The organism is Enterococcus sp. C57, assembly GCF_040887305.1.
Taxonomy (GTDB): domain Bacteria; phylum Bacillota; class Bacilli; order Lactobacillales; family Enterococcaceae; genus Enterococcus_B; species Enterococcus_B hirae.
Genome location: NZ_JBFOFP010000001.1, coordinates 288,358 through 346,028 on the forward strand (window position 1 = coordinate 288,358; position 57,671 = coordinate 346,028).

54 protein-coding genes and 1 tRNA gene (2 of these 55 only partly in view) are annotated in these 57,671 nt (G+C 36.3%); 48 read left to right on the forward strand and 7 right to left on the reverse strand.

What is annotated here, in order from left to right:
* The 6 genes from AB5M32_RS01305 to AB5M32_RS01330 all read left to right on the forward strand — a co-directional run.
* A protein-coding gene (locus AB5M32_RS01305; RefSeq protein ID WP_010719762.1) for a PTS lactose/cellobiose transporter subunit IIA crosses the window boundary here: on the forward strand, positions 1–90 show its 3' end. 231 nt of this gene lie to the left of the window's left edge; the window shows 90 of its 321 coding nt (coding positions 232–321); its start codon lies beyond the left edge, outside the window; the stop codon is at positions 88–90.
* Between the two features lie 124 nt (positions 91–214).
* The gene (locus AB5M32_RS01310; protein WP_178286550.1) at positions 215–1,672 is read left to right on the forward strand and encodes a PTS sugar transporter subunit IIC; all 1,458 of its coding nucleotides are present in this window, start codon (positions 215–217) and stop codon (positions 1,670–1,672) included.
* Between the two features lie 63 nt (positions 1,673–1,735).
* Positions 1,736–1,957, forward strand: coding sequence for a hypothetical protein (locus AB5M32_RS01315; RefSeq protein WP_010719760.1), 222 nt, complete (start codon positions 1,736–1,738; stop codon positions 1,955–1,957).
* A gap of 27 nt (positions 1,958–1,984) precedes the next feature.
* Positions 1,985–2,167, forward strand: coding sequence for a DUF3188 domain-containing protein (locus tag AB5M32_RS01320; RefSeq protein ID WP_010719759.1), 183 nt, complete (start codon positions 1,985–1,987; stop codon positions 2,165–2,167).
* Entirely contained in the window at positions 2,167–2,580 is a 414-nt protein-coding gene (locus AB5M32_RS01325) for a DUF3284 domain-containing protein (RefSeq protein WP_178286548.1), read from the forward strand. The genes AB5M32_RS01320 and AB5M32_RS01325 overlap by 1 nt, the downstream gene beginning before the upstream one ends.
* A gap of 145 nt (positions 2,581–2,725) precedes the next feature.
* Positions 2,726–3,907: an enhanced intracellular survival protein Eis gene (locus AB5M32_RS01330; protein WP_178286546.1), complete on the forward strand. Its 1,182-nt coding sequence runs from the start codon at positions 2,726–2,728 to the stop codon at positions 3,905–3,907.
* Positions 3,908–4,065: 158 nt separating this feature from the next.
* On the opposite strand, the gene AB5M32_RS01335 is transcribed toward AB5M32_RS01330, so the two are convergent.
* Positions 4,066–4,230, reverse strand: a complete 165-nt coding sequence (locus AB5M32_RS01335) for a hypothetical protein (RefSeq protein ID WP_010738186.1) — start codon at positions 4,228–4,230, stop codon at positions 4,066–4,068.
* A 152-nt stretch (positions 4,231–4,382) separates the two neighbouring features.
* Between AB5M32_RS01335 and AB5M32_RS01340 the strand changes: the two genes are divergently transcribed.
* Positions 4,383–4,456 (forward strand) — tRNA-Arg (locus AB5M32_RS01340).
* 61 nt (positions 4,457–4,517) lie between these two features.
* Here AB5M32_RS01340 and AB5M32_RS01345 read toward each other — a convergent pair.
* Together AB5M32_RS01345 and AB5M32_RS01350 are read right to left on the reverse strand one after the other, a co-directional pair.
* Positions 4,518–4,913 (reverse strand): hypothetical protein, encoded by a 396-nt coding sequence (locus AB5M32_RS01345; RefSeq protein WP_081128588.1) that lies wholly within the window; start codon positions 4,911–4,913, stop codon positions 4,518–4,520.
* Between the two features lie 317 nt (positions 4,914–5,230).
* Positions 5,231–6,463: an aminopeptidase gene (locus AB5M32_RS01350; RefSeq protein ID WP_178286544.1), complete on the reverse strand. Its 1,233-nt coding sequence runs from the start codon at positions 6,461–6,463 to the stop codon at positions 5,231–5,233.
* Positions 6,464–6,721: 258 nt separating this feature from the next.
* On the opposite strand from AB5M32_RS01350, the gene AB5M32_RS01355 reads away from it, so the two are divergent.
* Entirely contained in the window at positions 6,722–7,291 is a 570-nt protein-coding gene (locus AB5M32_RS01355; RefSeq protein ID WP_178286542.1) for a TetR/AcrR family transcriptional regulator, read from the forward strand.
* Positions 7,292–7,480: 189 nt separating this feature from the next.
* Here the strand turns inward: AB5M32_RS01355 and AB5M32_RS01360 are convergent, their stop codons facing one another.
* Positions 7,481–7,921, reverse strand: a complete 441-nt coding sequence (locus tag AB5M32_RS01360; RefSeq protein ID WP_010719752.1) for a flavodoxin — start codon at positions 7,919–7,921, stop codon at positions 7,481–7,483.
* Between the two features lie 158 nt (positions 7,922–8,079).
* On the opposite strand from AB5M32_RS01360, the gene map reads away from it, so the two are divergent.
* The 28 genes from map to AB5M32_RS01500 all read left to right on the forward strand — a co-directional run bounded on the left by map (position 8,080) and on the right by AB5M32_RS01500 (position 42,201).
* Positions 8,080–8,844 (forward strand): type I methionyl aminopeptidase, encoded by a 765-nt coding sequence (gene map, locus AB5M32_RS01365; protein WP_010719751.1) that lies wholly within the window; start codon positions 8,080–8,082, stop codon positions 8,842–8,844.
* A 26-nt stretch (positions 8,845–8,870) separates the two neighbouring features.
* Positions 8,871–9,794 (forward strand): YihY/virulence factor BrkB family protein, encoded by a 924-nt coding sequence (locus AB5M32_RS01370; RefSeq protein WP_010719750.1) that lies wholly within the window; start codon positions 8,871–8,873, stop codon positions 9,792–9,794.
* A 68-nt stretch (positions 9,795–9,862) separates the two neighbouring features.
* Positions 9,863–10,993 (forward strand): glycosyltransferase family 4 protein, encoded by a 1,131-nt coding sequence (locus AB5M32_RS01375; protein ID WP_010719749.1) that lies wholly within the window; start codon positions 9,863–9,865, stop codon positions 10,991–10,993.
* A complete protein-coding gene (locus tag AB5M32_RS01380) occupies positions 10,993–11,793 on the forward strand; it encodes a glycosyltransferase (RefSeq protein WP_010719748.1) in 801 nt (266 codons plus the stop codon). The genes AB5M32_RS01375 and AB5M32_RS01380 overlap by 1 nt, the downstream gene beginning before the upstream one ends.
* On the forward strand, positions 11,790–12,614 hold the full coding sequence (locus tag AB5M32_RS01385) for a glycosyltransferase (protein ID WP_034698849.1): 825 nt from the start codon (positions 11,790–11,792) through the stop codon (positions 12,612–12,614). Before AB5M32_RS01380 ends, AB5M32_RS01385 begins: the two co-directional genes overlap by 4 nt.
* A 13-nt stretch (positions 12,615–12,627) precedes the next feature.
* Positions 12,628–13,344 (forward strand): glycosyltransferase family 2 protein, encoded by a 717-nt coding sequence (locus tag AB5M32_RS01390; protein ID WP_178286540.1) that lies wholly within the window; start codon positions 12,628–12,630, stop codon positions 13,342–13,344.
* An 88-nt stretch (positions 13,345–13,432) separates the two neighbouring features.
* Positions 13,433–14,299, forward strand: coding sequence for a glucose-1-phosphate thymidylyltransferase RfbA (gene rfbA, locus AB5M32_RS01395; RefSeq protein ID WP_010719745.1), 867 nt, complete (start codon positions 13,433–13,435; stop codon positions 14,297–14,299).
* Positions 14,300–14,313: 14 nt separating this feature from the next.
* Positions 14,314–14,886 (forward strand): dTDP-4-dehydrorhamnose 3,5-epimerase, encoded by a 573-nt coding sequence (gene rfbC, locus AB5M32_RS01400; protein ID WP_010719744.1) that lies wholly within the window; start codon positions 14,314–14,316, stop codon positions 14,884–14,886.
* Between the two features lie 21 nt (positions 14,887–14,907).
* Complete coding sequence (gene rfbB / locus AB5M32_RS01405; RefSeq protein WP_010719743.1) at positions 14,908–15,936, forward strand: dTDP-glucose 4,6-dehydratase; 1,029 nt, start codon at positions 14,908–14,910, stop codon at positions 15,934–15,936.
* A gap of 181 nt (positions 15,937–16,117) precedes the next feature.
* Positions 16,118–16,966, forward strand: a complete 849-nt coding sequence (gene rfbD / locus AB5M32_RS01410; RefSeq protein WP_014834184.1) for a dTDP-4-dehydrorhamnose reductase — start codon at positions 16,118–16,120, stop codon at positions 16,964–16,966.
* Between the two features lie 50 nt (positions 16,967–17,016).
* Positions 17,017–19,068, forward strand: coding sequence for a YfhO family protein (locus tag AB5M32_RS01415; protein WP_161651859.1), 2,052 nt, complete (start codon positions 17,017–17,019; stop codon positions 19,066–19,068).
* A gap of 222 nt (positions 19,069–19,290) precedes the next feature.
* Positions 19,291–20,544, forward strand: a complete 1,254-nt coding sequence (locus AB5M32_RS01420) for an EpaQ family protein (RefSeq protein WP_063626785.1) — start codon at positions 19,291–19,293, stop codon at positions 20,542–20,544.
* A 213-nt stretch (positions 20,545–20,757) separates the two neighbouring features.
* The gene (locus tag AB5M32_RS01425) at positions 20,758–21,564 is read left to right on the forward strand and encodes an ABC transporter permease (protein WP_010719739.1); all 807 of its coding nucleotides are present in this window, start codon (positions 20,758–20,760) and stop codon (positions 21,562–21,564) included.
* An 11-nt stretch (positions 21,565–21,575) separates the two neighbouring features.
* A complete protein-coding gene (locus AB5M32_RS01430; protein ID WP_010719738.1) occupies positions 21,576–22,796 on the forward strand; it encodes an ABC transporter ATP-binding protein in 1,221 nt (406 codons plus the stop codon).
* The gene (locus tag AB5M32_RS01435; protein ID WP_010738176.1) at positions 22,786–24,372 is read left to right on the forward strand and encodes a bifunctional 2-polyprenyl-6-hydroxyphenol methylase/3-demethylubiquinol 3-O-methyltransferase UbiG; all 1,587 of its coding nucleotides are present in this window, start codon (positions 22,786–22,788) and stop codon (positions 24,370–24,372) included. Before AB5M32_RS01430 ends, AB5M32_RS01435 begins: the two co-directional genes overlap by 11 nt.
* 37 nt (positions 24,373–24,409) lie before the next feature.
* Positions 24,410–26,548 carry a glycosyltransferase family 2 protein gene (locus AB5M32_RS01440; protein WP_034698862.1) on the forward strand — a complete coding sequence of 713 codons (2,139 nt, stop codon included), beginning with the start codon at positions 24,410–24,412 and terminating at the stop codon, positions 26,546–26,548.
* Between the two features lie 206 nt (positions 26,549–26,754).
* Positions 26,755–28,146, forward strand: a complete 1,392-nt coding sequence (locus AB5M32_RS01445) for a sugar transferase (protein ID WP_010738174.1) — start codon at positions 26,755–26,757, stop codon at positions 28,144–28,146.
* Positions 28,147–28,163: 17 nt separating this feature from the next.
* Positions 28,164–29,204 (forward strand): glycosyltransferase family 2 protein, encoded by a 1,041-nt coding sequence (locus tag AB5M32_RS01450; RefSeq protein ID WP_368024247.1) that lies wholly within the window; start codon positions 28,164–28,166, stop codon positions 29,202–29,204.
* 252 nt (positions 29,205–29,456) lie between these two features.
* Positions 29,457–30,302 carry a phosphorylcholine transferase LicD gene (locus AB5M32_RS01455; RefSeq protein WP_010719733.1) on the forward strand — a complete coding sequence of 282 codons (846 nt, stop codon included), beginning with the start codon at positions 29,457–29,459 and terminating at the stop codon, positions 30,300–30,302.
* 12 nt (positions 30,303–30,314) lie between these two features.
* Positions 30,315–33,032, forward strand: coding sequence for a DUF5776 domain-containing protein (locus AB5M32_RS01460; RefSeq protein WP_368024248.1), 2,718 nt, complete (start codon positions 30,315–30,317; stop codon positions 33,030–33,032).
* 234 nt (positions 33,033–33,266) lie between these two features.
* Entirely contained in the window at positions 33,267–33,968 is a 702-nt protein-coding gene (locus AB5M32_RS01465; protein WP_010719731.1) for a 2-C-methyl-D-erythritol 4-phosphate cytidylyltransferase, read from the forward strand.
* A 9-nt stretch (positions 33,969–33,977) separates the two neighbouring features.
* The gene (locus AB5M32_RS01470; protein ID WP_010719730.1) at positions 33,978–35,039 is read left to right on the forward strand and encodes an NAD-dependent epimerase/dehydratase family protein; all 1,062 of its coding nucleotides are present in this window, start codon (positions 33,978–33,980) and stop codon (positions 35,037–35,039) included.
* On the forward strand, positions 35,032–36,006 hold the full coding sequence (locus AB5M32_RS01475; protein WP_010719729.1) for a glycosyltransferase family 2 protein: 975 nt from the start codon (positions 35,032–35,034) through the stop codon (positions 36,004–36,006). Before AB5M32_RS01470 ends, AB5M32_RS01475 begins: the two co-directional genes overlap by 8 nt.
* Positions 36,007–36,046: 40 nt before the next feature.
* The gene (locus tag AB5M32_RS01480) at positions 36,047–37,483 is read left to right on the forward strand and encodes an O-antigen ligase family protein (RefSeq protein ID WP_368024249.1); all 1,437 of its coding nucleotides are present in this window, start codon (positions 36,047–36,049) and stop codon (positions 37,481–37,483) included.
* Between the two features lie 138 nt (positions 37,484–37,621).
* Positions 37,622–38,446 carry a phosphorylcholine transferase LicD gene (locus AB5M32_RS01485; RefSeq protein ID WP_207495072.1) on the forward strand — a complete coding sequence of 275 codons (825 nt, stop codon included), beginning with the start codon at positions 37,622–37,624 and terminating at the stop codon, positions 38,444–38,446.
* Between the two features lie 80 nt (positions 38,447–38,526).
* On the forward strand, positions 38,527–39,498 hold the full coding sequence (locus AB5M32_RS01490) for a glycosyltransferase (protein ID WP_010719726.1): 972 nt from the start codon (positions 38,527–38,529) through the stop codon (positions 39,496–39,498).
* Positions 39,499–39,507: 9 nt separating this feature from the next.
* Positions 39,508–40,932 carry a lipopolysaccharide biosynthesis protein gene (locus AB5M32_RS01495; protein WP_010738167.1) on the forward strand — a complete coding sequence of 475 codons (1,425 nt, stop codon included), beginning with the start codon at positions 39,508–39,510 and terminating at the stop codon, positions 40,930–40,932.
* Between the two features lie 324 nt (positions 40,933–41,256).
* Positions 41,257–42,201 (forward strand): NAD-dependent epimerase/dehydratase family protein, encoded by a 945-nt coding sequence (locus AB5M32_RS01500; RefSeq protein WP_010719724.1) that lies wholly within the window; start codon positions 41,257–41,259, stop codon positions 42,199–42,201.
* Between the two features lie 219 nt (positions 42,202–42,420).
* On the opposite strand, the gene AB5M32_RS01505 is transcribed toward AB5M32_RS01500, so the two are convergent.
* Positions 42,421–43,593, reverse strand: coding sequence for a serine hydrolase (locus tag AB5M32_RS01505; protein WP_228196955.1), 1,173 nt, complete (start codon positions 43,591–43,593; stop codon positions 42,421–42,423).
* 193 nt (positions 43,594–43,786) lie between these two features.
* On the opposite strand from AB5M32_RS01505, the gene mltG reads away from it, so the two are divergent.
* The 8 genes from mltG to AB5M32_RS01545 all read left to right on the forward strand — a co-directional run bounded on the left by mltG (position 43,787) and on the right by AB5M32_RS01545 (position 50,385).
* Positions 43,787–44,965, forward strand: coding sequence for an endolytic transglycosylase MltG (gene mltG / locus AB5M32_RS01510; RefSeq protein ID WP_010738164.1), 1,179 nt, complete (start codon positions 43,787–43,789; stop codon positions 44,963–44,965).
* Positions 44,966–45,107: 142 nt separating this feature from the next.
* On the forward strand, positions 45,108–45,587 hold the full coding sequence (gene greA / locus AB5M32_RS01515) for a transcription elongation factor GreA (protein WP_010719721.1): 480 nt from the start codon (positions 45,108–45,110) through the stop codon (positions 45,585–45,587).
* A 230-nt stretch (positions 45,588–45,817) separates the two neighbouring features.
* Complete coding sequence (gene liaF, locus AB5M32_RS01520; RefSeq protein WP_010719720.1) at positions 45,818–46,549, forward strand: cell wall-active antibiotics response protein LiaF; 732 nt, start codon at positions 45,818–45,820, stop codon at positions 46,547–46,549.
* Complete coding sequence (gene liaS, locus AB5M32_RS01525; RefSeq protein WP_010719719.1) at positions 46,546–47,613, forward strand: two-component system sensor histidine kinase LiaS; 1,068 nt, start codon at positions 46,546–46,548, stop codon at positions 47,611–47,613. Before liaF ends, liaS begins: the two co-directional genes overlap by 4 nt.
* Positions 47,614–47,619: 6 nt before the next feature.
* Positions 47,620–48,252 (forward strand): response regulator transcription factor, encoded by a 633-nt coding sequence (locus AB5M32_RS01530; RefSeq protein WP_010719718.1) that lies wholly within the window; start codon positions 47,620–47,622, stop codon positions 48,250–48,252.
* A gap of 85 nt (positions 48,253–48,337) precedes the next feature.
* Positions 48,338–49,003, forward strand: coding sequence for a TrkA family potassium uptake protein (locus AB5M32_RS01535; RefSeq protein ID WP_010719717.1), 666 nt, complete (start codon positions 48,338–48,340; stop codon positions 49,001–49,003).
* A 12-nt stretch (positions 49,004–49,015) separates the two neighbouring features.
* Positions 49,016–49,309 carry a HesB/YadR/YfhF family protein gene (locus tag AB5M32_RS01540; RefSeq protein WP_010719716.1) on the forward strand — a complete coding sequence of 98 codons (294 nt, stop codon included), beginning with the start codon at positions 49,016–49,018 and terminating at the stop codon, positions 49,307–49,309.
* Between the two features lie 128 nt (positions 49,310–49,437).
* Positions 49,438–50,385 (forward strand): phosphoglycerate dehydrogenase, encoded by a 948-nt coding sequence (locus tag AB5M32_RS01545; protein WP_053766087.1) that lies wholly within the window; start codon positions 49,438–49,440, stop codon positions 50,383–50,385.
* A gap of 100 nt (positions 50,386–50,485) precedes the next feature.
* Here the strand turns inward: AB5M32_RS01545 and AB5M32_RS01550 are convergent, their stop codons facing one another.
* A complete protein-coding gene (locus AB5M32_RS01550) occupies positions 50,486–51,283 on the reverse strand; it encodes a DUF1189 domain-containing protein (RefSeq protein ID WP_025480226.1) in 798 nt (265 codons plus the stop codon).
* A gap of 240 nt (positions 51,284–51,523) precedes the next feature.
* Here AB5M32_RS01550 and AB5M32_RS01555 point away from each other — a divergent pair, with 240 nt between their 5' ends.
* The 3 genes from AB5M32_RS01555 (at position 51,524) to AB5M32_RS01565 (ending at position 53,018) form a co-directional block, all read left to right on the forward strand.
* Complete coding sequence (locus tag AB5M32_RS01555) at positions 51,524–51,988, forward strand: GtrA family protein (protein ID WP_010719713.1); 465 nt, start codon at positions 51,524–51,526, stop codon at positions 51,986–51,988.
* Between the two features lie 97 nt (positions 51,989–52,085).
* Positions 52,086–52,694, forward strand: a complete 609-nt coding sequence (locus AB5M32_RS01560) for a superoxide dismutase (protein ID WP_034867853.1) — start codon at positions 52,086–52,088, stop codon at positions 52,692–52,694.
* A 123-nt stretch (positions 52,695–52,817) separates the two neighbouring features.
* On the forward strand, positions 52,818–53,018 hold the full coding sequence (locus tag AB5M32_RS01565; protein ID WP_010719711.1) for a cold-shock protein: 201 nt from the start codon (positions 52,818–52,820) through the stop codon (positions 53,016–53,018).
* Between the two features lie 98 nt (positions 53,019–53,116).
* On the opposite strand, the gene AB5M32_RS01570 is transcribed toward AB5M32_RS01565, so the two are convergent.
* Positions 53,117–54,565: a helix-turn-helix domain-containing protein gene (locus tag AB5M32_RS01570; protein WP_368024250.1), complete on the reverse strand. Its 1,449-nt coding sequence runs from the start codon at positions 54,563–54,565 to the stop codon at positions 53,117–53,119.
* Between the two features lie 510 nt (positions 54,566–55,075).
* Between AB5M32_RS01570 and AB5M32_RS01575 the strand changes: the two genes are divergently transcribed.
* A protein-coding gene (locus AB5M32_RS01575) for an adhesive domain-containing protein (protein ID WP_368024251.1) crosses the window boundary here: on the forward strand, positions 55,076–57,671 show its 5' portion. 473 nt of this gene lie beyond the right edge of the window; only the first 2,596 of its 3,069 coding nucleotides appear in the window; its start codon is at positions 55,076–55,078; its stop codon lies off the right edge, out of view.

A 57,671-nucleotide genomic window follows, 5' to 3' on the forward strand; every position in this document is an offset into this window, starting at 1 on the left:
CACAGTCAAGACCATTTAATGACGTCGATTGCTTTTACTGATTTAGCAGAAGAACTTATTGAACTTTACCGAAGAATCAATGTCGAATAAAGACAGATGAACGAAAATAGAACCTTCTTTTTTGAACGGAAGAAGAAAAAATTTTGAACGGATTTTTTTAATTTGGTATGAGGAAGCAATTCTTTATATAAACAACTTATAGGAGGATATAAAAATGAACGGATTAACAAATTGGATGGAGAAATACATCCTTCCGGTTGCCGCAAAAATTGGTGCGCAGAAACATTTAGTTGCTTTGCGTGACGCTTTTATCGGTACTTTACCTGCAACAATGGCGGGATCAGTCGCTGTAATGATCAATGCAATTATTCGAGATTTACCACAGCAATTTAATAGTACGTATGCAGACAGTTTAGCAGCGGACAAAGGAATTTTTGCAGTATTAAATGTTATTATTGGAATTAATGGATTTGTATGGAATGGAACTTTAGCAATTGCCGGCTTGATTTTTGCCTTTTCTTGGGGATACAATCTTGCGAGAGCTTATGGGGTCAATGACCTAGCCGGAGGGATCGTTGGTCTGGCGACTTTGATCCAAGGAATTTCTTTTGGACCTTCATTGTCAGCCGCTTTGAACGTCAATGTTCCTCAAAATATCGTTGATGCCATCAATGGAACGGAATTAGGGGCAACGATCGCGGATGGAAATTTATCCGTTGGTCTTTGGGGTTGGCTAAAACTTGATCATTTAAATGGAAACTCTTATTTCACAGTCATGATCATGGGTGCTATTTCTGTCATTATTTTCTGTAAATTAATGTTAGCCAACATTACGATCAAAATGCCAGATTCTGTACCACCAGCAGTATCGAAGGCTTTTGCCGCAATTCTGCCAGCAACGATCGCTTTATATGTCATTGCTATTATTAATTATATCGTTGGCCGTATCGCTGACGGACAATTGATCATTGATTTAGTTCAAAAATATATCGCTGAACCTTTCTTGGGATTATCTCAAGGGATCGGTGCTGTATTGATCGTTACGGTCTTTGTTCAGATCTTCTGGTTCTTTGGTATTCATGGACCAAACGTATTAGCTCCAGTTTTAGAAGGAATTTGGGGTCAAGCACAATTGATCAATATCGATATTTTCCAAAAAGGTTACAATGGAAAAACAGGAACACCTGCAGTCTTAGATGCAATTGAAGATGGTAAGGCTTATATGTGGGTTCGTGGATCCTTTGATGCCTTCGCTTGGTTCGGGGGTTCTGGTGGTACGATCGTTCTATTGATTGCTATTTTACTCCTTTCTAAACGTGCCGATTATTTGACAGTTGCTAAATTGTCGATCGGACCTGGTATTTTCAATATCAATGAACCAGTTATGTTTGGTTTACCGATTGTATTGAACGCTATCATGTTCATCCCATTCTTATTAGCACCTGTTGTTGCAACAGCTATAGGTTGGGGAGCAACTTACTTTGGTTTGGTCGCCCCAGTATCGCAGTCAGTCGTGTGGGTTGTTCCACCATTCTTACTCTCGTTCCTAGCTACCGGAGCAGACTGGCGTGCGCCAATCGTGACATTAGTATGTATGGTTGTTACTTTCTTGATCTGGGCACCGTTCGTTATCTCAGCGAATAAGATGGATCCAGCAGCAGGCGAACAATAAAAATCAATGAGCAGAAGCATTTTTTGCTTCTGCTCTCTAAACAATAATCTAGGGGGAACTAAAATGATTTCAATCGCAAGTGCCATGCAACAAGATGCTATCAAAGAGTTATTAGAAGGTTACAATGAAGATGGCTTTTCATATACATTTAAAGAAAAACAAGGGATCAAATTGTTTTTTGAGACGAGCGCACAAGATAAAGAAGCAGCAGCACAAAAAGCAAAAGCATTAATCAAAGCACAACCATGGGGCACTGTTTTATATTTTCAAGCAACAGCAGTTTAACTGGTTGTAAGATAGGAAGGGTTCAAAATGATGAAAAACGGCTTATTTTTATGTAGTATTGGTTCACTGATCGTATTGTATTGTTTAAATCCTAGTTCGCAAAACTATGATTTGTATAGTATGGCTACAGGACTATTTCTGGCAGGTTTAGGTATACATTTCTTTTTAAAAGGGAAAAAAAGAGAAGAAGCAAAGGGGAAAAATAGCTAATGGAAATCGTTAAAACTTTAAATATTCCAGCATCCTTTTTCTATGATAAAGTGATGGACTCTGTCCTTTTTGATGTACGTAAAGCGACTGGAAAATCGGTTACTCGTAAACAACTTAAAAACCTTGAATACGTCAAACAATTCTCACAAAATAGCCGCGCTCGCATCAAGATCGAGGAAGTTATTGAAAATCAATCGTATAAATTTCGAACATCTACCACAAAAAATGATTATGTCGTCCATTATCAAATCAAAGCGTTAGATGATAAAACCTGCGAAGTACGTTATACGGAACAAATGCAATCATATGGGATGCTACAAAAATTGAATGATATGATTTTAGGAACGATGTTGTTGTATTTTAAAAAACGTCGCTTCAAAAAAATGTTAGTAATGATCGAAGAAACTTACTAGTAAAAAACTAATTGTGGCAAGAAGCAGTTGATTCAGCTAAATAGTGATTTATTGAAATAACATTTTTATTTTGATAAAGTGACTATGGTTGGATCACTGAACTTGACACAATTTTTTATTGTTTTTGATGGAAGGGGTAACAAAAATGGCAAATGAAGTAAAAGAACTTGGTGTTGCTTATCAAGAAGCGATGTTTGAACTAGCAACCTATGCATTTAATGCGCAGGATACACCTGCAAGACGTGAACGATTCAAACTGATCGTTGAAAATTCATGGAATTATGGTTTTTTTGACGAGGAAGAGCAACTCACTAGCCAAGTAATGGCGACGCCTTTTTCTGTTGAATTTTATGGACAACAGTATTTAATGGCAGGAATCGGTTATGTAGCATCTTATCCTGAAGCTAGGGGACAAGGCGGGATCAATCAAATCATGGAAAAAATCTTAAAAGATTGCCGTGAAAGAAAAGTAAGTCTTTCTTATCTTGCTCCATTTTCTTACCCATTTTATCGTCGCTACGGTTATGAGCAATTGTTTGATAAAATCAATTATCAATTGGATAGTCGAGATGTACCGAACGTGAAAAAGACGGCTGGCAAAATGAAACGGGTGACTTTTGAACAAGCAAAAGAAGTCATAGAAATGATTTATAAACAAATGCCAGTGAATCAGCGTGGTGGATTAAGTAGAGAAGACTGGTGGTATACTTATAAGTTTAAGCAAAAGACAGAAAATCATTATGCGCTGTATTACGATGAATCTGGTCAAGCAGCGGGATATGTGGTTTACCAGTTAACTGCACCAACATTTGTAGTAGTGGAATGGGGCTATTTGAATCATGAAGCCTTTCAAGGATTAGTGAGGTTTGTTAGTTCCCATAGTGGGGCGTTTGCTTCTTTTGACTATGCTTGTGGTTATTCAGGTAGTGATCAAAATTATTTGCTTAAAAATCCGTTTGCCCAAATGACGATCACGCCATATATGATGGGCAGAATTGTTGATCTTGAGTTGTTTTTGAAAGACTATCCTTTCAAAAAACAAGCGCTCACTTTTGCTTTAGAGGTAACAGAAGATCCTTACGCACAGTGGAATGAAGGGATCTTTGAGATCACTGTATTAAATGCAGAGGTGAAAATTGAAAAAGTAACAGAAACAAAATTACCAACCATCAGTGGAACCATTCAACGCATGACTCAATTATTAATGGGGTATCGTCAGATGGAAGAACTTGTTTTTTACAATCACATCCAATTGTCAACTGAAGCTCTATTAGAAATGGCGCCATGCTTTCCAAGTCAGCAACCTATTCTAAATGATTATTTTTAAAATGAACGTAAAATGTTTGTTGCTCAACGCATATAACGCCCTCCAAGGTTTTCGACGAATTCTTGGAGGGCGTTATCGTATAAAAAGTTATTTTGAAATTTTTTCGATATCATTCTGAAAATCAGATTGCTTTTTTGCCACTGATTTATCTCATTTCTCTACAGCAAATCTTCTTTTTTAGTAAACTTGAATTTGCGACTTTCTTTTTTCTGAGGTTTTTCATCTTCATGCTGTTTTATGGCTTCTTTTGACAGTTGTTCTCGTTCTTTTTTAGAAGCATCAAAGCGTTCAGCGTATATTTCTTCTTTTGGTTTGTCATTCATAAATAAAACCTCCCTCATCACTTGTTGGATAATTCTATTTTATCACTCGTCAAAAGCTAGTGGAAACGTTTTGCTTAGGAAGAAAAATGATTTTTCTAAGAGAAGCTTGCATGTGCTCCTTAAACAAGCTAAAATAATACTATTGAGAACTTGTTCCTGTAGCTCAGTAGGATAGAGCAATCGCCTCCTAAGCGATAGGTCGCTGGTTCAATTCCAGTCAGGAACGTTAAAAACCTGTAACCGTTGTGGTTCAGGTTTTTTTGTTTGTGTAGTATCGAAATAGATTTCTACGCTACATTCGATTTTTCTGGTGAATGAAAGACAGCTTTTCTAAATTTTTTTGATAAAGGAAAAGTAAACATGCAAATAAGCAATAATAATTGGCTCAAAGTGATGATAGTTAAGCAAACTGTTTGGTATTTGACCAGTAAATAAAAATGGATGCCTAATTCGATAATATTAATCAAGATAAGGTACAAGTAGTATTGTTTCTTTATTTTACATTGATAAATACAGTAGAAACTGAATCGATAATCTAAACAAACCAAAAATAGCAAAATGAATTTGTGAATAGTCGTGAGCATATCATGTTGGTTAGCTAAACGATGAAAAAATAATAATACAGTCGGCAGAGGGATATAAAGCGTTAATAGTAAGACAAAAAAATAAACAATAAATGGCATACTATCTCTCCATCATTTTTTCTAATTTTTAATAATAAATGTTGTTTTTGTCAATCTTATCAAAAAATAGAAAATGTATTAATAGAATTTCGTGATAAATAGTATAAATAATTTTTATAAAAAACTTGAACAACAGCATCAAAAAATCGCTTATTCGACCATCTTTCAGTGAGTAGCAGGGAAAAGTGTTGTCTGTAATAGAAATAATCATCACAAAAAAGAGAAGAAGTCTGTAGTACCCCAAAAAGTTAGACCAAAAATCTAACTTTTGGAGGTCGTTTAAGATTTCTCCTCTTTTTTTATATCGTTTTATCAGACTAAGCCCAGTCACCATTTCTAAATACTGGAACAGTAGATCCGTCTTCACGGATACCGTCAATATTCATTTGGTCAGAACCAACCATAAAATCAACATGGGTTTGGCTGCGGTTAAGACCAGCTTGCGCAAGTTCTTCATCGGTCATTTCAGTACCACCTTCGACACTAAAGGCATACGCAGATCCTAGAGCTAAGTGATTCGACGCGTTTTCGTCAAATAGAGTATTGTAAAAGATAATACCCGATTGAGAAATTGGCGAAGGATCGGGAACGAGTGCTACTTCTCCTAATGAGCGTGCGCCTTCATCAGTGTTGAGCAAGGTTTCCAATACTTCTTGACCTTGTTCAGCAGAAAAATCAATGACTTTTCCAGCTTCAAAAGTAAACTTCATCCCTGAGATGATCGTACCTGCATAGCTCAATGGTTTTGTACTAGAGATATAACCATCGATCCGTCGGTAATCAGGTGCAGTAAACACTTCTTCAGTAGGCATATTTGCCATGAATTTTTCTCCACGGGAGTTGTAACTTCCTGCGCCTTCCCAAAGATGATTTTTTGGTAGACCAATGACGATATCTGTGCCAGGGGCAGTATAGTGCAGGGCAGTAAACTGTTCTTGATTTAATTCATCGGCTTTTTTTGCTAATTTTTCATCATGTTCTTTCCAAGCATGTACAGGATCTTCTTCGTAAATACGAGTTGTTTTAAAAATTTGATCCCATAACGCATCCAGTTGTTCTTCTTCTGGTAAATCTGGGAAAACTTTAGCTGCCCATTGTTTACCAGCCGCAGCGACTACAGTCCAGCTTACTTTATTTGCTTGGGTCGCTTTTCTTAGATTCATCATTGCTTTGCCAGCGGCAGTTTGATACGTAGCGATTCGTTTTCCATCTACGCCACCAAAAGCATCTGGATCGGCAGATACAACACTGATTCGGCTAGCACCTTTAGCGATCCAATCATCAGTCTGATCAATTTTATATTGTGGAACAGTTTCAAGACGGTCTTGTGCAGCGTAAGAAAGAAATTCTTTTTGGATCACGTCGTCCGTCCATTGTACGATCACTTCAGCTGCACCTAAACGATAGGCTTCTTTGGTGATCAAGCGAGCTAATGGGGCTTGATCGACGTTGATTTGTAAAACAACTGTATGGTCTTTTTCGACGTTTACGCCGGTTTCAACAATTAATCGTGCATATTTTTCGAGGTTCTCATTAAAATTTTCTAACATAATCCATTTCCTCCTAATGTTTCATCCAATAGCTATTTGTATGATAACATTTAATTCTTTTAGAGACAATCTGCCAGAATCGTAAAATAAAAAAATGGATGTTCTTCTAAATGATGTCTTGAATTTATAAAATTGATTGTTTTTAAAGTAATTTTTTAAAAATAAAAAAACAAGTTGTGCATAACAAAATAATCATGTTACAATTAAATTAATCAATGGTGGAAGCGTTATAAATAATTTCAAGGAGATTAAAAAATTATGGCAAGAAAAAAGACGATCACAAAAGATCAGATTTTGGCAGCCGCTTTTGAAGTGGCTACCACAGAAGGATTTTCAAAATTTACGGCAAGGAATATTGCAAATAAAATGAATTGTTCGACTCAACCGATTTATCTTGAGTTCAAAAACATGGATGATCTGAAGCAAGCCTTATTTGCTCAGATTTACGAGTACTTGAAGCATGAAGTGTTCCCAGTTGTACATACAGGAAATACCATTATCGATTTAGCTGTAAACTATATTGATTTTGCCAATCGAGAGAAAAAATTATACAGTTCTCTGTACTTAGAAGAATATGGTGGGGGAAGGGAGATGCAAAACTTCTCTTATAATTATTTTGTCGAGAGGGTCAAGAAAGATCCAGAGTATGCTGATCTATCTGCGGAACAAATTGAGTCTTTGCATAACACAATTTGGATCATCGCTACAGGATTAGCGGCACTGATGTCTTCAAGTATCATTCATCCGACCAAGGAACAAATTGAAAAAATGATCCAAGATAGCATCAATGCGACGCTAAATACGAAAGAAACGATCCAAGTGAATTAAACAAACTACTTGTAGTATTTCTCGAAAGTCTTTCTCAAACATACACATTGATTTTTTGAAATTAAAAAAGCTTCTAAAAACATGATAAAAAGAACGTGTGATGCTAACTCTCTCCAGCATCACACGTTCTTTTTATCAAATAATTGAAGTTTTGCCAAAAGTTCTCAGCTGTGAGCTGACTGCTTTGGCCTATAATTTTGAAACAAGCGCCTTAGCAAATGCTTCGAGTTTTTCGATGTCTTCTTCTTCAGCGTTTAAATCAACTTTAACATTTTCTGTTCCTTTGACTGCTCCTGTTTTCGCAAAGGCAGCATCGAAGTCATCTACGGACTTACAAAATTCATCATAAAAAGTGTCTCCAGAACCACAAACGCCATAGATTTTTCCAGACAAGTCAAGTTCTTGTAAATCTTCATATAAGTCTACGATCTCATCTGGTAAGTCACCATCATCGTATGTATAAGTTGCGACGACACAAATATCTGCATCCTCAAATTCATCTGCATCCACTTGAGTACACTCATTGATTTCAACATCAATATCTAAATTTTCAAAAGCTTCTGCTACGATATCAGCAATTTCTTCTGTATTGCCAGTCATACTTGCGTAAACGATTTTTGCTAAAGCCATGGGTTGCCTCCTACTTATTGATATATGATCCTCTAACATTTACAGATTATACCAAAACCTTTACTAAAAGAAAACAAGTCATGTGAAGAGAATCTGATTTGGCGAACGACCGGACACTATGGTAAAATGAGGAAGATTTGTAAAAAGGAGACGAAAATATGATTACATTGAAATCAGCACGAGAAATTGAAACAATGGCTGAGTCTGGCGCGTTGTTAGCGGATGTACATAAAAATCTGCGAGATTTTATCAAACCAGGCGTGACGAGTTGGGATATTGAAGTTTTTGTTCGTAACTATATTGAAAGCCATGGTGGGATTGCGGCTCAAATTGGATTTGAAGGCTATGAGTATGCGACTTGTATTAGCATCAATGACGAAATTTGTCATGGATTTCCACGTAAAAAACCGCTGAAAAATGGCGATTTAGTGAAAGTGGATATGTGTATCGATTTAAAAGGCGGCATTTCTGATTCTTGTTGGGCTTATGTAGTGGGAGAGTCAACGCCGGAAATTGACCGCTTGATGGAAGTGACAAAAAAAGCTTTGTATCTAGGAATCGAACAAGCGCAAGTTGGGAACCGAATTGGCGACATTGGTCATGCTATCCAAACTTATGTTGAAAGTGAAAACTTAGCGGTTGTCCGTGACTTTATTGGTCATGGTGTGGGTCCAACGATCCATGAAGAACCTGCTGTCCCTCATTATGGTGAAGCAGGAAAAGGTCTACGGTTAAAAGAAGGGATGGTTATTACCATTGAGCCAATGGTTAATACTGGAACTTGGAAAATGAAAATGGATCCAAATGGCTGGACTGCTTATACAAGAGATGGTGGCTTGTCTTGCCAATATGAACATACACTGGCAATTACGAAAGATGGACCAAGAATCTTAACTTCTCAAGGTGAAGAAGGTACGTATTGAGAAGCTAGATCAATAAGGAGAATTTGATGAAATTATTAGGGAAAATAAAGCAAAACGAAAATTTAATGCGTTTTATTGCAACAACAAAAAAACGGATCACTGATTCAGAAATGGGTACCACGTCAGTTGTTGTGGCGTATTATTTATTATTGTCTTTATTTCCCCTAATTATTGCGTTTGGTAATATTTTGCCATTTCTAAAAATCGATCAAGAGACAGTATTGACTTATGTGCGGCAAATCATCCCTGAGACGGTCTATCAGTTTATCGGTCCTGCAATTCGAAATTTGTTAACGCAAAGTTCCGGTGGCTTGTTGTCGTTATCTGCTTTAGCTGCTTTGTGGTCTGCCAGTCAAAGTATCAACGCTTTACAAATTGCCATGAATAAGGCTTATGGTGTAGAAAATAGAAAGAATTTTTTGATCGTCCGTTTCTTTTCATTAGTAGTGATTTTGCTTTTCATGATTGCGATTAGTGGAGTAACGATTTTTTTAGGACTGGGTCAAATGATACTTGAAGCGCTCCAACCGATTTTTAATTTTTCTGGCAATGTGATCATCCAGTTCCAAACTTTGAAATGGCCGATTACCTTAGTTGTCTTATTTATCATTATGTTTTTGATTTATGTGATAGTACCGAATGCGCAATTAAAACTAAAAGCAGTGATTCCGGGAACGATTTTTGCTACTGTCGGCTGGATGTTGCTATCTCAGGTGTTTGGAATCTACGCAAAATACTTTGCAACAAGAGTCAGTGGGTACCAAATCATCGGGAGTTTCATCGTCTTGATGCTATGGCTCAATTTTGCTGCTACAATCATTATATTTGGCGGAATCATCAATGCTGTTGTGCAAGAATACATAACAGGTAACGAAATCAAGAAAAGACGAGTTTCTACAAATAAATGGTGGATTCGTTTCAAAAATAAATTTTCTCATAAAAAAAAATAGAACTGCGAGTTTTTATTGCTTGAGTGTTTTATAATAATTCTAGACTCTTAATTAAAGTAGGTGCCAATATGCTTGTTTCATTTAGTATGGTTGTCAAATTTTTTTTAACAATCTTGTTATCTTTAGTACTAACGCCCATATTTAAAATTATTTCTGTCCAAACCGGAATGGTGGATAAACCGAATGCGCGACGTATTAATGAAATACCTATGCCTTCAGCTGGGGGACTACCCATTTTTATTTCATTTGTCGTATCCACCTTATTGTTTTTTCGTGACATCATTCCCAAATTTTATATCATTCCTATTTTACTAGCTTCCTTAGTGATCATTCTAACGGGGGTACTGGATGATAAATACGAGTTGACGCCTAAACAAAAGTCCGTCGGGATCTTATTAGCAGCGTTGATCGTCTATTTTGTGGCAGATATTCACATTGATTCAGTAACATTGCCCTTTTTTGGTTATATCGAATTGGGTTGGCTGAGTTTTCCTGTGACCATTTTTTGGATTTTCGGTATCACTAATGCAATTAATTTGATTGATGGATTAGACGGCTTGGCAACCGGAATCTCGTTGATCGGGTTGATTACAATTGGTATTATCGGATATTTTTTCCTACATGCTTCTACAGTATACATACCAATCGTCATATTCTGTTTAGTGGCAAGCATTATTGGCTTTTTTCCTTATAATTTTTATCCTGCCAAAATTTACTTAGGAGACACTGGGGCATTGTTCTTAGGATTTATGATGGCTGTTCTTTCTCTACAAGGTCTGAAGAATGTAACATTTGTTTCTTCTATCTCATTATTGATTGTGATGGGCGTTCCAGTAACAGATACATTTTTTGCGATTATTCGCAGAAAAGCGAACCGTGTCTCTTTTTCTACAGCAGATAAAAAACACCTACATCATCGATTATTGAGTCTAGGTTTTACGCATAAAGGAGCAGTTTTGACCATTTATGCTATGGCATTGATGTTTTCATTCACTGCCATGATCATGAACTATACTGGGCGTCTCGGTTCGATTGTTTTGATCGTTTCGATGCTATTTGCGGCTATTTTATTGTTTGAGTTGATTGGATTGATCAACGAGAAGCATCAGTACATTCTTAAAACTTTACGTTTTTTAGGCAATAAAGAATATCGAACACAAGTCATACAGAAATATAAAAGGAAATGGACTAGACACTAATGAAAATAAATCAAAAACAACCGATTTTAATTAGCATCGTAACGGCTAATAGTCAAAAGATTTTTCAAACGTTAGATACGCTTCTAGCCAGCATAAATGACCAAGCCATGGTTGAGATCTTAATTTTCGATAATGCTTCGTCGATTGACTACCAAGAACGATTGAAAGAATATCTAAAGTATCCGTTTGTCAAAATCTATTTTAATCAGGAAAATAAAGGATTTGGTTATGGACATAACCATAACTTATTAACGAGTGACTTTTCTTATGCTGTGATCTTTAACCCAGATATTCTGGTGGATCAGCAGACAGTCGTTGACTTGGTCAAACTTTTGCAGGAACATCCAGAATGTGCCATGTTAGCACCTAAAATATTGAATGAAGATGGAACGACACAACATTTGATTCGCCAAAAATTAGATGTATTCGATTATGTATTGCGGTTTATTCCGGCTCGTTTTGTCAAGCAGTTGTTTGCTCAACGTTTAGCAAAATTCGAATGCCATGATTTGTCAGAAACAACCAATAGCTACGTGCGTATGATCTCTGGTAGTTTTATGGTCGTTGATGTCAATAAATTTAAAAAAGTCAACGGGTTTGATAATCGCTATTTTATGTATTTTGAAGATAATGATCTTTGCTTAACTTTTGAAAAAGCAGGAGAAAAACTCCTTTATACGCCGTTATATACGATTGTTCATTTATATGGAAAAGGCGCTCATCGCAATTTTAAACTTTTTCGTATCTTTTTACAGTCAATGGTGAAATTTTTCAATAAGTGGGGGTGGACTTTCTTTTGACCATACCCAAAATAGTAGTCGTTATCGTATTATACCAGCAGCGTTTTAGTCAATCGCCTTCTTTTGATCTGCTCATGAAAGCTGTCAAAGAGAAGAAGATTCAATTGGTTGTTTATGATAATAGTCCCGTTAAGCAATTGGAGCCATTATTAGAACAAAACGAAGATATAAGCTACTATCATGATCCATCAAATCCTGGTCTGGCTACGGCTTATAATTATGCGTTGAATCATGCACAGCAGAATATTCGCTATTTCGTTACACTTGATCATGATAGTCAATTGACTGCAACGTATTTTGATACGCTATTAACGATTGATTGGACAGATGAATTGGTTGCAGCAGTTCCGTTGGTTTATGCTGGAAGCAACCAAATATCGCCTGTTTTTGCGGATCGCTATATCAATCGTCAAGTTGAAAAGGTTGAGCGATCACAGCTCAGTCAAAGACGAATCATGGCGATTAATTCGGGCGCTGTTTTTTCTATCAAATTTTTAAAGGAAATTGGCGGTTTTAATTTAGATTTTCCCCTTGATTTCTTGGATCATTGGCTTTTTTGGACGATCTATCAGTTCAAAAAGACGGTTTTTATCTTACCTGAAAAAATGGAACATGATCTTTCAGTTCTTGATTATCAGAAAGTTTCTGTTACAAGGTATCAGTCGATACTGAAAGCTGAAAAAACTTTTTATCAAAATTATGATAAAGAAATGTTACCGCGTCATCGAAAACAATTATTGTTACGTACAGTAAAACAATTTTTAACAGTCAGAAATCGTAAAATATGGCGTTTGACATTACAATCATTTACTGAAAACTGAAGGGTGTGAATTTGTGCGATCAGTTTGTATGGCTACCTTTAATGGTGGCAGATATTTAAGAGAACAATTGGATAGTATTTTAAACCAACTGACACTTGAGGATGAATTGATTATTTCAGATGATGGATCGACAGATGAAACTTGTCAAATTATAAAGGAATACACGCAACTAGACAATCGAATCAAATTTGTTGAAGGACCAAGGCAAGGTGTCATTGCCAACTTCAACCATGCCATTCAACAATCTAAAGGTGACATCATTTTTTTAGCAGACCAAGATGATGTTTGGCTACCTAATAAGGTGGCTAAGATCACCGCATATTTTGAAGAAAATCCGCAACAATTAGTAGTAGTGAGTGATCTAGTGATTGTGGATGGTCAACTCAATGAGATACACGCGTCGTATTTTTCCTATCGGCATTCCCGAACAGGCTGGCTCAATAATTTGATTCGAAGTAATTATATCGGTGCCGGCATGGCTTTTCGATCTTCATTAAAGAAAAAAATAGTACCGATTCCTTCTGAAGTACCAATGCATGATATGTGGATTGGAATGTTAGGTGGAACTCGTGTTGGGTTTATTAGAGAAACATTGACACTTTATCGTAGACATGATTTTAATGTGAGTGAAATCAAAACAAACACTAAACTAACCCAAAAAATTACCTGGCGGTTGAATCTGATCAAGGCGCTTGTGAAGAGAAAATGGTTTGGAATTAATAAAAGATAGTTAAATCGTTAATAATTCCATGACAAATAACAAGTTTGATGAGATAATAACAAGGTGAATTTTAAATTGAAAAGGAGAATTTATACTCATGAAGGGAATCATTCTTGCTGGGGGAAGTGGTACACGCTTATACCCTCTAACTAAGGCAACTTCAAAACAGTTGATGCCAGTCTACGATAAACCAATGATCTACTATCCAATGTCTACACTAATGCTAGCGGGTATCAAAGAAATCCTGATTATCTCTACTCCTCAAGATACACCAAGATTTAAAGAACTGTTTGGTAATGGGGCAGAGTTAGGATTACAAATTGAGTATGCAGTGCAAGAAAGTCCAGATGGGCTAGCACAGGCTTTTATTATCGGTGAAGAATTTATCGGTGATGATAGTGTGTGCTTAGTTTTAGGAGATAACATCTATTACGGTGGTGGCTTATCTAAAATGCTTCAACGCGCTGCTTCTAAAGATACTGGAGCAACAGTGTTTGGTTACCACGTTAATGATCCAGAACGTTTTGGTGTTGTAGAATTTGATGAAAAGATGCAGGCTCTGTCAATCGAAGAAAAACCTGCGCTACCAAAATCAAATTATGCAGTAACAGGGTTATATTTTTATGATAATGATGTTATTTCGATTGCGAAAAACATCAAACCTTCTGAACGTGGTGAATTAGAGATCACTGATGTAAACAAAGTCTATCTAGAAAAAGGAAAACTATCTGTTGAATTGATGGGTAGAGGTTTTGCTTGGTTAGACACTGGCACGCATGAATCTCTTCTAGAGGCATCCACATTTATTGAAACGATTGAAAAACGTCAAAATCTCAAGGTAGCTTGCTTAGAAGAAATCGCCTACCGAATGGGATATATCACTAAAGAGCAATTACTTGCATTAGCTCAACCGTTGAAAAAAAATCAATATGGTCAATATCTTTTACAGTTGGCCAACAATTAAGGGAGTCTGAAGTAATGAAAGTAACTGATACTAATTTAACAGATGTGAAGATCATTGAAATGGATGTTTTTGGTGATCATCGTGGCTTTTTTACCGAAAGTTATTCCAAAGCAAAATTTGTTGAACATGGTTTAGATTTTGATTTTGTTCAAGATAATCATTCATTATCGGCAGAAGCTGGTGTTATCCGCGGACTGCATTTCCAAAAAGGAGAAGCAGCACAAACGAAATTGATTCGGGTAACTTCTGGTGCTGTTTTAGATGTAATTGTCGATATTCGTAAAGGAAGTCCAACCTATGGTAAATGGGAAGGCTTTATCTTATCTGAACACAACCATCGACAACTTTTGGTGCCTAAAGGTTATGCTCATGGATTTGTGACATTGACACCAAATGTCAATTTTCTTTACAAATGTGATAATTACTACAATGCACAAGCTGATGGTGGGATTGCCTTTGATGATCCAGACTTAGCGATTGATTGGCCTATCGATCTTTCCAAAGCGATTATGTCTGAAAAGGATCAGCATCATCCAACTTTAAAAGAGTTTGAAGCAGAAAATCCATTTGTTTATGGTGAAATTTAGGATTGCAAGGAGAATTTTTATATGAAAAATATCATTGTTACTGGTGGTGCCGGATTTATCGGCTCAAATTTCGTCCACTATGTGGTCAATCATCATCCAGAGGTTCATGTTACGGTGTTAGATAAATTGACTTATGCTGGGAATAAAGAGAACTTAGCAGGGCTACCTAGTGACCGTGTAGAATTAGTCGTTGGTGATGTTGCGGATGCAGAATTAGTGGATCGTTTAGTCAAAGAAGCAGACGCCGTAGTCCACTATGCAGCAGAATCTCATAACGATAATTCGCTAAAAGATCCATTTCCTTTTGTCCAAACCAATATTATTGGTACGTACACCCTGTTAGAAGCTTGTCGTAAATACAATGTTCGTTACCATCATGTATCCACCGATGAAGTGTATGGGGATTTACCTTTACGTGAAGATTTACCAGGTCATGGAGAAGGCGAAGGGGAAAAATTTACAGCTGAAACACCTTATAATCCATCAAGTCCATATTCTTCAACTAAAGCGGGCTCTGATCTATTAGTGAAAGCTTGGGTTCGTTCATTTGGGTTGCAAGCAACGATCTCAAATTGTTCAAACAACTATGGACCGTATCAACATATTGAAAAATTTATTCCTCGTCAAGTTACTAATATTTTAAGTGGTATACGTCCAAAACTATATGGTGAAGGAAAAAACGTTCGCGATTGGATCCATACGAATGATCATTCATCTGCGGTTTGGTTGATTTTGACTAAAGGAAAAATCGGTGAAACTTATTTGATCGGTGCCGATGGGGAAGAAGATAACAAAACAGTCATGGAATTGATTTTGGAACTTATGGGACAACCCAAAGATGCTTACGACCATGTCAACGATCGTGCAGGACATGATTTACGTTATGCAATTGATTCGACAAGGTTACGTGAGGAGCTAGGTTGGCAACCTGAATTTACCAACTTCCGTGATGGTTTAGCTGATACAATCAAATGGTATGAAGAACACCAAGATTGGTGGAAGAAAGAAAAAGAAGCTGTGGAAGCAGCCTACGCCAAAAATGGTCAATAAATGATGATAAGCCGGATTTAATGAACTCTCAAAAAATTCGGGTAAAAAAGACACGCATGAAGTTGTAAAACGTGCAGAAAAAAATTAGTATAAAAATAGGAATTGTTTATTGGCAATTGTAAGGGGAGCTGTGACAGATGTTGCAGACCCCTTTTTAAAACAAAAAAGAGGAGAGATCAGAATGTTCTTATTAACCGGAGGAAATGGTCAACTTGGAACGGAATTACGCCATTTATTAGATGAAAAAGGAATGGCTTATGTGTCAACTGATGCTGCTGAGCTGGATATTACTGATGCAGAAAAAACAATGGAGTATATTACAAACTTAAAGCCAGAAATTATTTTTCATTGTGCAGCGTATACAGCCGTTGATAAAGCAGAAGAAGAAGGCAAAGAATTAGATGAGAAGATTAACGTTGATGGAACTAAAAATGTGGCATTGGCTGCAAAAGCAGTGAATGCTAAATTAGTATATATCAGTACGGATTATGTCTTTGATGGCAAAAAGAAAGACCAAGAATACCGCGAAGACGATCCAACTAACCCATTGAATGAGTATGGTCGCACAAAATTACTAGGGGAACAAGCAGTTCAAGAAATCTTAGAAGACTATTATATTATCCGTACTTCATGGGTATTTGGTGTTTATGGACATAATTTTGTCTTTACAATGCAACGTTTAGCCGAAACGCATGATCGTTTAACTATTGTCAATGATCAATATGGTCGCCCAACTTGGACTCGAACACTTGCTGAATTTATGGTATATGTGATTGAAAAACAAGCACCTTATGGCGTATATCAGTTATCCAATGAAAATAGCTGTTCATGGTATGAATTTGCCAAAGAAATCTTAAAAGATACGGATGTCGAAGTAGCACCAGTCACTTCAGCAGAGTATCCACAAAAAGCAGTTCGCCCACAATATTCTGTGATGAGTCTAAAGAAAGCAGAAGATCTAGGCTTTGTCATTCCGACATGGCAAGAAGCATTAGCAAAAATGTTGGAAGCAGCTGAAAGTTTGAAATAGCAAACTTGTTTTTCCGTAAAAAAAGAACAAACTAGAAATTGGAGAATCGCATGGAAAAACAAACAAGACGCGCGCAACGAACAGCCGTGAAGCCTGAGCGCACAGATCATTCTGTTCTTGATGTCTTTCTAAAACTTCGTTACCTCATCGGATTGCTAGTCATTGTAGTTATTGTGACGTTTAATTTGAATGGTAGTTCATTGGGTGTATGGGATAAATATGTATCGCAACGAGATGACGGAAAGAAAACTGATGTCATCTTCGGGCAAAATAGGGAAGTTCGTTCAGATGAATGGCTCGTGCAAACACCTTTTTATCTTTCACAAGCTGAAAATGACTATCCTTTAGTAAATCCCGATTATTCCTTAAATGGACAAAATATGATCATTGCTTATAATTCTCCTGTTAAAGATATCACAGTTATTGGTAAACCATTCAATTGGGGATTCTTTTTCTTGGGAAGAGATCGTGGGCTTTCGTTTTATTGGGCAATGAAATTAGTGGTCATGGTTTTATTGGGGTATGAAGTTTTAATGATTTTGACAAAAAGAAAAAAAGCTTTATCACTCGTAGGCGCCTTTGCCTTAACTTTCTCACCAGCAGTCCAGTGGTGGTTCATGCAACACGTGGGAGATTTGATTTTCTTCACATTAGGACTAATGGTTGCTTTTTATCATTATTTTTACCAACATCAAAAAAAATGGGTACGAGCAATGATGATGAGTTTGATCGTCATATTTGGTCTAGGTTTTATCCTGGTGATTTATCCAGCCCATCAAGTTATGCTTGCTTATTTTCTTGTCTTTTATTTTGTTGGGTTATTGCTCTATTATGGGAAGCGAATCACTTGGGATTGGTTTGATGCAGTACTGATCATTGGGGCAATATTATTTATAGGTGGCGTACTGATCCACTTTTGGTTAACCTCTAAAGATGCGTTACTGGCTTCTTTAAATACCTTATATCCAGGAAAACGAGTAAGTACAGGAGGAAAATGGCATTTAGGAGAGTTCTTTTATTTTCTGACAAACTGGAAAATTTCGTTTAAAGATATCAATTTTTCTAATAATTCTGAAGTTGCTCTGTTTTATCATTTCTTCCCGACCGTCTTTTTAGCAAGCCCATTTGTTTTATTTGGTAAAAAAAATAGTGAACAAAAACTGTTTGGACGGATTTTAATGCTCTTTTGTCTGTTTTCAATTTATTGGATTACTTTAGGATTACCAAAATGGCTCGCTGAACTCACTTTATTATCTTACGTGCCACCTTTTAGAGCAATCTTAACCTTTAGTTTTGCAGCTTGCCTCTTAACCATATGGTTTATTGCCTATATTTGGCAAGAAGATGTGATCCCAACATGGTATAAATTTTTCCTATTGTTGGCGAACGCGGGAATCTTTGCGTATGCTTTGGTCAATTCCAAAATGACAAAATACTTTACCGAATTAGAGATCACCATGATCGTGATTGTTGGTACGTTAATCCTGGCATTTATTCTGTTCCGACGTTGTCGATTGTTCTATCTTTCGTTTATCGCTTTGATTGTAGCTTCAGGTTTCTTTGTGAACCCAGTTGTAGAAGGAACTGGTGCGATCTTTGAAAAGACTCTGGCAAAAGAGATAAAAGCAATTGATCAGGCAGATCCACAACAAGTATGGTTAACAGAAGATGAGCTGTATAACTTTACACCAACATTAGGCGTAAAAGCTTTTAATTCGGTACGCTTTTATCCAGACATGAAGGCATGGGCTAAAATTGATCCAGATAAAAAATATGAAAAATATTATAATCGATATGCCCACACACGTGCCTTTATTGCTAAAGAAAAAACTTCATTTGTTTTAGATCGTCCAGATATGTTTTCTGTGACCCTCAACTTTAAAGATGCTGAAAAGCTTGGAATCAAATACGTGGTCAGCAAACGCCCGTTAACTGATTATAATCAATTGTACCAAGCACAATTCACTCAACTATACGGTCCTGATAAAGATGGTTATATGATTTTTGAAGTAACCTATCCTGAAAACGATCCATCTACAGCCAATAATGCTGTGAATAATACGGATAACCAAGTAGATGAATGGTCGTATACAGGCGGTTGAGAAAGTAATTATTAGGTATTGAGTAATTGATATGGGAGTGTAAGGAAGTAAATTTCTTTACTGCTTCTTCTGAAATTGCTCAGTACCTATTTTTAGGTTCCATGTTTTTTCTTTTAAAAAGACTGGATGAAGCACTAAAAGTGAGTTTTTTATCAATTAATCTAAAAATAGCATTGCCGTTTGTTTTTAAAAAACAGTATAATAAAACAGTATGAAAGGAGGATGGAGATTATTCAGACGGTTATTGGAAAATTAATAAATAAAATGAGTGTTGGATTACTGATTCTATTTCTTTCTGCTATTTATTTTGTATGGACAGCAGGCCTAGGCAATGCTCAAGCGCTTTTTTTATATGACAACAGTGCGCAATTTGTTACGTTTGGCATTGTCATTTTATTTATTTTAAACGTATATAAAGGACGAAGAGCTGACTTTATTTTTTTAGCAGCGGCAATGCTTATTTATTTTCTGTTTGATCATTTCCGTGAAGTAAGAGCAAGTTCTATGAATGTAGATCTTTTGATCCCGCTAATCATAGTCTTTTGTTTGACGGTTAAATGGATTCAGTTTGATAAGTTAGATCGTTCGATTTTTATTTTAGTATGTTATGTCTTTCTTGGCATTACGTTATACCGCATTTTTACTGAAATAAAAATTCCTGATGGTGAAAGTATTTGGTTGCCTGATAATAAAGTTTCCGATATTTGGATCAACACGAATACGATTGGTAGTACTTTAATGACCCTCTCCTTACTGATCAGTGGGTTTGCCAGTTCATTTGAGCGCTGGTATGTTCGGGTATTCGTTGGATTTCCGAGTGTGATTGCTGGGATTATTGGTATCTGGGTCTGTCAATCAAAAGGTGCTTTAGTTGCGATGATCGTATTTGTTTTACTGGATATTTGGCCAAAACAATTGTTCAAAATAATACGAGCGCCATTTTTAGCCTACATGATTGTCACGATTTTTGCGTTGCCAGTTTCTTACTTAGCAGCTCATTCCGAGCATCTAAATCTCTTTACTGGTCGTGAAGAAATTTGGTTGAAATTCTATGAGACTATTTCAGAAAAAAGCGAACAAGTCTGGGTTGGAATGAAACCGTTCATTTTTCAACGTGGAAATCAATTTTTAGGAAATCACAATAGTTATAATTCATTTTTAAATCTATATGGATTGCTGGGTGTCATCATCGCAGGAGTACTAGTCTTAATCTATGTAGGTCGATTGACCTTAAAAGCAGATTTATCGAATGGACAAGTAACCTTTTTATGGGCATTCTTTGCAGTGATGATCCAATCCTTTATGGAAGATACTTTAACTTCTTTTCCGTGGGTACCTATCATCTATCTGTTATTGGGAATGGCAAGTCACCGATATGATGATTTAAAAAACGTTGCAAACAAGCGGAAAATAGCGAATCAACAAACGAGGGAAACGACAGACGGCTCTCTATCAAGAGTGGCACGCCGACATTAAATATTTAGATAAGAGCTAGTTGAAACAAGTTATTCTTGGGTCAGCTAGCTTTTTGCTTCATTGCAATTAAATTATTTCTTATGTAAAATAAAAATGTTAGCGTAAAGTTGCTTAATAGAAAATTAAGAAACTAAGAATATCACAGTCCGTGAGTAAAAGTGTGGTAAAATGGCACATGACTGTAATTAACAGAATTTGCTTGGAGGAACACAAATGTTTAAAGATCTGTTTTTATTTATGAAGGATATCTACCAGAATAGAAAGCTCTTGCTTCAGTTTTCAGTGAATGACTTTAAGTCTCGCTATGCGGGCTCTTTTTTGGGAATTTTATGGGCATTCATTAATCCTGTCTTTACCGTATTGATTTATTGGTTGGTCTTTGGTTTTGGATTAAAGGCAGCGATGACAGATGGAAAATATCCTTTTATTGTTTATTTGATTACGGGAATGATCCCATGGTTCTTTTTTTCTGACGCGTTTACATCAACGACGTTAGTTTTCAGAGAATACACCTATTTAGTAAAAAAAGTTGTATTTAATATCCGCATTTTACCAACTACGAAAATTTTATCGAATCTATATGCACATCTTTTCTTTATTTTCGTTGGTTTAGTGGTGGTTATTGGACATGGAATCTATCCAACTTGGATGACGCTCCAACTGATTTATTATTTATTCTGTATGTGTGCTTTTTTAACCGGCTTAACATGGTTGACAGCATCAATTCAACCATTTCTACCAGACATCATGCAATTGATCACGATTGTCCTACAGTTGGTTATGTGGACATTGCCAATCCTTTGGAGTCCAAGTCAGTTCAATCCAGTGATCGTTCAAATCTTAAAACTAAACCCACTTTATTATGTCGTGCAAGGATATCGTGAGTCTTTCTTAGGACAAGCTTGGTTCTGGGAACACGGAATGTATACTCTCTATTTCTGGGTATTTACGCTAGCTATCTTCGTTATTGGATCTGCTGTGTTCCGTAGATTGAAACCACATTTTTCAGATGTGCTGTAAGGAGTATGAATATGACTGAATATGCGATTAAATTAAAAAACATTACAAAATCTTATAATATGTACGCAAAACCATCTGACCGGTTTCGTGAAGCTTTGAATCCCTTCAAAAAATCTTACCATGACGTTTTTTATGCGTTGAAAAATATCAATGTGGAAATTAAAAAAGGGGAAATGATCGGTTTTGTCGGAGAAAATGGTTCAGGAAAATCCACCATGCTCAAAATCATTACTGGCGTTTTGACGCCCACATCTGGAACAATGGAGATTGAAGGGAAAATATCTGCACTATTAGAACTAGGTTCTGGGTTCAACCCCGAATATTCTGGCTATGACAATATTTATTTGAATGGCATGGTGTTAGGTTTTTCTCGTGAAGAAATCGATGGAATGGTCGGAGACATCATTGAATTTGCTGATATCGGCGAACATATTTACCAACCAGTAAAAACATATTCCAGTGGGATGTTTGTTCGTTTAGCCTTTGCGGTAGCTATCAATGTCAATCCAGATATCTTGATTGTCGATGAGGCTCTAGCTGTAGGGGACCTTGAATTCCAGTTGAAATGTATGGAGAAATTTACTGAAATCAAGAACTCAGGTAAAACGATCTTATTCGTTTCCCATGACATCAGTTCGATCCGCCGTTTTTGTGATCGATCCTATTGGCTAAAAAATGGTGAAGTGGTTGAATATGGGGATACCATGGATGTCACAACGAACTATGAAAACTTTTTAAAGAAAAAATCAGTCAAAACAGTTGATCGAAATAAAAATCAAATGGAACGTTTTGCAGCACCTGACATCGTTGATGTACTGAGTGCGGAATTATTGGATAAAGAAAAAAATCCTGTTGACGTGCTTGATCAAGGCGAAACACTGTATGTCAAAGTAACCTATGAAGTAAAAGATGATTCGATCAAGAATCCTGTTTTAGGGATCGCCTTACGAACTGTCGATAATTTTTACGTTTGTGGTTTAAATACACTGTTGGACGGCATCAAAATCCCTTGGAAAAAAGGCAAAAATGTTTTCTATTTAGAATATGAAAAACTAGGCCTGCTAGCTGGTGAATATTATTTTGATGTGGCAATTTTTGAAGAAAATGCCACCGTACCTTTAGTTTACAAAACAAAATATATGAACTTATTTGTTAATGGCTCATATATTGGGGAAGGAATCGTGGTCTTAGACCATAAGTGGGAAGAAGGTTATCTAGCCGATGAAGTATGATTTTGAAATGGACTTAGATGAACAAAGTAGTGTAGGGAAAATTGCTGCCCAAATTAAACCAGGCAGCAAAGTCTTGGAATTTGGACCGGGAAACGGCCGATTGACCAAACATTTAATCGGAGCCAAAAATTGTCAAGTAAGTATCGTCGAATTAGATAAAGAATTATTCGATTTTGTCAGTGAATTTTCACAAGATGGTTTTTATGGAGATATTGAAAGTTTTGAGTGGGCAAACTATTATGCAGGGCAAACCTTTGATTATATCCTTTTTGCCGATGTTTTAGAACATTTAGTGAACCCAGCTGAAACATTAAAAAAAGTGAGAGAATTTCTCAACGAAGACGGAGAAATTTTAATCACATTTCCGAATTTAGTCCATAATTCTGTGCTGATCCATTTATTCAACAATGAGTTACCATGGGCTTCTTATGGCTTATTAGATGAAACACATAATTCTTTTTACACACACGAAGGTTTTAAAAAAGTGTTTGAAAAAGCTGGTTTATCTATTAATATTGAGGATTACCTTTACTTAGCTGTCGGAGACACAGAATTAAATTCAACTTATGAAGAATTACCCGAAGCAGTTCGCTATGAGTTCAAAATGCGACCTTTCGGAGAAGTTTATCAATACTTCTTTTCTTTGAAAAAACACACTGAGAATAGTCACATCTCACAACCACAAAATTCGAATTATGTTCGAATGGTGGAAGTGATCCAAAAGACTGCAAACAAAGAAGTCTCCCAAAAATATCCTTTCAACAATTATACGGGAGAAAACCAAACATTGACTTTTCCAATTGCCGGGGATGTCGAATCGGTCATTTTTAAATTTGCTGATCAACCAAGTTTTATCGAATTTAGCGGGGAGTTGGCGGGGAACAAAATTGATTTCATCCAATCTAATGCAGTAATCAAAACACAAAATGATTGCTATTTATTTGATGGTGAAGTAACGCCACAATTTACTCTATTTGATGTCGCAGGTCAAGAATTGACGATCCATTGTCATTATCGGTTTATCGGGGAATTGACACAAACCATGAAAGAACTACTTGAGGCAGTCAAACCTTTAGCGCAGATCGAGCAACGTCTAATGGCACAAATCACTTCGCTGAAAAAAGAAAATGAACAAGTGCGATTAACAAATGAAAAATTAGCTAACGAATTACAGATGACGACTGACCGTTATTGTAAACTGATAACTGAGGAAGAATTCGCGATTAAACCAAGAAACCGCAAGCTTCGATCGAAAGAAACAGCAAAGAAAATTCAAGCAAAGGCGATTTCTCTATGCGTGGATAGCAAGCATTGGGACCCAGAAACGAAAATTTTGACAATCAATGGTTGGGGAATTTCTAACGCACAACGTCAGCCGTTATCCTATAAGTTATCTGTGAACCAAGCACCATTTTTTCAAGCCTTGCAGTTTGAACGGCCAGAAGTAAATGAGGCGGAACAATTGCCAGCGGGAACAAAAGCTGGTTTTGAATTGCAAATAAGATGTGAACGAGAAAAATCTTTTTTAATTGAAGCTGTTGCTGAAAATGGCGAATCCTGGTTTATCGAGATATAAGAAAGAACTTATTTTTAATAAAGGAGAACAAAAGCTCGTGCAAAAAAAAGAGATTGCTGTATTTATAGACCGAATTACTCGTGAAAGAGCAACTGGGGATTTATTGATTGTTGGCTGGGCGGTTGATGAGGTGACGAAAGAAATTCCGATCATTAAAGTCGATAAGGACAAAGTATCTGCCGAAGTCACCAATGTTGTTCGTTTGGATATCAATCATTTATACAATCTGGATGTGAAAACACCAAGTGGTTTCAACATCCGATTATCTGGAAGAATGAAAGGTAAAGCGATTTTAGATTTCCAAACAAAATCCCATCAAAATGGGATTGCGGTGAAATTGAATGGTCGTTATCCATATGACGATGGCCTTGAAACAAACTGGGAAAAGAAAAAAAGATTGCTTCAAAAAGGATTCAATTATGCACGGACACACGGAGTGAAAAAAGCGATCCGACGTGTCAAATTTGAAATGAAACCCGCTTCTGTTGATTACACCGAATGGATCAAACGTCATGAACAGTTTGATCTCCAAAAGCAACGTCAAGATGCTAAAGGATTTGAATATCGTCCCTTAATCTCAGTACTTATGCCAGTCTACAATGTCGAAATCAAATGGCTGGAAAAATGTATTGATTCTGTTTTAAAACAAACGTATGATCACTGGGAACTATGTATCAGTGATGATGCATCAACTGATCCTAAAATCAGAAAATGTTTAGAAAAGTATCAAGCTAAAGATCAACGAATCAAAGTCGTTTTTAGAGAAAAAAATGGGCATATCAGTCTAGCGACCAACTCTGCTTTGGAAATGGCAACAGGAGAGTTCATAGCGTTGTTAGATAATGATGATGAACTACCGCCTTATGCGTTGTTTGAAGTCGCAAGCGTCTTGAATCAGCGTCCTGAACTTGATGTCATTTATAGCGATGAAGATAAGATCGATGCAGAAGGTCAGCGTTTTGATCCTCATTTTAAAGCGGATTGGTCACCAGATACTTTAATGGGCAATAATTATATTTCACATTTAGGGGTTTATCGTACCAGCTTAGTTAAAGAAATCGGTGGATTTAGAAAAGGATATGAAGGTTCCCAAGATTATGACTTGGTACTACGAATCACTGAGCAGATCCCAGCTGATCACATTTATCACATTGATAAAGTACTGTATCACTGGCGCACGATTCCGGGATCTACTGCCAGCAATGGTGAAGCGAAGAGCTATATTTATGATTCTGGAGTCAAGGCATTGACTGATGCACTCGATCGTAGAGGAATTAAAGGAAAAGTTCGTCCTGGACGAATCTCTGGTTTCTACGAGGTCAATTATGAAGTGCTGCAAGAAGACTTAGTTAGTGTCATTATTCCCACTAAAAACGGATATGATGACTTAAAATTATGTATCGACTCAATTATTGACAAAACAACCTATTCCAACTATGAGATCATTGTTGCTGATAACGGTAGTACCGATCCTAAGATGCAGGAACTATTTAAGGAATACCAGCAACGACTAAATGAACGTTTTATAGTGGAATTGATCGATATACCTTTCAATTATTCTAGGATCAACAATCTAGCGGCAGAAAAAGCAAGTGGCAAATATTTATTGTTCTTAAACAATGATACGGAAGTTATTGAGCCTGAGTGGATGACCAATATGGTTGCCTATGCGCAATTTGATCGAATTGGCTGTGTCGGTGCCAAACTTTACTACCCAGATGATACGACACAACATGCTGGTGTGTTAGTTGGTATTGGTGGCGTTGCTGGTCATGCGTTGAACAACTATGACCAAACACACTGTGGTTACTTTGGTCGGTTAGTCATCGATGTCAATTACTTAGCGGTAACAGCTGCCTGTATGATGGTCAAAGCCAGTGATTTTCATGCGGTCCATGGCTTTGATGAAACATTAGCAGTCGCTTTCAATGATGTGGATTTATGCCTGAAAATTTATGAGCTAGGTCGATATAACGTTTATGCCCATCAAGTTGAACTTTATCATTTTGAATCAAAATCAAGAGGTTATGAAGATACGCCTGAGAAGCAAAAACGTTTTGCAGGTGAGATAAAGAAAATGCAAGTGAAATGGCCAGGATATATCAACCATGATCCTTTTTATAACGATAATCTGACAAAAGAAGGAATTGGAGATTTTTCATTAAGACCAGATTAATTAAGAAATGAAAATAGAAACTATCATGCAATCAGTTAAGAAAGCATGGTAGTTTTTTTTTCGTAAAATGAGATATTAAAAGCAAGCGTTATAATTGTAGAGCAATAGTTTTTTGTAATTCTGTTACAATTTGTTTATTCACTAGGCTTTTAAACCCTGCTATGGTAAGATAATAGGTGCATTATTTTGTGATTAGGAGTGTATATATGAATAAAAATGGGGAATGGAGTGCTGCAAGACGAATATTCATTATTTTAATGGATGTTTTGATGTACAATGTAGCCATATATAGCAGTTTCTTACTGAAATTTCATGGGGAAATACCCATGCGGAATTTTGAAACTTTTCAACATTCAGCAATCTTTATTTCTGTTATATTTATTGCCTTGAATATCTTATTGGGCGTATATGTTTTTTATAATCGAACGGTCAGCGATATCGTGTTTGTCACGGTTATTGGTCAAGTCTTAATGACATTGGGGATCATGGTCGTCACCTTTGCTGGACGCTGGTTTGCTTTCCCACGAGGCGTAATTTTACTGTCATTTGTGCTAGCGACCATTTTATTGAGTCTTTACAGAATATTAATTTATAAGTTGTACTTGAAAGTCAGTCGTGATAAGAAAGTCGTGATCGTTGGATCAGAAAAAGATGTGGCACCGGCCATACAAAATTTCAGTTCTAAAAAAAATAATAAGCATAAAGTAGAAGCGGTTGTCATCGATCACTACTATGAAAATGTGAAAAAAATGATTGATCAAATGGATATCGTCTATCTGGCTTCACATATTGAAGAAGCAGAAAAAGTAAAAATCTATCAACTAGTGACAAAAAATGAGAAGAAATTATTTCTCAATACGACATTTGAAAACTTAACGATGATCAATCCAAACATCATGAACTTTGAAGATGAAAGTATTATTGAAGCTTCAGGATTCAGAATTCCACCAGAATATGAATTATTCAAGCGGTTGTTTGATATTATCGTTTCGTTGATTTTACTGATCATAGCCTCACCTTTCATGTTATTAACTGCTATTTTAGTAAAAGTTACTTCACCGGGTCCGGTTATTTATAAACAAATTCGGATCACTAAAAATCAAAAAGAATTTTCAATCTATAAATTTCGCTCGATGACTGCGACTGCAGAAGCCAAATCAGGACCTGTTTTGGCTAAGAGCAACGATGCTCGTGTCACTCCAGTGGGTAAATTTATCCGAGCAGTTCGTTTTGATGAATTACCACAAATCTTTAATGTATTAAAGGGAGACATGTCGATCGTTGGTCCTCGACCAGAACGTCCTTTCTTTGTTGATCAATTTAATGCGGAAAATCCTTATTACTATTTGAGACACAATGTACGTGCTGGGATAACGGGTTATGCGCAAGTTTATGGGAAATACGTATCAGATTACAACAGTAAATTACGGTTTGATTTACTTTACATCAAGAAATATTCTTTATTGCTCGATTTAAAAATATTATTACAAACCATTAAAATTCTTTTTGATAAGATGTCTTCTCAAGGCTTGGAAGAAGATGAGAATGTTCATTCATTGGCAGAGATTGCTTTTCCAAAAGAGAAAATCTTTCGCTAGTTGAGAGGTAGTGAAAAATGAGTAACCCAAAATTTAGTATCGTCATACCCATTTATAATGCTGAAAGCACGATTGCTCGTACGATCGCATCTTTAAAAGAATTTGATTTTACTGATTATGAAGTTTTGTTAATCAATGATGGTTCGACAGATCAAACGGAAGCAATCATTACGAGACTTATTGAGAACGACCCTAAATTTCGACTGATCACAACGGCTAATCAAGGGCCTGGTTTAGCAAGAAATGAAGGGATTATGCAAGCCCAAGGAACTTACATCTTATTTTTTGATGCGGATGATACGCCGAAAAAAGAAGTTTTATCTGATTATGACAAGCTTTTAGCTAAACATCCAGACACCGATTTGATCGTTAGTTCGTTTATCTTTCGAACGATGGACGGAGAACAGATTATTTCAGAAAAAGAAAATTTAGTGACGGAGCATCATTATCAAAGTCATGATAGTTTTATAAAAGACATGTATCGATTAATGAACGATCAGTTGATGTATGTAGTTTGGAATAAATGTTATCGAAGGGATATTTTAAAACAGAATCAGCTTCTTTTTAAAGGATACAATAGCTGTGAAGACCGTATTTTTAATTTGCATTATTATAAATATTGTCAAAATGTCCTGATGAACCCGAAAATTTCTTATATTTATGAATTTGAAGGTGGCAAAGGAATCACGAATCAGTACCGTCCCAATAAATTTAGTACCTTCAAAGAGTTCTACCAATTAGCAAATGAAGTGACGAATGAAGTCGATAAGCCAGGAATGGCAGCTCTCCATTTAAAAGGAACGACGTCGGTCATCTTTTCTATCTATGGCACTTCGACACGGACAGCAAAAGAAAAAAAAGCTGAAGCAAAGCAAATATTAACGGATCCAACTATTGTTGAGGCGAAAAAAATTGCTTGCACCGACTCCACAGTAAAAAAAGTAACGAAGCAATTGTATAACCTGCCTTGTTCATTCTTTTTAGCTGCTGTACGCATCGGAAGTTTTGTTGAAATAAAGATGCCAGGATTGATGGCAACACTAAAACGAGTGTATTAAATAAGCGACCGGAATAGCAGGGTGATATCATTTGCTTTTCAATCGAAATAAAAAAGCAGTGACAGCTGTCATGGCTTTATTCTCACATTTATAAAAGTGTTAGGATAAAAGTTTCTTCTAACACACTATTTATTCGAGTTTGGGTCTTTAGGTTTTCCTTTTGACCCACACTCTTTTTTTGCAAATTTAGACAGATTCTATTTCGGATAAAAAAATAGTTATGATAAAATAAAAATAGAGGGAGCTGTAAGTATGTATAGTAATGATCCTGAATTAAGAAATGTCCAGCAGGTAGTGTTAGAAATCGCTCAATATTTTGTCGATTTTTGTAATAAACACGACCTACTTTGTTATTTTTGTGGCGGTGGCTGTATTGGCTCTATCCGTCATCAAGGTTTTATTCCTTGGGATGATGACTTGGATTTTTTTATGCCTAGACAAGATTATGAAAAAATAAAAGAACTATGGCCAAAATATGCTGATGTTGAACGCTATCCGCTATTGGTTGCTTCTGAGAATTACAATGATCATAATTCATTTATGACCATTCGAGATGCAAATACCACATTTGTCAAAACGTATCAAGAAGGAATGGCTATTCCTCATGGTATACCGATTGATATTTTTCCTTTGGACGGTGCGCCTGAAAAAAGTGCGCAACGGAAAATCCAAAAAATGTGGGCGCTCGTTTATGCATTGTTTTGTTCTCAGGTTGTGCCCGAAAAACATGGGGGAATGATGGCAACAGGTAGCAAGGTGCTTTTAAGTACGTTCTCTTCGCCCAAAATCCGCTATAAGATTTGGCGTTTTGCAGAAAAACAAATGAGTAAGTACTCATTCGGATCGACACCTTATGTCACAGAATTATGTGTCGGACCTAAATATATGGGGAATATTTACCATTTGGAAGATTTTAAATCAGCGATTGTTGTTCCCTTTGAAGAGACAAAAATGCCAATTCCTGTTGGGTATGACCGCTATTTGAAACAGGTCTTTGGTGACTACATGCAATTGCCCCCTGAAGAAGAACAACAGCCTCATCATGAAGCTGTTCTTGTTGATACTAAAAAAGCTTACAAAGTAAACGATACAGTATGAAGGAGAAAAGAGATGAAACGGATTTTTTCTGGTGTACTTTTATGTACATTATTATTAAATAGCTCTATTTCCAATACTTATGCAATTGAAAATATAGCTAAAACTTCTCAATCTAGTCAAGAACAGAAGGCTATGAATGAAGTGGGAACTGAAGAAAAGCAAATGAACGACTCGTCTGATTCAGCAACACTTACCACAACTAACGATACAAAACAATCGGATAGTTCGACAACTACGGAAACATCTACGGCTGAGACTTCTTCGACAGAATCCAGTATGACCAGCAGCTCGACAATCCCCACTCAAGAAAGTACCAGCACTTCGGGTTCCGAGACCGCCAATTCTACGAGTGATTCTACCCAGGACCAGACAGATGCCAATCAAGTTGATCCAAGAGAAGATGCTGAACTCGGGAAAAGAGGGACAAATCATAAAAAAGGTACTTATGCCATGCAACCGTCTGGAAATCAGTATGGGATTATGTCGAGAATGATGTATCCTGATAATGTATATGCAGATAATCCCAATTTACCAAGAAAAGACTTCATTGATGTCGCTAGTTGGAATGGGACAATCTCTGTTGCTGAGTATCAAAAAATTAAAAGTTACGGGGTTACGGGAGTAACCGTCAAGCTCACCGAAGGAACATCATATACTAACCCGTATGCGCAAAGCCAAATCAACAATGCTAAAGCTGCGGGGCTCAGTGTGTCTGCTTATCATTACAGCGTGTATACATCTGTTCAAACAGCTCAGGCAGAGGCAAAATATTTTGCACAAGCAGCGTCAAAATTAGGTTTGCCCAAAAATACGATCATGTTTGATGATGCAGAAGATCCGCACTTGATTTCCGAAGGACGTGATACACAAAAAAATGCTTTGGCTTTCAATCAACAACTAAAAAATCTTGGGTATTCTAATGCTGCACTATATCTTAGTAGAGGTTGGCTAGATAGTGGGTACATCAATCCTGCTCCCTTTAATAAAGAACGTATATGGGTCGCACAATATCCTTATACACCAACACAATCGATGCAGTGGAACAATGATTATGGTGCTTGGCAGTGGTCGTCTCAAATGTTTTTCCCAGGTTTGGCAAATTATCAATCTCGTCCTTTTGACATGTCGATGATTTACAGTTCTTTTTTTGGAACACCAAATACAGGAACCGGACCTGACCTAAATAAATATTATACGACAAATCCTGGAAGAGTCATCGTCAAGAAGGATGATTGTTTTTACAATGATGTGAATTTTACCAGTCCTGGAATGACTGTTAAGGAAAATACTTTAGTTACTGTGAAAAGTATTCAAACAACCGCTAGTGGGATTCCACGCTTATTTACAGATCACGGTTATTTAACAGCAAATAAATCATATGTTGTAGCGGCTCAAAGCAATATTGATTCTTATTTTACAACGAATCCTAAAAAAGTCCGTTTGAAGACCGATGATTATTTTTATGCAGATACAGCTTTTACCCAGCGTTTGAATAAAGTCACGAAAGGTACAGTGGTGGAAGTAGAAAGCTTAGCTTACACGGACTCTGGTATTTTCCGATTAAAAACAAAAAATGGCTATTTGACTGCAAATAAAAATTTGGTCGAACAGTATCGTGATATCTCTGATATGTACTATATGACAAATCCAGGACAAGTCATTGCTCAGACAAATGATCGTTTTTACCAAGATGTCGAGTTTACAAAACCAGGAGAATCAGTCTCAGCTGGTACGGTCATCAAAGTAACGGGAATTGAAAAAACAAAGAGTGGGATACCTCGATTAAAAACAAATAAAGGCTTTTATACAGCAAATAGAGACTACGTGATCGCAACTGTAGCATCAATTGATAATTACTATACGAAAAACCCTGTTCGAATCGTCATGAAAGCCAATGATACTTACTATCGAGACACAGACTTTCTCCATAAAGGAAAAGCAGTGACGAAAGGGTCGCTTGTATCTGTTACAGGTGTCGTATACCGTGAAGGTCAAGTACCGCGATTGCTTACGCCCGATGGCTATTTGACGGCTAATAAAGAGTATGTGCAAGAAGTGCCAGATAATATCTCAAACTATTATTATAGTAATCCAGGATATGTGGTCATGAAGACAAATGATACGTATTATCATGATGTCAATTTCAGTCAAAAAGGGGAGGCAGTCTCTAAAAATGAATTGATTGAAGTGCAAAATGTGGTATTTACAAGTGGTGGAATCCCACGGTTAAAAACGGCAAAAGGCTATTTGACAGCTAATAGAGGTTATGTAACACAATTAGTGAGTGACAGTGATAATTACTTTATCGAAAATCCAAGAAAAATTGTTATGTTGAGGGATGATCGCTATTATTCTGACATAGACTTTAAACAACCAAGTACCCCGATTTCGAAAGGTACGGTGATCGATGTCTTAGGTATCGAGTATACAGCTGGTGGAATCCCACGATTAAAAACCAATAAGGGATATGTTACAGCTAATAAAGGGTATGTTACAGCTGCTGCGAATGCAAATGATAATTATTTTGTGACGAATCCTAAAAGAGTTCAACTGTTGATGAATGATTACTACTATAAAGATCTCAGTTTTACGCAAAAAGGAGCAGCAATTAGCAAAGGAACGATCGTAGAGATCCAATCAATCGAATATACCCCATCAGGACTTCCACGATTAAAAACAGCTGATGGTTATGTGACTGCAAATAAAAAGTATGTTCAAAAAGTAAACTAAAAATAAATAAATCAACACATCAATCGAATGTTCTATCATTCTTTTGATGTGTTGTTTTTTTGTATAATACTTATATTTCACCGAGGCTCAGTGGAAAACATTGAAAGTTATTGGCAGTTGTGAGAAAATGTAAAAGGTTAAATATGGTTTTTATTGAACGGATAGTGAAATAATAGGCAAGTTTTCAATACCTATTTAGTATAAATACACATAAAAGAAAGGAATTTATCTCATATGATTACAGCTATAATTATTGCCGGTGGCGTTGGCAAACGAATGGGGCAGGATATACCAAAACAATTTATTAATATCGAGGGGAAGCCCATCATTATTTATACATTGGAGTCATTCCAACACCATCCACAGATTGATCGAATTCTTGTTGTATGTAAATCAGGTTGGGAAGAAACCATGTGGGCTTATATCAAAGAGTTCAATATCAGTAAAGTCCAATGGGTGATTACTGGCGGATCTAAAGGACAAGAATCAATCAATAACGGTGTACAATTTTTAAAAGATTATTCAGAGGATGATGACACAATTATCATTCATGACGGTATCCGTCCATTGGTGGATGAACTCGTCCTATCAGATGTGATTGTGAAATGTAAGGAATATGGAAATGGTGTGACTTCATTACCGTATAATGAACAGATTTTTATTAAGAAAACCGAAGAAACGACACAACAATATGTGGATCGTAATACGTTACGACGTGTTTCAACACCACAAGCATACCAATATGGTAAATTACTTTCTGCTTATAATCGGGCGGTCAAAGAAAATATTGGGATGACAGACTCATCTTATACCAATACGATGATGGTGGACTTAGGTGAAACCTTGTATTTTGCGGCTGGTTCTGATAAAAATATCAAATTGACCACAACCGATGATTTAGAGCTTTTCAAAGCATATTTAAAAATGAAAGATTAGGTGAAGAGGATGTCTTTAATAAATAATCCACTATATAAAGATGATTTGCTGAAGGTAGTCGAACATACTCCTGATTTAAAAAGTTTGGATGGTCAATCTTTACTCATGATTGGTGCCTCAGGTATGATTGGTTCTTTTTTAGTCGATACGTTAATGTTAGCAAACCAGTATTTAGGGGTTAATATTAAAGTATATGCAATGGGAAGAAATCGTCAAAGATTGGAAGAACGATTCTCTCCGTATATCTCTGATCAAAATTTTGAGATCATCGAAGGAGACGTGACAGATCCGTTGCCTTTTTCTATTAAGGCTGACTATATCATCCACGGTGCAAGCAATACCCATCCAAAAGCTTATGCAACCGATCCAATTGGCACGATTATGACGAATCTTGCTGGTACAGAACAAGTATTGAAACATGCTGTAGCAACAGAACCGAAAAGAGTGCTTTTCCTTTCAACTGTAGAGATCTATGGCGAAAATCGTGGAGACGTTGAAAAGTTTTCGGAAGATTATTGTGGTTATATTGATTGCAATACTTTACGTGCCGGCTATCCGGAAGGTAAGAGAGTCAGTGAGTCCCTTTGTCAGGCATATATTGCGAAGCATCAATTAGATATTGTGATTCCAAGATTATGCCGTACATTTGGCCCAACGATGCTGTTATCTGACTCTAAGGCTTCTTCTCAATTTATCTTGAATGCAGTGCATGAAGAAGATATTGTATTAAAGAGTGAAGGAAACCAGTATTTTTCCTATATTTATGTAGGAGATGCTGTTTCAGCGATGCTTCATCTCCTTATTCACGGTCAGATTGGAGAAGCTTATAATATCTCTAACGACAGTTTTGATTTGCATCTAAAAGAGCTTGCTCAAAAACTTGCTGAAATTAGTGGGAAGCAAGTCATTTTTGAATTACCTGATGCAATTGAACAACAAGGCTTTTCTAAAGCAAATACGGCTATTTTAAATAATGAAAAAATTAAAGATACTGGCTGGTTCCCGATCTTTAGTCTAGAAGAATCACTGAAGCATACAGTACAGTTAGTTAAGGATGAAATACATGTGTGAAATTAGTATCATCGTACCTGTTTATAAAGTTGAAAAATATTTAAAAAAATGTGTAGATTCCATTCTCGCTCAGACTTTTTCCGATTTTGAACTGATTTTAGTGGATGACGGTTCACCTGATAATAGTGGACGTATTTGTGATGACTATGCAAAGAAGGATGCTCGTGTACGGGTCGTCCACAAACAAAATGGTGGATTGAGTAGCGCAAGAAACGCGGGAATCGAAGTAGCCAAAGGAAAATATTTGGGCTTTGTTGACAGTGACGACTATATCGCAGAAGATATGTATGAACTTTTATATAAAGCAATCATCAAAGAAGAGGCAGACTTATCGATCTGTGGTATTTATGATGTCTACGAGGGAAAAGATCCGATAATCAAACCCACAATCAAAAAAACAGTAACCGCTGAAGAAGCGTTATTATTAATTTTACAAGGAAATATCATCTCTGTTCATGCAGTGAACAAACTCTATAAGCGAGAACTGTTTTCAACTATCCGCTATCCAGAGGGAAAATATCATGAAGATTCTTTTATTATTGTAGATTTATTGAATCAATGCCACAAAGTAGCCATTGATTCTGAACAAAAGTACTATTATTATCATCGTCTTGGAAGTATCAATACAGAAAGTTTTTCAGAAAAACAATTTGAATTTATTGAAGCTTGGGAAAACAATGAAATAAAGCTCAAAGACCGAAGTCAAGAAATCAAAAAAGCAGCACATCAACGTGTTTGTTTTGCTAACTTTTTAGTTCTCGATAAGATTATAGTAGCAAACGTAACGGATCGTCCGGAAACAAAAGAAATCGTAAGTTATTTAAGACATAACTTTCGATTCATTATGGAGAATGAGATTTTTACCAAGAGTCGTAAGTTTTCTACATTACTCTTAATGATTAGCTTACATTTATATAAGTTTCCAGTAGAATTTAGAAGGAAACATATAACTAAAACTAAAGATTAACCGTTACGGTGATTGATCTTTTATACTAATGGAGGATAAAATGTTTACTAAATTTTTAAAGCAATTCCATAGTATAGGACAAAAAATAGCATTGCCCTATATTGTTTTTTTTGAGCTTGTCTTAATCTGTCGGATGGTTAGTGTTTATTCCACACTACCACCAAAAATCGATTCCATCTTTTCGATGATTATCATGTTATTATCAGGAGTCATTTTTCTTAGCCACTTTTTACCAATGATTCTCGAAAAAAAGAAAATAAAAATTGAATATTGGTTAATTGTTTTTATAGTGATTTTAGCAATCAGTACATTGTTGAATCGAGAATATGCTTTCACGGAAAACATCAAACTGATTATTTGGCAATGTATCTTTTTCTTTTGTGTATTTGAAGTGGGAAGAGAAAATAACAAAAAACTATTTACTGTGTTTGAAACGATTCTTTTAGTTGTTTGGTCTGCACTTGTCCTATTTTCTCTTTATTTGTTTTTTGCTCGTGTAAGTTTTTCTACGCCAGTTAAATCATTGTATTATGGCATGCGAATCGGTTTTTTTGAAAATCGTCTTTATGGGATTTTTGTTGATCCAAACTATGCGACAACTATTTCATTGGTTTGTATTATTTTTGCCCTTAGAAAAGCTATTTTTAATCAAAAGCTATGGGTGAAAGTTCTTTCTATTTTTGTTATGTTTGTTCAATTTAGCTATATTTCTCTCTCAGGTTCAAGATCTGGTATGATCCAATTGGTAGTTGCGGCCTTTTTTGGTGTTTTCTTCTTTTACTTATTTTATCAGTCGAAAAAAAATCAATCGTTAGTATTGAAAGTAGTAGGAGCAACAGTCCTAGCTGCGATTAGTTCAGCCGTTGTTTTTGGTGGCGTATCATTGATGAAAACAGGTTACGTCAATGTAGCAAACCGTGTGGAAATCACAAGTCCTAAGGTCGTTGACTTTTTTGAAAAAGATTCAGAGAAAAAAATTCCTGACGAAAAATTGGTCACTACCGAAAGACCGGATGTTGTTGAAAATAAAGATATTTCTAACAGTCGTTTTGCTTTATGGAAAAGTGCAACTGAATTGATGCGACTTGAACCCATTTTCGGAACAACACCAAAAGGTTTTGTGGCAATTGCCAAAGCTAAAATCCCAGAGACTCATATTGCTAAAACGGGGCAAACACCTCACAGTGCCTTTTTCTATCTATTAGCAGCAACTGGTATCTCTGGAACAATTGTTTTTGTCCTATTTTTACTATCAAAAATGTGGCAGTCTTTGCGGATACTATTTGCTACAAAGCAAAAAAATTATCTGGAATTTCTGATAGATAATCAAATTGTGTTGATCATCTTAGTCTCTAGTTTATTGATTACTGAAATTATACTAACTAGACGTTCTGCAACATTTATTTTCTGGTTGTATTTAGGAAAACTTCAATATGATTTCGATCAACAAAAACAATTGAACAGACTGGAAAAATAATTAAGGTAATAGGAAAAATCCTTGCAGAGAAACAAAGGATGCAAGGATATTTTCTATTATTGGTCAATTTGATGATCAAAGGCAAATAAATATTCCCGTTCGTTAGTAAAAAATTTAATTGGATATAGGAGACTTCTTATGAGAGAATTAACAATGGCAGAGGTACAAAAAAAAGCAGTCGATATTTTAGTTTATATTGATAAAATCTGTCGTGAAAACAACCTAAAATATACCATATTTTATGGAAGTCTGATTGGTGTTGAACGCCATCAAGGTTTTATCCCTTGGGATGATGATATTGATATCGTGATGCCCCGACCAGATTATGAAGAATTGCTTTTGATCTTAAAAAATGATACAAATTACAAGTTGTTGTCCTTTGAAACAAGAGAAAATTTTAGATATCCATTTGCAAAAGTGATTGACCCAAAAACTGTAGCTAAAACAAAGCAGTTTTTTAGTGGGGAAGAACCTGATTTAGGCGTTTTTGTTGATATTTTTCCTATTGACGGCATTCCAGATTCTGCTACAGAACGTCAAGCTTTAAGAGAGACAACAGAGAATTATCGTCTAAACTTAATGGACACTTTGGGATTAGCTTATGCTCGAAGCTTTGATTTTTTTAAAGCAGTCGTAAAATTAGTAGTGCGTTATCCTCATCATAAAAAATTATTGAAAATCGGAGATAATGTCTATTGGCAAAAAAAATATCAAGAAGCTGCTAAAAAAATACGATTTGGAGATACGGACACATGTGGTTATTTAGAATGGATTCATATTGATTGGGGTGTTTTTCCAACGCAATGGTTTACTGAATATGAAGACGTCGAATTTGAAGGACACAAAGTAATGGCTATCAAAAATAGAGGAGATTTTCTTACATTGCGTTACGGAGATTACATGACAATGCCACCGGAAAATGAACGCGTGACACACCATCCGTATAACTTTTACGAAAAATAGCCTCTCGAAATGGTTACAAAAAGTAAGACGAAACAACAAAGTAGCATCTTTAATACTATATCTTAGAAGGAGTGAAGTAAATGCGTGAAAAACTGCAAACAACTGTTGTAATGGCTACATATAATGGCGAAAAAAATATTATAGAACAGCTCAATTCTTTGAAAAATCAATCTCAAAAAATTGATGAAGTTATCATAAAAGATGATTGCTCAACTGATCAGACAGTCAATATTGTACGAAAATTCATTGAAGAAAATCAGTTACAGGCTACCTGGCAATTGATTGTTAATGAAGAAAACGTTGGATGGCGAAAAAACTTTTTTAAACTGCTGGATTTAGCAAGTAAAGATGTTGTGTTTACTTGTGACCAAGATGATATTTGGCATGAAAAAAAGATTGAAGAAATGAGTCGTACTTTTGCGAATCAACAAGTTCAAGTTTTAGTATCAGATTATCATGAATTAGTAGAGCCAGGTGGTTTAGCAGAAGAGTTAAAACGGGTTGATACAGAAAAAATAGAGGGACAATCAGAAGAACGAGTGGTTTTTAATGAAAACAACTTATTCCTAAGACGTCCAGGCTGTGTCTATGCTATTCGCCAAAGCTTTATTGCGAATGTGATGCTTTATGCTTCAAGAATGGAGAATGCAGTCCATGATATGTCCATGTGGGGAAGTGCTGTTTTAAGCAATGGGTTATTTCTCTTAAGAAAACCGTTGATTGAATGGCGTAAACATGGTCAAAGCTCTTTTAAAAAAGAAATTGACCAAGCAAACAAAGTAACAGCCTACCAAAAAAGACTAAATACGTTACGACGAAGATTGCAACGTGTACATGCAGCCAATAACTATTTAGCTAATTTAACTGATATAGATGATTTTGAGAAGAAACAAAAAATGCTCTTGTCAATGATTGATGAACTAGAAATGCGTATTGCTATATTAGAAAAGGAACAGTTATCAACAATTCTTGCTTCTTTCTTCCGCTATAAGCGTAAATTTTATTTTGGTACTGATATCTATCATCTTATAAAATATAAGTCAGGAAAGTGAGGTATCAGCATGAACCATAAAGCAAAAGCTGTCGCAAAAAATCTATATTATACCGTAGCAGCTAACTTTGCTACATTAGGTATTTCTGTCCTTTTAAATTTATTTGTTCCAAAATTATTAGGAGTGACTGAATATAGTTATTGGCAACTCTATGTCTTTTATTCTTCTTATGTAGGATTCTTACATTTTGGTTGGATTGATGGTATTTACTTGAAAATCGGTGGAGAAGAGTACAAAGACATTGATAAACGTTCTTTAGGATCACAGTTTTGGTATTTAGCGATATTCGAATTTTTTGTTTCGATTTTCGTTATTTTATGGGCTTACTTCTTTATGCCTGGAGAATACCAAGCACTGATCTTGATTTTGACAGCTGTTGTTTCTGTAGTGACTATCGTTAAAACATTTATTCTCTATATTTTCCAATCAACAAATAGGATTAAAGAGTATGCACAGTTATCAAGAAATGATCGCTATTTATATGTTGTCTTAATTGGTATATATTTTGCCACAGGTGGGCGGGAATTTTACTGGTTGATCATTATGGATATCATTTCAAAATTAGTGATTACAATTTGGGGAATGACCCGAATAAAAGATATGCTGCAAGTTAAAATGATTGGTCTAAAAGAACTAGTACCTGAAATCTTAGATAACATTAATATTGGTAGCAAATTAATGTTGAGTAGTATTGCCAGTATGTTAATTATGGGTACGATCCGTTTCTTTGTTCAACAACAATGGTCAATCCAGACTTTTGGTAAATTATCTTTTACTTTAAGTATCTCTAATATGTTTTTGACCTTTATCAATGCGGTGGGGATCGTCATGTTCCCGCTTTTAAGAAGAACAAATCGAGATCGTCTCTCTTCTTTGTTTCAAACACTAAGAGGTGTATTTGTTCCTTTGACGTATGCTATTTTGATTTTTTATATTCCAGCAAAAATCGTTTTAGGCATGTGGCTACCTGAATATGAAGTTAGTTTAAGATTCATGGGGATCTTATTTCCAATCGTTATCTATGAAGGAAGAATGTCCTTATTAATCAATACCTATTTGAAGACATTGCGTAAAGAAAAAACGATTCTAATGGTAAACGTCTTGACGTTGACCTTATCCTTACTTCTTTCTCTATTCGTCATTTTCATCATAGGGAATTTAAACTTAACTGTCGGATTAATACTTGCTAGTTTAGCATTCCGTTGTAATTTAGCTGAATTTTTCTTGTGTAGAGATATGAATATTAAAATTGGTGCTAAAATGTTTTTAGAAACCTGTCTAACTTTATTATTCATTTTTAGTAATCTTTGGTTTGATGGCACTTATATGAGTATGGTTGCCTATATTGTGATATATATCATTTATTTAGTGATTGTCCATCGTGGTTTTTTGAGCGACTTAAAAGATTTGCGATACTTAGTCAAAGATCATTAGTATAAAGCAAGACAGTGAGGGACTGTGACAAAAGACTTGTCACAGTCCCTTATTCTTGCAAAAGGTGATAGAGAAATACATCCTTGACCAACTTCTGCCAAGGCAATAACAAAGAAGCAGCGTTTAAATAAGAAAAAAATTATCTACTATTAGAATATTTTATGCATGGTATGGTTTTCTTGTTAGACAGGAGATAACTATTGGAAAGGGAACAATTAGTCTATGATCGCTCTATTTAGGGCATATATATAAGATAGTATTCTCAGAATAAACGTGTTACACTAAACTTATCTTTTATGTAAATCAATAATTGGAGTGAAAATAGTGGAAAAAATATTGATTACCGGTGGGGCTGGTTTTATCGGTTCTACCTTAGCCAATCACTTAGGTAAAGAAAATGTAGTGATTGTTGTTGATGATTTATCAATGGGAAAAGTAGAAAATCTTGAGATGGATAGAAACATCACGTTCATCGAAGGTGATGTAGCGGATTCAGTATTGATGGAAGAAATCATCCGTGCCAATCAATTTGACTACATTTTCCATTTAGCGGCAGTTGCTAGTGTGGCAGATTCGGTTGCCCGACCAGTAGAAACACATCGAGTTAATTTTGAAAGTGTGCTGATGCTGTTAGAATTGATTCGGAAATATCAACCAAACTTAAAACGAATCGTATTTAGTTCTTCAGCAGCAGTTTATGGGGATGAACCAACTTTACCAAAAAAAGAGGAATCCATTATTCGTCCATTAACCCCTTATGCAATCGATAAGTTTGCAGCTGAACAATATGTTTTGGATTACTGTCATTTATATGATGTTCCAGGAAGTGCAGTGCGTTTCTTCAATGTTTACGGACCAAACCAAAACCCAAATTCACCTTACAGTGGTGTGATTTCAATCTTAGTTGATCGTTATAAAAAACAATTAGCGGGAGAAAAAACGTCATTTACTTTATATGGAGACGGTAGCCAATCAAGAGACTTTGTCTATATCGATGATGTGATCCAAGCTTTACTTCTGGTAGCTAACAAAGAATCGGCTTTAGGCCAACAATTTAATGTCGGAACGGGAAAAGCAACTACATTATTAACATTGATCCAGACGATTGATCAAATTTTAGAGACGGAATTAGCTTTAGAATATCAGCCAGAACGTTCAGGAGATATTCACGATTCATTAGCAGATATTTCTAAGATTCAGTCTATTGGTTATCTACCAAAATATGATGTATTAAGTGGTATGAAAAGCTATTTAAAAACTGAAATATAGTGAATAATAAGAGTCGACAGTTCTTATTCGTACACTTGAAAAGTGGATGGAACGAAATCTTAAACTTTGAGAAATAGAACTATGATAGTCGGCTAAATACAGTCGCCATGCAAAAGACAGATAACATTCTAACTTTTGCATGGCGATTTTTTTAATAAAAAAATTTTTGAACTATGACGTACTTAATTTTTGGGACGATAATCTTTTTCGTTTTCAGGATTAATTTTCTTCTAATATCTTGGACCCTTCAATTAAATTATAAATTCGATTTCGCAAGTCTAGAGCAGTTAATTTTATTTTTTTATCTGATTGGTCGTTGCTTTCCATGACAACCGCATCTTTCAAATCACGTTTGAAAACAGCGACTGAATGGAAACGATTGATGTTTCCTTGTGCCAAAACATAATCATTACCACAATAGACACCACCACGATATGGGTGGCCAGTAGGACTGGGTTTCCATAATGTAAAAAGTAATTTCTGTGGGATCATTTTACCTGATAAAACTTTAGTGAAAAACGTATTTAAATCAAGCACCGACATACTGATATTTCCAGTCCCTAATTCATTATGGATCGCTGTTTGCGATTCAGTTAATGGCTTCCAGTAATCATCACTAGCAGACATCTGATAGGAAAGGGCATGATGCGGAGAGTTTTTGACTTGATCATAAAAAGCGGTCTGTTTCAAATCCAAAGGTTTGATAATCTCATTCTCTACTAATTTTTCATAAGGTTGGTGAGTTAAGTTGATTAAAATACCCGCTAAAATTGTAAAGTTTAATGGTTCATAACGATAAGTATGGTAGTCAACTAATTTTAGATGTTGAACCGCAAATTGAACGACCTCTGTATCTGATAATGGGGTAGTAGGTTTAGCTGTAGGTTTCAACCCAGATCTCATATAAAGTAGATCTTCAATGGAAATCTTTTGACTATTCGGAATTTGAGGATAAAACTTAGCCAATTTCGTATTCAAAGAAAGGTGTCCTAATTCTACTTGTTTGAGAATTAACAGAGCTGTCATCGCTTTTTGAATCGAGCCAATTTGATAGTAAAGATAAGGGCGGTTTAACTGATCATTTTCTTTGTTCGCATAACCATAGCCACGCTCAAAAATCACATGATTATTTTTCTTTACATAAATTGAGCCAATGTAATCATGTTTAATTAACAGGTGGTTGATTTTTTCTGATAATTTTTTTTCTTCAGGTGTAAGCGATAATGTCTGTTTAGGTTTTAGTGAATCGGAATCATTTCTAGCTTGTTCTTTCGTATAAATACTCCATCCTATAATCATACCGGTGGAAAGTACGCTGATACTGAGCAATACTAGAATGATAGAGAAAAAAGGAAATGACCCTTTTTTTGCATGTTTGCCTTTTTTTATCATTGTGTCATAAGGTCCTTTCATTTTCGCTAATAGTTAAAATAACTATTGTATTTATTGATATTAATTTTAATCTGTTTTTATTTGATTTACTACTTACAATTTTGATAGAATATTTAAATAAATTAATTCACGTCAATCAAAATATCATGTATAATAGATGAAGTTACGAAGTTGATAGTAAGGAGGAGTTGTTTTGTCAGAAAACAAACAACGTCCAGAAGAGAAAAAAAACAGATCAGACCAATCTGCTGAAAAGAATGCAGTCATTAATCAGAGAAAAAATTTGCGAAAAAAAGAAGAAAAAATCGTTGGTAAAATCATTTTAGTGATCGTTTTGACGTTGCTAATCATTGGAGGCGTCCTTGGATTCACCATTTACCGCTATGTGGATAGCGGGTTGAAACCATTGGATCCTAAAAATGATCAACTTGTTCAAATTGAAATACCTAGCGGTTCATCAAATAAACAAATAGGTGAGATACTCGAACAAGATCAAGTGATTAAAAGCGGCATCGTGTTCAATTACTATACTAAATTTAAAAATATGACTGGCTTTCAAGCTGGATATTATCAAATGGCACCAAATATGACTTTGGATGAGATCGGAAAACAATTGCAAGAAGGTGGCACCTCAGAGCCAACTAAAGTAGCAGATGGCAAAGTCGTGATACCGGAAGGATACGACATTGAACAAATTGCTGCTAGAGTAGCGAAAGTCACTGGAAAAGATAAACAAGAATTTTTAGATTTGATGAAAGATGAAACGTTTTTCAATGAGCTTTATAAAAAATTCCCAGATTTATTGGACAGTGCGAGCAAAGCTCAAAATGTCAAATATCGCTTAGAAGGTTATTTGTTCCCGGCCACTTATGATTACTACAAAAAAATGTCGTTGAAAGATTTAGTCGTTCAGATGGTAAACAAGACAAATAGCGTGTTACAGCCTTATTTTACAACCATCAAACAAAAAAATATGACGGTTCAAGAAGTCCTGACATTGGCCTCATTAGTTGAAAAAGAAGGGATTAAAGAAAACGATCGTAAAAACATCGCCCAAGTATTTTTCAACCGTATCAAGGCAGATATGCCTTTACAATCAGATATCTCTGTTTTATATGCCTTGGGAGAACACAAAGAAACGGTATCTTATAAAGATACGGCTGTCGACTCTCCATATAATCTATATACGAACACAGGCTATGGTCCTGGACCATTTGATAACCCTAGTGAAGCAGCTATCGAAGCCGTATTAGAGCCGACTCAAAATGATTACTACTATTTTGTGGCAGATATCAAAAAAGGCGATGTTTATTTTGCAAAAACTTACGAAGAACATTTGGAATTAGTTGATAAATATGTCAATAATTCGTAGAATAGTATTTGTATCATCGACTATTTATTTAAAATAGAAAAACATTTACATTTTAGGAAAAGCGTGGTAATCTTTTTTGGATTATATTCCTCAAAAGATTACTTTTTGCGGTATTCCATAGATCAAGAAGGAGACGTTATACATGGTTGAGAAAGTTTACCCGATGACTCTAGAAGGCAAAGCCAAACTAGAAGAAGAATTAGAACAATTAAAAACAGTTAAACGCGGAGAAATCATTGAACGCATTAAAATCGCTCGTGGATTTGGTGATCTATCTGAAAACTCAGAGTATGAATCTGCTAAAGATGAACAAGCGTTTGTTGAAGGACGAATCACAACAATCGAAAATATGATTCGTTTTGCTCAAATCATTGACAATGACGGTGTTGATGCAGATGAAGTATCAATTGGTAAGACAGTGACATTTATTGAATTACCGGATGGTGAAGAAGAAGAATACACAATCGTAGGAAGTGCAGAAGCTGATCCATTTTCTGGTAAAATTTCTAATGATTCACCAATTGCTCAAGCTTTGATTGGTAAATTAGTCAATGATGAAGTAACGATTGCTACCCCTGGTGGCGATATGTTAGTTAAAATCGTTAAAGTAGAGCAAGCATAAGAAATACTTGAACAAAAATGAAGTTGTGACATCTACAACTTTGAGCAATAAGCCGAAGAATCAGAAAATCGTTTCTCCGATTTTTGGGATTCTTCGGCTTATTTATTTTTCTAAGGAATGAGTGTCCAGAACCATTTGACTTAGGACAAACTTTACATCTCAAGTCCTATAGTATATTTCTAAAAAAATAGCTATGATAGAATGAGAATGTGCATGAAAGGAGAATAAAGATGAATAGTTCTTGGCGTTTTTTTATCGTAGTCGAGGCTTTATTATTACTATTTGCAGTTTGGCAAATTGTGAACAACGTAGAATTACTTCTTCTCGTATTGTTTGGTGCATTGAACATATATTTAGCATTAAGAAAATATCCACGATCTGGATTTCGAAATTTTCAATTGATTATAGGGAGTTTGATCGTTTTCTTTAGTTTAGTCAATAGCCCTGCACTATGGTTGATGGCAGTATTTGCGATCTTGTTTATCGGACTAAAAGGGGTTGAAATTTCTGGGATTGATCTAACAAAAAATACCTTTTGGCGAAAGAAACAGATGATCATGGTACAAACCGATCAATTAAAAACACATAATAATGAACGAAAAAAACAACAATTATTTGGAAATCAACGTATTGGTAATGATGTTTATGAATGGGATGACATCAATATTGCTTTAATTTCAGGGGATACGATCATTGATCTTGGCAATACATTGTTACCAAAGGATGATAATATCGTTATTGTGCGAAAAGGAATTGGTAGAACGAGAATTTTGGTACCTTTAGGGATCGCCATCAGTTTAGAGCATGCGACACTTGTTGGAAATGTTTTATTTGAAGAGGAACAATTTTCATTAAAAAATGAATCCATCAAAATTTATAGTAACGATTATGATGAAAACCCAAGACGGTTAAAAATCATCACGAATACATTACTTGGTGACGTTGAGGTGATACGTGTATGATGAGCAGATTATCAAAATTAATGATGGCAATCTATGCCTCAGCGGCTTCTTTTTTAATCATCTTGTTTTCGTTGTTCACTTATTTTTATGCAAGTAACCAAACGAATTGGTGGCGTGCCATTTTAAGTGCAAGACTATTGTATGTGCCGCTGATTTTTCATTTGTTTGCTATTGCCTTAGGTGTCGGATTAGTGGTTTTTTTGATAGTATCACTTATCCAAAAAGCAAAGTATGGTAAAATTGAAGAAAAATTAAGAGCATTATCTTCTGGTAATTATGAGTCTAGTCATTTGAATGAACCCATTCCCAGTGCAAATGATGATATTTATGTACAAGATATTGATAAAGAAATAACCAAAATAAAAGAAAAAATGATTGAAGTTTCCAGTGAACTACAAATTATCACTAGCAGACCCCAGTATGTGGATGGACAGACAAGAGAGGAAATCTTAGAACTAGAAAGGCATCGTTTAGCCCGGGAACTCCATGATTCTGTCTCACAACAATTATTTGCAGCGATGATGATGATGTCTGCTTTAACAGAACAAGCCGAAAAAACAGATAGTTCAGAAATATTTCGCAAACAATTACGTATGGTTGCTGATATCATCAATGCTTCTCAATCTGAAATGCGTGCGCTCCTACTTCATCTTCGCCCAGTGAATCTGGAGGAGAAGAGTTTGAAACAAGGAATTGAGCAATTATTAAAAGAACTACAAAATAAAATTCAAATTTCATTGAAATGGGAGATCGAAGACGTAAAATTGTCCAATTCGATTGAAGATCATCTTTTTCGTATCGTGCAAGAATTATTATCCAATACCTTACGTCACGCTAAAGCAAATGAATTAGAAGTTTATTTACACAAAATCAATAATAACTTATTGTTACGAGTGATTGATGATGGTACCGGGTTTAATATGAACGAAACGAAAACAGGTAGTTATGGATTAAATAATATTAGGGAACGAGTAGCAGGTATTGGTGGAACAGTTAAAATTATTAGTTTTAAAGGACAAGGCACCAGTATTGAGATCAAAGTTCCTTTGATCAAGGAGGCATAATTGAAAATGATACAAGTATTACTCGTAGATGATCATGAAATGGTTCGCTTAGGAGTATCCTCTTATTTATCGATTCAAGAAGACATTCAAGTGATCGGTGAAGCAGAAAATGGTCGAGAAGGCTATGAAAAAGCAATGGAATTACGACCTGATGTGATTTTGATGGATCTTGTTATGGAAGAAATGGATGGGATTGAATCAACTAAAGCTATTTTAAAAGACTGGCCTGAAGCAAAAATAATTATTGTAACCAGCTTTATCGATGATGAAAAAGTTTATCCAGCCATTGAAGCTGGTGCAGCGGGATATCTATTAAAAACTTCTACCGCTCATGAAATTGCAGATGCGATCAGAGCAACTCAAAGAGGGGAACGAGTGTTAGAACCTGAAGTAACAACAAAAATGATGGAAAAAATAAGTAAGAGAAACGAGCCAATTCTTCATGAAGAATTGACAAAACGCGAAAATGAAATCCTGATGCTGATAGCAGAAGGAAAAAGCAATCAAGAGATCGCAGATGAATTATTTATTACTTTAAAAACAGTCAAAACCCATGTCTCAAATATATTAGCAAAATTAGAAGTAGAAGATCGAACGCAAGCAGCTATTTATGCTTTCAAACATGGACTAGTTAAATAAATTGTTTATTCTACAAAAGAAAGCTTACTTTCGTTTTTAGAAAGCCTTTGCTATACTTAAATAAAATAGGTAAGGGAGGAAGCAAGTGAAACAAAATTTTGCAATTGTCGGGCTTGGACGATTTGGTGGCAGTATTTGCCGAACCTTAGTTGAAGCAGGACAAGAAGTATTAGCTATTGATAGCAATGAAGATCGAGTCAATGAATATATGAATATCGCTACTCATGCAGTTGTAGCAAATGCACAAGATGAAATGACATTGCGTTCACTAGGAATCAGAAATTTTGATCATGTGATCATTGCAATCGGTGAAGATATCCAAGCAAGTATCCTCGTTACATTAATGGTCAAAGAGATGGGAGTTCCCAACATCTTAGCTAAAGCTCAAAATGAATATCATGCAAGAGTGTTAGAAAAAATCGGAGCAGATCGTGTGGTTCACCCGGAAAGAGATATGGGGATTCGTATTGCTCATAATCTTGTTTCAAAAAATATATTGGATTACTTAGAACTATCGGATCAATTTTCTCTTGCAGAAATTCGAGTTTCTAATCCCAAATTTTTTAATAAAACATTAGCGGAGCTGAATTTTAGGCAACGTTATGATCTAACGGTTGTAGCAATTCGACGCTTTGATCGTTCGGTCGTTGTTTCACCTTCAGCAGATGAATATGTCAGAGAAAATGATAATTTATTAGTAATTGGGGAAACCGAAGATGTAGATATATTAGACGATAAAATGAATCAATAAGGAGATGCAGGAATGAAATTATCAGTAACAGATAATGCACGTAAATGGTTCGAAGAGGAAGTAACCATCCCTGAAAATTATGGGATTCGTTTTTTTGGGAAAGTCTACGGCAAGACAGAAGTACATGATGGTTTTTCTATCGGAATGTCTGTCGAACAGCCTGAACGACCAATCAAAGAAGAAACCATTGACGGGATGCTGTTTTTTATTGAAGAAGCAGATGACTGGTTTTTCAAGGGGTATGATCTTGTTGTTGATTATGATGCATCTTTAAATGAGCCAACTTATCATTTCAAAGAACAATAAAACAAAGGAGCGTTTCTTTAGCTACCATTAGCTTGGAAAACTCCTTTTTTATATTTACCTCTTTTTTCATAAGACTGAGTCACGAAACACTTGATTACAATTAGTAATAGAAGGGATGCGTAACTAAGATGGCAGAAAAAATTATTTATTTAGATCGAGGATTTAGACAAGAATTTATTGATAAAATGACTGAATTAGCGCCTAATTATGTCATAAAAACTGAGCTTGAACCTACAGATTTGATGAATGTTGAAATTAGTTTAGGGTGGAATCGCCAATACGAAAAAGAGCTATTAGCATCTCCAGGGTTAAAATGGGTACATTCGATCTCGGCAGGGGTAGACACTTTACCACTAACGGCATTTTCTGAAAAAGGGATCTTACTTTCAAATGGTAGTGGTATTCATAGTGAATCAATAGCTGAACACATCATGGGAGTGATTTTAGGCTATTCTCGAGGGCTGTTCCAAGCACAAAAAGCACAAGCAAAGAAAGAATGGTTAGGAACTCATGTCCATTATCAGCCATTAGAAAAACAAAAATTATTGATCATCGGAACGGGGCAAATCGGAAAGATGGTTGCTGAGAAAGCAGACAGCTTTTCTATGGTCAGTTATGGGATAAATACTACCGGGCATCCAGTAGAAGGATTCAGTCAAACGTATTCCTTAAACGAAGTGGAAAAAGTAGTAGCTGATATGGATATCATTGTAAATATTTTGCCTCTGACAGAGCAGACTAAGGGCTTCTTTAATTATGAATTATTCAAAAAATTCGCTTCCCATGCGTTATTCATCAACGTTGGACGTGGGGCTTCTTTAAAAACAGCTGATTTAGTTCAGGCATTAAATGAAGAACAACTCGCTTTTGCAGCATTGGATGTTTTTGAAGAAGAACCATTACCTGAAAAAAGTCCATTGTGGGAAATGGATCAAGTATTGATTACGCCGCATATCGCTGGCTTAACCTCAGATTTTCAAAATAAGTTAATGACAATCTTTCTAGCCAATCTTAAAAGCTATGTCACAAATCAAGAGCTTAAGATAAATGAAGTGGCATTAAAAAAAGGATATTGATCCTTACTTAGAAAAATAGTTGACATTAAAAAACGACTTTCTTTGACTAGCGTTGCCGCCTAATCGAAGAAAGTCGTTTCTTATGTTTGACATTCGTGAACTACATCATTTGGCTTTTTGGCCAGCCTTTTACCGCCTGTGCAAAAATAAAAAGTCCTGCTATTGCGATAAAAGCACTTGTGTCAAAAGCCGGTAAGAAAATCATTAAGATCGTGGCTAAGACTGTTGGTAGGGTGATTGAATAGATCATCGTTTTTAAACAATCAAGAAAAGAAGCGCCAGTCAAACGTAAACGCGCATAAATATAAGCTGCAAAATTAGCTAAAAGTAAAGTAACGATCAAATTCAAAAAGCTTGGATAAATAGAAATTAAGAAAGTCACTATCTTGATCCAAAATGGAATTGTTGCTTCACTTAAGGTTGTACGCAATTGTTTTCCTGTTAGATTTTTTAAGGCATCATTTTTATAGTCAAGTTCAAGTGAGTTATTGTTTAGAAAAGTAGTACCGGTATTAGGTAAAGCTACGACGAGTTTATTTTTTAGTAGTCCAACACTAAGAAAATTTCCGACTAAGTCAGAAGTAATATCTTTTTCAGACCGTTTGCCTTCCGGATCAAAAGTAAAGATGATAGAATTTGTTTGATAGATGAAACCTTCATGATCTGCTGCATCAATTTTCCCGTTTTTTATGGAAAAATCTGGAATCTTGGTGGCAATTTTCTGACCATCTTGTTTGATGTTTTCTAGCACTTGAAACACTTGATAGGAAATAGGCAAAGCCATGATGATGCTAAGGACCAAAAGATAAAGAACCGATTTAGCGAACGGGGTTTTTCTAGCATTTTTGAGCTCTTTAAATTGCGTGAATGAGCTGATAATTAATTGTTTTGTTGTCATAGTTACTCCTTCTATACATAATGTCATCATTAGCAATTCTAGCGAAGTCTTAGAAGAAATACAAGGGGAAATACCAATTGGCAATCTTCCTTTAAGGTTCATGTGAGAACCTGCTTTTATAAAAAATAACGAGAATGTTAAAATTTGCTAGTTACAAAGATGAATTTAAGGAATAAAGATGAAAACCAGCGACAAATAAGGTATGATGAATAAGAATTGATTAGTAAGGTAGGATGAACGATGAATTTTTATTATCGAGTGAGACAATTTTTAGAAGAAAAAGGTTACTGGGAAATATTTATTTACCTATTTTTTGGTGGTTTAGCAACAGTCGTGAATATCGTTACTTTTGCAATTGCATTACAGATGCTCCATCTAAGTATGCCGATAGCAAATACTATTTCTTGGATTTGTTCTGTTTTATTTGCTTTTGTAACGAACAAATTATGGGTATTTCATTCCAAGTCACCTAATTTTTTTCATTTAGTTATTGAATTTAGTAAATTTTTGTTCTATCGGATTCTTTCTTATGGTATGGATATGGGTTCCATGTTGCTGCTGATTCAGGTGATGCACACAAATGATTATGTGGCTAAGATTATTACCCAAGTCATCGTGGTAGTCGCCAATTATGTCTTTAGTAAATTGTTTATTTTTAAAGGGACAACCATTATTGAGGAAGAACTTCCTGAAAAAGAGAAGTAAAATCCACAGTAGGCATAATTTTTGAAGAATTCCTTGCTCTTTGTTACTCTTTGTAGTGTAGACACTATGAACAAACACATTGAGGAGGAATTTTTTTATGACTTACACATTACCAGATTTACCATATGCATTCGATGCGTTAGAACCTTATATCGATGAAGAAACGATGCACTTGCATCATGACAAACACCATAATACTTATGTAACAAATTTAAATGCAGCGATTGAAAAACATCCAGAACTAGGTGAAAAAACAATCGAAGAACTACTTTCTGATATGGATGCTGTCCCTACAGATATCAAGACTGCTGTACGTAATAATGGTGGCGGACATGCAAACCATTCCTTCTTCTGGAAAATCATGGCACCAAATGCTGGTGGCGAACCAACTGGTGCAATTAAAGAAGCGATTGATGAAGCCTTTGGTGATTTTGCAACATTTAAGGAAGAATTTAAAAAAGCTGCAGCTGGCCGTTTTGGTTCAGGTTGGGCTTGGTTAGTGATGGAAAATGGTAAATTAGCGATCACTTCAACAGCCAATCAAGATTCACCATTAATGGAAGGCAAAACACCTATTTTAGGTTTAGATGTTTGGGAACATGCGTATTATTTGAAATATAAGAATGTACGACCTGATTACATTGAAGCTTTCTGGAACGTTGTGAACTGGGAAGAAGTAAACAATCGATTATCATCTGCCAAATAATCATTTTCAAGCCTAAAAAAAAGAATGAAAAATAAATTGAGCAAGTCTTGCGAGCGTTTTCTAAATTCGGTATAATATTTATGCAAGGTTTCTTGCAAGAACTTTTTTGGAGGCTATACATTTATGGAACATGGAACAGTTAAATGGTTCAACAATGAAAAAGGATTTGGGTTTATTACAGTAGACGGCGGAGACGATGTGTTCGTACATTTTTCAGCAATTCAAGGAGACGGCTTCAAGAGCTTAGAAGAAGGTCAAGAAGTTGAATTTGCAATTGTTGAAGGCGCACGTGGCCCTCAAGCTGCTGAAGTGACTAAATTATAATAACTTGTTGAAGAAAAGCCCGCTTAGCGGTCTATTCAAATAATAAAAAGAAGATGGCGTCTGCCATCTTTTTTTTATTTTATAAAAACCCAGGTTAGTTATTCGTTGACTAGTTTCTTGATTTTTTGGCTTAATAGATAAATCTGCTCACTAGACATATCAGTCGGAGCGACTAAACACGGGATTGTTTCTTCATAGGTCAGGATCTTTAACGGCATATCGGTTGTTCGAATGATTAAGTCTGGCTCAAACAAAAGATCATTTGTAAAAACCACATTTAAGTAAACTCGTAATTGTTCTTGCAACATACTCATATAACTCAGTTCAATACTTAGTGGCAAGTCACTTTCGTACTTTATCTTTATTTCTTTATCAAAGTATGTTGGAGAAGTAATGATCATAAAAGCTTCGATCAAATGACAGGATTGTACCCAATACAGCTCTTGTTGCTGTTTTTGGAATTGGGAAGCTAATTGATTGATTTCTCGATTGAATGCTGGGTAATTTTCTTCTACAAAGACTGATAAGTCATATTTAATGGTGGAAAATCGGTGGAACAACAGCCCGCTCATCCCGTTGGCAAAGATCGTACTATTTAGTAATTTTTTCTTTACGTTGATTTGTGTAGATTTAAACCCAATTTCATAAATATAGCTATAGAAACTATTTTGAAATTGTTTGATCGCTGTGGCTTTTTTTAGATGGAATTTCATGGCTCGTTCTAAGTGATCGTCTTTTAAATAAAAAGCTGGGCGTGCTTGTAACCAAAGAAATAAAAATTGGACTTCCAAAAGATCGAGCTTGGCTTTCACGCTCATTCGTTTAAGGAAATGGGTAATCTCTTCAAAGCTATCCCAAATCTCTTCTGTAAAATCAGGAAGTTCTCTCTGATTCATCTGATTTCCTTGTGCTGATCGGACGAAAGTGATAGCAATAATAAAGCACCATTCAATCATTTTCAGTTTATTTGGTTTTTGTTTTGTCAGCTGAAAAGCATACTCAATCCCTGCAAAGGTTTCATGAAAATCAACGGTTGGAAAGGGCCAAACGACCCCTTGATAGTATTGCCACAAAAATAAATAAATAAGATAACGGACTTGTGGTTCGCTACCTTTGAGATACACGAAGCCTTTTGAAGTCTTTAATTGTAATTGATAGGTAGTAAGCAACTGATTGATTCGAGTAAGATGTTTTCTTAAGGAGGGAATACTAATCTTTTGCTCTGTGGCAAAGGAAACCAGATCAACTCTAGGTTGAAGACAAAGGTCTTTTAACAATTGAAAGATGGCGGAATGTTCCAAGATTTTTAGTAGTAATAGTTGATACTCACTGATCGTTCCAGAAAAAGTGAAGCCTTTTGTACTTTTTGTGATGTGATCGTCAGATAAAACCTTAAGATAGTCACATTGATGAAGCACAGAACGTTTGTCACAATGAGCTGTTTTCGATAATTCCTCTAACGTACAAGTAACTTGTGAGCGATATAAGTTGTCCAAGATCGTTAATTGGACTTGGATATTCCTTTCTAACATGACAGAGAAATTCATTTATTTTTCCCTCCTATATTTTTATACTCGAAATTTTCCGAATGACAAATTATTAAATTTTGTCATTTTTTTTTACGAAAAATGAGAAAAAAATTTATTATAATCATTTTTTATAAAAATTAGCCAAAAAAATAAGTGAAAAATACGTTATTTTAATTTGAGCTGTTAGTTTTTTTCATGAATGGACATATAGAGAAATTCCTTAATGACATTATAATTTATCCAAGCATAAAAACGAAATGTTATGCAATATTTTTACATATTTGCTACAGTTCCTTTTTATTTTTAAAATAATAAAGTTATTTTAAAAAGATTAAAACTTAATAATAGATTTTTAATTTAACGATTGCTAAAATCTTTGTAACTTAAGTTAACTGAAGTTTTTTCAGAAAGATATCTTTTTGACAAAAAGAAAGGAGGCCAGTTCCTAGCGGAAATAATTGTTGTTAGTGATTGATTAAGTGGGGGATAAAGCATAAGTAAATAATGGAAGCATCTAAGGGGGAAAAAATGAAAAAGGATTATAAAAAAAGTATGGATCAAAAAGCTAGAGCTAAACGTCGATCCAAAAAATACTTATTAGTAGGAACGTCTATTGCTGCAGGGATGCTGTTGGGGACAGCACCTATTTCAATTGCTACACCGTTGTTTACTGTGGGTTCACAACAAGTATATGCTGACTTGATTAGTGGCCAGTTGTTCAATAATCTAACGACGTCTAATACCAGTGGAACAACAGCAAGTGCACCTTTTCCATTGGCTGGAACGACTCGTAATGTTGATTTTGTTATTTCAGCTAATAATGGGATTGATCTAAGTGTTCTAAATGGCTCGAGACGAGCAGTTTTAGCAATCCCAACTGAAATGCAAGGTTTAGTTAATCCAAATGGGACGGGTACTTTCCAAACAGATATTTTGTTACCAGGAGAAGAACTACAACCACTATTGTCGATTGTAGATGGGGCGGTAACTACCCTAGTGTCTGCTGTTGAAAACATTGTTAACCTTAACCCGTTGGCATCAGTCAATTTAGATGAAGTGTATGCTCAACTAGCATTATTAGAGAACCTTAGTACATTGACGTCAGCTGAAGTAGCATTGAATCTTCAAATGCAAGGGGACGAATATATCTATGGTGAATTAGATGGCTCATTAGAAACAGTTATTCGAGAAGGGCTGACTGAAATTTTAGATGGAATCAATGATGCTGTCCAAGCAATCCAAGCGACACCGAATGCAGGAAGCGGTGCTCTTGGTACGATAGCAGCAGGTACGATCAATACAGCGTTGTCCGCAACGATTAAACCAGCATTTAATCTTACTTTTGCTACTGCAACAGGTTTAGTTGGTGTGGGGTCATCATTGATTGGAACATTAGCTGATGCGAGCGTATTAGGTGAAACGACGGTTACGATTCCGACATTGATTCAGGATCCTAATTATAGTGATTTAGCGGCAGCCGGAGTAGATATGTCTGTTCCTTATGAAGCTGGCTTCGTTGGAAATATTGTAAAAGCAGATGTTTTATCTATCGATATCGCCTCTAGCTCTGATGGCTATTCGCCAGTTTTTTATCAAGCTGCTGAAGTAACACCACCATATAATGTTGTTGTTACAGGGAACTCAACTGATGGTTATGAAGTAACTGGGATGGCAGATCCTAATGCAACAGTTCGTATTTATGATCAAGAGAATAATTTGATTGCAGAAGGACAGGCTGATGAAAATGGAAACTTTACGATTCCAATTGCAGCCACAGATGTGTCACCTTTAGAAGACATCCAATTAATCGCGTATGATGAAAATGACAATCCAAGTTTACCAGCTGCTGCTGTGATCCCAGACGATGAAGAAGCCGACGCCGATGCGGATGCTGATGCTGACGCCGATGCGGATGCTGATGCGGATGCTGACGCCGATGCGGATGCTGATGCGGATGCTGATGCTGATGCAGATGCAGATGCTGATGCTGACGCCGATGCGGGTGCTGATGCGGATGCAGATGCAGATGCAGATGCAGATGCGGATGCGGATGCCGATGCTGATGCGGATGCCGACGCCGACGCCGACGCGGATGCTGACGCCGATGCTGATGCCGACGCCGACGCTGATGCCGACGCTGATGCGGATGCTGATGCGGATGCTGACGCTGATGCGGATGCGGATGCGGATGCGGATGCGGATGCTGACGCCGATGCTGATGCTGATGCTGACGCCGATGCCGATGCCGACGCCGATGCTGATGCGGATGCCGACGCCGATGCTGACGCCGACGCCGACGCCGACGCCGATGCCGATGCGGATGCCGACGCTGATGCCGACGCCGATGCTGATGCCGACGCTGATGCGGATGCCGACGCGGATGCCGATGCCGACGCGGATGCCGACGCTGACGCCGACGCCGATGCTGATGCCGACGCTGATGCCGACGCCGACGCCGATGCGGATGCCGATGCTGATGCTGACGCTGACGCTGACGCTGATGCTGACGCTGATGCCGATGCTGATGCTGACGCTGATGCTGATGCCGACGCCGATGCGGATGCCGATGCGGATGCCGATGCTGACGCCGATGCGGATGCCGACGCTGATGCCGACGCCGATGCTGACGCAGATGCTGATGCCGATGCTGATGCCGACGCTGATGCTGATGCTGACGCCGATGCAGATGCCGACGCCGACGCTGATGCTGATGCTGATGCGGATGCTGATGCCGATGCCGATGCCGACGCTGATGCTGATGCGGATGCTGATGCCGATGCTGATGCTGACGCCGATGCTGATGCCGACGCTGATGCTGATGCTGATGCCGATGCTGATGCCGATGCCGACGCTGATGCTGATGCTGACGCAGATGCCGATGCGGATGCGGATGCCGATGCCGACGCCGATGCTGATGCTGATGCCGATGCCGACGCTGATGCCGACGCCGACGCCGATGCTGACGCCGATGCCGACGCCGATGCAGATGCCGACGCCGATGCGGATGCTGATGCCGATGCTGATGCTGACGCCGATGCTGATGCTGACGCCGATGCGGATGCTGACGCAGATGCCGATGCTGACGCTGATGCGGATGCCGATGCGGATGCGGATGCTGACGCCG

Excerpts from the sequence above, each read along its gene's own strand:
- AB5M32_RS01480 (WP_368024249.1), top strand. The coding sequence starts at position 36,047 with ATGTTTACTAAATTTTTAAAGCAATTCCATAGTATAGGACAAAAAATA.
- AB5M32_RS01425 (WP_010719739.1), top strand. The coding sequence starts at position 20,758 with ATGTTTAAAGATCTGTTTTTATTTATGAAGGATATCTACCAGAATAGA.
- AB5M32_RS01540 (WP_010719716.1), top strand. The coding sequence starts at position 49,016 with ATGAAATTATCAGTAACAGATAATGCACGTAAATGGTTCGAAGAGGAA.
- AB5M32_RS01450 (WP_368024247.1), top strand. The coding sequence starts at position 28,164 with ATGAGTAACCCAAAATTTAGTATCGTCATACCCATTTATAATGCTGAA.
- AB5M32_RS01485 (WP_207495072.1), top strand. The coding sequence starts at position 37,622 with ATGAGAGAATTAACAATGGCAGAGGTACAAAAAAAAGCAGTCGATATT.
- AB5M32_RS01415 (WP_161651859.1), top strand. The coding sequence starts at position 17,017 with ATGGAAAAACAAACAAGACGCGCGCAACGAACAGCCGTGAAGCCTGAG.
- AB5M32_RS01565 (WP_010719711.1), top strand. The coding sequence starts at position 52,818 with ATGGAACATGGAACAGTTAAATGGTTCAACAATGAAAAAGGATTTGGG.
- AB5M32_RS01315 (WP_010719760.1), top strand. The coding sequence starts at position 1,736 with ATGATTTCAATCGCAAGTGCCATGCAACAAGATGCTATCAAAGAGTTA.
- AB5M32_RS01455 (WP_010719733.1), top strand. The coding sequence starts at position 29,457 with ATGTATAGTAATGATCCTGAATTAAGAAATGTCCAGCAGGTAGTGTTA.
- AB5M32_RS01570 (WP_368024250.1), bottom strand. The coding sequence starts at position 54,565 with ATGAATTTCTCTGTCATGTTAGAAAGGAATATCCAAGTCCAATTAACG.
- liaS (WP_010719719.1), top strand. The coding sequence starts at position 46,546 with ATGATGAGCAGATTATCAAAATTAATGATGGCAATCTATGCCTCAGCG.
- AB5M32_RS01495 (WP_010738167.1), top strand. The coding sequence starts at position 39,508 with ATGAACCATAAAGCAAAAGCTGTCGCAAAAAATCTATATTATACCGTA.
- AB5M32_RS01555 (WP_010719713.1), top strand. The coding sequence starts at position 51,524 with ATGAATTTTTATTATCGAGTGAGACAATTTTTAGAAGAAAAAGGTTAC.
- AB5M32_RS01350 (WP_178286544.1), bottom strand. The coding sequence starts at position 6,463 with ATGTTAGAAAATTTTAATGAGAACCTCGAAAAATATGCACGATTAATT.
- map (WP_010719751.1), top strand. The coding sequence starts at position 8,080 with ATGATTACATTGAAATCAGCACGAGAAATTGAAACAATGGCTGAGTCT.
- AB5M32_RS01380 (WP_010719748.1), top strand. The coding sequence starts at position 10,993 with ATGAAAATAAATCAAAAACAACCGATTTTAATTAGCATCGTAACGGCT.
- AB5M32_RS01470 (WP_010719730.1), top strand. The coding sequence starts at position 33,978 with ATGTCTTTAATAAATAATCCACTATATAAAGATGATTTGCTGAAGGTA.
- AB5M32_RS01475 (WP_010719729.1), top strand. The coding sequence starts at position 35,032 with ATGTGTGAAATTAGTATCATCGTACCTGTTTATAAAGTTGAAAAATAT.
- AB5M32_RS01460 (WP_368024248.1), top strand. The coding sequence starts at position 30,315 with ATGAAACGGATTTTTTCTGGTGTACTTTTATGTACATTATTATTAAAT.
- AB5M32_RS01530 (WP_010719718.1), top strand. The coding sequence starts at position 47,620 with ATGATACAAGTATTACTCGTAGATGATCATGAAATGGTTCGCTTAGGA.
- AB5M32_RS01465 (WP_010719731.1), top strand. The coding sequence starts at position 33,267 with ATGATTACAGCTATAATTATTGCCGGTGGCGTTGGCAAACGAATGGGG.
- AB5M32_RS01435 (WP_010738176.1), top strand. The coding sequence starts at position 22,786 with ATGAAGTATGATTTTGAAATGGACTTAGATGAACAAAGTAGTGTAGGG.
- AB5M32_RS01345 (WP_081128588.1), bottom strand. The coding sequence starts at position 4,913 with ATGCCATTTATTGTTTATTTTTTTGTCTTACTATTAACGCTTTATATC.
- AB5M32_RS01490 (WP_010719726.1), top strand. The coding sequence starts at position 38,527 with ATGCGTGAAAAACTGCAAACAACTGTTGTAATGGCTACATATAATGGC.
- greA (WP_010719721.1), top strand. The coding sequence starts at position 45,108 with ATGGTTGAGAAAGTTTACCCGATGACTCTAGAAGGCAAAGCCAAACTA.
- AB5M32_RS01505 (WP_228196955.1), bottom strand. The coding sequence starts at position 43,593 with ATGATAAAAAAAGGCAAACATGCAAAAAAAGGGTCATTTCCTTTTTTC.
- AB5M32_RS01430 (WP_010719738.1), top strand. The coding sequence starts at position 21,576 with ATGACTGAATATGCGATTAAATTAAAAAACATTACAAAATCTTATAAT.
- rfbD (WP_014834184.1), top strand. The coding sequence starts at position 16,118 with ATGTTCTTATTAACCGGAGGAAATGGTCAACTTGGAACGGAATTACGC.
- AB5M32_RS01445 (WP_010738174.1), top strand. The coding sequence starts at position 26,755 with ATGAATAAAAATGGGGAATGGAGTGCTGCAAGACGAATATTCATTATT.
- rfbA (WP_010719745.1), top strand. The coding sequence starts at position 13,433 with ATGAAGGGAATCATTCTTGCTGGGGGAAGTGGTACACGCTTATACCCT.
- liaF (WP_010719720.1), top strand. The coding sequence starts at position 45,818 with ATGAATAGTTCTTGGCGTTTTTTTATCGTAGTCGAGGCTTTATTATTA.
- AB5M32_RS01375 (WP_010719749.1), top strand. The coding sequence starts at position 9,863 with ATGCTTGTTTCATTTAGTATGGTTGTCAAATTTTTTTTAACAATCTTG.
- AB5M32_RS01355 (WP_178286542.1), top strand. The coding sequence starts at position 6,722 with ATGGCAAGAAAAAAGACGATCACAAAAGATCAGATTTTGGCAGCCGCT.
- AB5M32_RS01550 (WP_025480226.1), bottom strand. The coding sequence starts at position 51,283 with ATGACAACAAAACAATTAATTATCAGCTCATTCACGCAATTTAAAGAG.
- AB5M32_RS01320 (WP_010719759.1), top strand. The coding sequence starts at position 1,985 with ATGATGAAAAACGGCTTATTTTTATGTAGTATTGGTTCACTGATCGTA.
- AB5M32_RS01325 (WP_178286548.1), top strand. The coding sequence starts at position 2,167 with ATGGAAATCGTTAAAACTTTAAATATTCCAGCATCCTTTTTCTATGAT.
- rfbC (WP_010719744.1), top strand. The coding sequence starts at position 14,314 with ATGAAAGTAACTGATACTAATTTAACAGATGTGAAGATCATTGAAATG.
- AB5M32_RS01310 (WP_178286550.1), top strand. The coding sequence starts at position 215 with ATGAACGGATTAACAAATTGGATGGAGAAATACATCCTTCCGGTTGCC.
- AB5M32_RS01360 (WP_010719752.1), bottom strand. The coding sequence starts at position 7,921 with ATGGCTTTAGCAAAAATCGTTTACGCAAGTATGACTGGCAATACAGAA.
- AB5M32_RS01560 (WP_034867853.1), top strand. The coding sequence starts at position 52,086 with ATGACTTACACATTACCAGATTTACCATATGCATTCGATGCGTTAGAA.
- AB5M32_RS01420 (WP_063626785.1), top strand. The coding sequence starts at position 19,291 with ATGGAGATTATTCAGACGGTTATTGGAAAATTAATAAATAAAATGAGT.
- rfbB (WP_010719743.1), top strand. The coding sequence starts at position 14,908 with ATGAAAAATATCATTGTTACTGGTGGTGCCGGATTTATCGGCTCAAAT.
- AB5M32_RS01335 (WP_010738186.1), bottom strand. The coding sequence starts at position 4,230 with ATGAATGACAAACCAAAAGAAGAAATATACGCTGAACGCTTTGATGCT.
- AB5M32_RS01545 (WP_053766087.1), top strand. The coding sequence starts at position 49,438 with ATGGCAGAAAAAATTATTTATTTAGATCGAGGATTTAGACAAGAATTT.
- AB5M32_RS01370 (WP_010719750.1), top strand. The coding sequence starts at position 8,871 with ATGAAATTATTAGGGAAAATAAAGCAAAACGAAAATTTAATGCGTTTT.
- AB5M32_RS01330 (WP_178286546.1), top strand. The coding sequence starts at position 2,726 with ATGGCAAATGAAGTAAAAGAACTTGGTGTTGCTTATCAAGAAGCGATG.